Origin of the sequence: Plantibacter sp. MCCC 1A11337, assembly GCF_013349365.1 — a bacterium.
GTDB classification, from domain to species: Bacteria; Actinomycetota; Actinomycetes; order Actinomycetales; family Microbacteriaceae; genus Plantibacter; species Plantibacter flavus_A.
Genome location: NZ_JABJWX010000003.1, coordinates 339987 through 397657, shown reverse-complemented (window position 1 = coordinate 397657; position 57671 = coordinate 339987). Strand labels below are relative to the sequence as shown.

Annotated in this window: 40 protein-coding genes (2 of these 40 cut by a window edge); 20 read left to right on the top strand and 20 right to left on the bottom strand. The window is 69.4% G+C overall.

From position 1 onward, the window contains the following. Nucleotides 1–973, bottom strand: partial view of an aspartate kinase gene (locus tag HOW07_RS13565; RefSeq protein ID WP_064296092.1) — the 5' portion only. The gene continues 314 nt to the left of window position 1, outside the view; only the first 973 of its 1287 coding nucleotides appear in the window; the start codon lies at nucleotides 971–973; its stop codon lies beyond the left edge, outside the window. A 212-nt stretch (nucleotides 974–1185) separates the two neighbouring features. Between HOW07_RS13565 and HOW07_RS13560 the strand changes: the two genes are divergently transcribed. Then, nucleotides 1186–1938: a GNAT family N-acetyltransferase gene (locus HOW07_RS13560; protein WP_064296091.1), complete on the top strand. Its 753-nt coding sequence runs from the start codon at nucleotides 1186–1188 to the stop codon at nucleotides 1936–1938. Nucleotides 1939–2072: 134 nt separating this feature from the next. On the opposite strand, the gene recR is transcribed toward HOW07_RS13560, so the two are convergent. The 6 genes from recR to HOW07_RS13530 all read right to left on the bottom strand — a co-directional run bounded on the left by recR (nucleotide 2073) and on the right by HOW07_RS13530 (nucleotide 10895). Continuing rightward, nucleotides 2073–2672 carry a recombination mediator RecR gene (gene recR / locus HOW07_RS13555; protein ID WP_056014479.1) on the bottom strand — a complete coding sequence of 200 codons (600 nt, stop codon included), beginning with the start codon at nucleotides 2670–2672 and terminating at the stop codon, nucleotides 2073–2075. Nucleotides 2673–2675: 3 nt separating this feature from the next. Beyond that, nucleotides 2676–5267: a DNA polymerase III subunit gamma and tau gene (locus HOW07_RS13550; RefSeq protein WP_175117459.1), complete on the bottom strand. Its 2592-nt coding sequence runs from the start codon at nucleotides 5265–5267 to the stop codon at nucleotides 2676–2678. Between the two features lie 374 nt (nucleotides 5268–5641). After that, complete coding sequence (locus tag HOW07_RS13545) at nucleotides 5642–7399, bottom strand: glycoside hydrolase family 35 protein (RefSeq protein ID WP_175117458.1); 1758 nt, start codon at nucleotides 7397–7399, stop codon at nucleotides 5642–5644. Nucleotides 7400–7516: 117 nt separating this feature from the next. Next, nucleotides 7517–8869 (bottom strand): sugar ABC transporter substrate-binding protein, encoded by a 1353-nt coding sequence (locus tag HOW07_RS13540; RefSeq protein WP_175117457.1) that lies wholly within the window; start codon nucleotides 8867–8869, stop codon nucleotides 7517–7519. 152 nt (nucleotides 8870–9021) lie between these two features. Then, a complete protein-coding gene (locus tag HOW07_RS13535) occupies nucleotides 9022–9972 on the bottom strand; it encodes a carbohydrate ABC transporter permease (RefSeq protein WP_064296051.1) in 951 nt (316 codons plus the stop codon). Continuing rightward, nucleotides 9972–10895, bottom strand: coding sequence for a carbohydrate ABC transporter permease (locus HOW07_RS13530; RefSeq protein WP_064296050.1), 924 nt, complete (start codon nucleotides 10893–10895; stop codon nucleotides 9972–9974). The genes HOW07_RS13535 and HOW07_RS13530 overlap by 1 nt, the downstream gene beginning before the upstream one ends. 149 nt (nucleotides 10896–11044) lie before the next feature. On the opposite strand from HOW07_RS13530, the gene HOW07_RS13525 reads away from it, so the two are divergent. Both HOW07_RS13525 and HOW07_RS13520 read left to right on the top strand, forming a co-directional pair. Continuing rightward, nucleotides 11045–12085: a LacI family DNA-binding transcriptional regulator gene (locus tag HOW07_RS13525; RefSeq protein ID WP_254628347.1), complete on the top strand. Its 1041-nt coding sequence runs from the start codon at nucleotides 11045–11047 to the stop codon at nucleotides 12083–12085. 311 nt (nucleotides 12086–12396) lie between these two features. Further along, entirely contained in the window at nucleotides 12397–16305 is a 3909-nt protein-coding gene (locus tag HOW07_RS13520) for a glycoside hydrolase (RefSeq protein ID WP_175117456.1), read from the top strand. A 484-nt stretch (nucleotides 16306–16789) separates the two neighbouring features. Here the strand turns inward: HOW07_RS13520 and HOW07_RS13515 are convergent, their stop codons facing one another. The 7 genes from HOW07_RS13515 to HOW07_RS13485 form a co-directional block, all read right to left on the bottom strand. Next, nucleotides 16790–17059: an HPr family phosphocarrier protein gene (locus HOW07_RS13515; RefSeq protein ID WP_175117455.1), complete on the bottom strand. Its 270-nt coding sequence runs from the start codon at nucleotides 17057–17059 to the stop codon at nucleotides 16790–16792. A gap of 79 nt (nucleotides 17060–17138) precedes the next feature. Then, nucleotides 17139–19181 (bottom strand): fructose-specific PTS transporter subunit EIIC, encoded by a 2043-nt coding sequence (locus HOW07_RS13510; protein WP_175117454.1) that lies wholly within the window; start codon nucleotides 19179–19181, stop codon nucleotides 17139–17141. Between the two features lie 123 nt (nucleotides 19182–19304). Then, complete coding sequence (locus tag HOW07_RS13505; RefSeq protein ID WP_175117453.1) at nucleotides 19305–20306, bottom strand: 1-phosphofructokinase family hexose kinase; 1002 nt, start codon at nucleotides 20304–20306, stop codon at nucleotides 19305–19307. Continuing rightward, nucleotides 20303–21091: a DeoR/GlpR family DNA-binding transcription regulator gene (locus HOW07_RS13500; protein ID WP_175117452.1), complete on the bottom strand. Its 789-nt coding sequence runs from the start codon at nucleotides 21089–21091 to the stop codon at nucleotides 20303–20305. The genes HOW07_RS13505 and HOW07_RS13500 overlap by 4 nt, the downstream gene beginning before the upstream one ends. A gap of 257 nt (nucleotides 21092–21348) precedes the next feature. After that, complete coding sequence (locus HOW07_RS13495) at nucleotides 21349–22374, bottom strand: HTTM domain-containing protein (RefSeq protein WP_175117451.1); 1026 nt, start codon at nucleotides 22372–22374, stop codon at nucleotides 21349–21351. Continuing rightward, a complete protein-coding gene (locus HOW07_RS13490; protein WP_175117450.1) occupies nucleotides 22371–23138 on the bottom strand; it encodes a DUF5819 family protein in 768 nt (255 codons plus the stop codon). The genes HOW07_RS13495 and HOW07_RS13490 overlap by 4 nt, the downstream gene beginning before the upstream one ends. Nucleotides 23139–23562: 424 nt before the next feature. Continuing rightward, the gene (locus HOW07_RS13485) at nucleotides 23563–31800 is read right to left on the bottom strand and encodes a hypothetical protein (RefSeq protein WP_175117449.1); all 8238 of its coding nucleotides are present in this window, start codon (nucleotides 31798–31800) and stop codon (nucleotides 23563–23565) included. A gap of 444 nt (nucleotides 31801–32244) precedes the next feature. Between HOW07_RS13485 and HOW07_RS19675 the strand changes: the two genes are divergently transcribed. From HOW07_RS19675 to HOW07_RS13460, 5 genes are all read left to right on the top strand, one after another. Next, nucleotides 32245–35130, top strand: coding sequence for a helix-turn-helix transcriptional regulator (locus HOW07_RS19675; RefSeq protein ID WP_175117448.1), 2886 nt, complete (start codon nucleotides 32245–32247; stop codon nucleotides 35128–35130). Between the two features lie 218 nt (nucleotides 35131–35348). Further along, complete coding sequence (locus HOW07_RS13475; protein ID WP_175117447.1) at nucleotides 35349–35993, top strand: SipW-dependent-type signal peptide-containing protein; 645 nt, start codon at nucleotides 35349–35351, stop codon at nucleotides 35991–35993. Between the two features lie 41 nt (nucleotides 35994–36034). After that, a complete protein-coding gene (locus HOW07_RS13470; RefSeq protein ID WP_175117446.1) occupies nucleotides 36035–36661 on the top strand; it encodes a SipW-dependent-type signal peptide-containing protein in 627 nt (208 codons plus the stop codon). Between the two features lie 10 nt (nucleotides 36662–36671). Then, nucleotides 36672–38018, top strand: a complete 1347-nt coding sequence (locus HOW07_RS13465) for a signal peptidase I (protein WP_371743682.1) — start codon at nucleotides 36672–36674, stop codon at nucleotides 38016–38018. After that, entirely contained in the window at nucleotides 37999–38520 is a 522-nt protein-coding gene (locus HOW07_RS13460) for a hypothetical protein (protein WP_175117445.1), read from the top strand. The genes HOW07_RS13465 and HOW07_RS13460 overlap by 20 nt, the downstream gene beginning before the upstream one ends. A gap of 13 nt (nucleotides 38521–38533) precedes the next feature. Here HOW07_RS13460 and HOW07_RS13455 read toward each other — a convergent pair whose 3' ends face one another. After that, nucleotides 38534–39532, bottom strand: a complete 999-nt coding sequence (locus HOW07_RS13455) for a LacI family DNA-binding transcriptional regulator (RefSeq protein ID WP_175117444.1) — start codon at nucleotides 39530–39532, stop codon at nucleotides 38534–38536. A gap of 221 nt (nucleotides 39533–39753) precedes the next feature. On the opposite strand from HOW07_RS13455, the gene HOW07_RS13450 reads away from it, so the two are divergent. The 4 genes from HOW07_RS13450 to HOW07_RS13435 all read left to right on the top strand — a co-directional run bounded on the left by HOW07_RS13450 (nucleotide 39754) and on the right by HOW07_RS13435 (nucleotide 45310). Further along, nucleotides 39754–40695, top strand: coding sequence for a carbohydrate ABC transporter permease (locus HOW07_RS13450; protein ID WP_175117443.1), 942 nt, complete (start codon nucleotides 39754–39756; stop codon nucleotides 40693–40695). Then, the gene (locus tag HOW07_RS13445) at nucleotides 40688–41617 is read left to right on the top strand and encodes a carbohydrate ABC transporter permease (RefSeq protein WP_064295786.1); all 930 of its coding nucleotides are present in this window, start codon (nucleotides 40688–40690) and stop codon (nucleotides 41615–41617) included. Before HOW07_RS13450 ends, HOW07_RS13445 begins: the two co-directional genes overlap by 8 nt. Before the next feature lie 184 nt (nucleotides 41618–41801). Beyond that, nucleotides 41802–43130 carry an ABC transporter substrate-binding protein gene (locus tag HOW07_RS13440; RefSeq protein WP_175117442.1) on the top strand — a complete coding sequence of 443 codons (1329 nt, stop codon included), beginning with the start codon at nucleotides 41802–41804 and terminating at the stop codon, nucleotides 43128–43130. Nucleotides 43131–43447: 317 nt separating this feature from the next. Next, nucleotides 43448–45310 carry a glycoside hydrolase family 2 protein gene (locus tag HOW07_RS13435; protein WP_175117441.1) on the top strand — a complete coding sequence of 621 codons (1863 nt, stop codon included), beginning with the start codon at nucleotides 43448–43450 and terminating at the stop codon, nucleotides 45308–45310. A 179-nt stretch (nucleotides 45311–45489) separates the two neighbouring features. Here HOW07_RS13435 and HOW07_RS13430 read toward each other — a convergent pair whose 3' ends face one another. Continuing rightward, nucleotides 45490–46356 carry a type II CAAX prenyl endopeptidase Rce1 family protein gene (locus tag HOW07_RS13430; protein WP_175117440.1) on the bottom strand — a complete coding sequence of 289 codons (867 nt, stop codon included), beginning with the start codon at nucleotides 46354–46356 and terminating at the stop codon, nucleotides 45490–45492. Further along, on the bottom strand, nucleotides 46353–46787 hold the full coding sequence (locus HOW07_RS13425) for a hypothetical protein (RefSeq protein ID WP_064296075.1): 435 nt from the start codon (nucleotides 46785–46787) through the stop codon (nucleotides 46353–46355). Before HOW07_RS13425 ends, HOW07_RS13430 begins: the two co-directional genes overlap by 4 nt. Before the next feature lie 237 nt (nucleotides 46788–47024). Here HOW07_RS13425 and HOW07_RS13420 point away from each other — a divergent pair, with 237 nt between their 5' ends. After that, nucleotides 47025–47204 carry a hypothetical protein gene (locus HOW07_RS13420; RefSeq protein WP_064296076.1) on the top strand — a complete coding sequence of 60 codons (180 nt, stop codon included), beginning with the start codon at nucleotides 47025–47027 and terminating at the stop codon, nucleotides 47202–47204. Between the two features lie 74 nt (nucleotides 47205–47278). Here the strand turns inward: HOW07_RS13420 and HOW07_RS13415 are convergent, their stop codons facing one another. The 3 genes from HOW07_RS13415 to HOW07_RS13405 form a co-directional block, all read right to left on the bottom strand. Next, nucleotides 47279–47821 (bottom strand): hypothetical protein, encoded by a 543-nt coding sequence (locus HOW07_RS13415; protein ID WP_079003156.1) that lies wholly within the window; start codon nucleotides 47819–47821, stop codon nucleotides 47279–47281. 142 nt (nucleotides 47822–47963) lie between these two features. Beyond that, entirely contained in the window at nucleotides 47964–49688 is a 1725-nt protein-coding gene (locus HOW07_RS13410; RefSeq protein WP_175117439.1) for a DUF4012 domain-containing protein, read from the bottom strand. 185 nt (nucleotides 49689–49873) lie between these two features. Next, the gene (locus HOW07_RS13405; RefSeq protein ID WP_254628392.1) at nucleotides 49874–50617 is read right to left on the bottom strand and encodes a CPBP family intramembrane glutamic endopeptidase; all 744 of its coding nucleotides are present in this window, start codon (nucleotides 50615–50617) and stop codon (nucleotides 49874–49876) included. A 154-nt stretch (nucleotides 50618–50771) separates the two neighbouring features. On the opposite strand from HOW07_RS13405, the gene HOW07_RS13400 reads away from it, so the two are divergent. The 7 genes from HOW07_RS13400 to HOW07_RS13370 all read left to right on the top strand — a co-directional run. Continuing rightward, the gene (locus HOW07_RS13400; RefSeq protein ID WP_079003159.1) at nucleotides 50772–52154 is read left to right on the top strand and encodes a polysaccharide biosynthesis tyrosine autokinase; all 1383 of its coding nucleotides are present in this window, start codon (nucleotides 50772–50774) and stop codon (nucleotides 52152–52154) included. After that, the gene (locus HOW07_RS13395; protein ID WP_175117437.1) at nucleotides 52151–52750 is read left to right on the top strand and encodes a low molecular weight phosphatase family protein; all 600 of its coding nucleotides are present in this window, start codon (nucleotides 52151–52153) and stop codon (nucleotides 52748–52750) included. Before HOW07_RS13400 ends, HOW07_RS13395 begins: the two co-directional genes overlap by 4 nt. An 80-nt stretch (nucleotides 52751–52830) precedes the next feature. Next, on the top strand, nucleotides 52831–53733 hold the full coding sequence (locus HOW07_RS13390; RefSeq protein WP_175117436.1) for a hypothetical protein: 903 nt from the start codon (nucleotides 52831–52833) through the stop codon (nucleotides 53731–53733). 241 nt (nucleotides 53734–53974) lie between these two features. Then, nucleotides 53975–55411: a sugar transferase gene (locus tag HOW07_RS13385; protein ID WP_371743681.1), complete on the top strand. Its 1437-nt coding sequence runs from the start codon at nucleotides 53975–53977 to the stop codon at nucleotides 55409–55411. Next, nucleotides 55411–56556, top strand: a complete 1146-nt coding sequence (locus tag HOW07_RS13380; protein ID WP_175117434.1) for a glycosyltransferase — start codon at nucleotides 55411–55413, stop codon at nucleotides 56554–56556. Before HOW07_RS13385 ends, HOW07_RS13380 begins: the two co-directional genes overlap by 1 nt. Beyond that, nucleotides 56553–57503 (top strand): glycosyltransferase family 1 protein, encoded by a 951-nt coding sequence (locus HOW07_RS13375; RefSeq protein WP_175117433.1) that lies wholly within the window; start codon nucleotides 56553–56555, stop codon nucleotides 57501–57503. Before HOW07_RS13380 ends, HOW07_RS13375 begins: the two co-directional genes overlap by 4 nt. Further along, nucleotides 57503–57671: the beginning of a glycosyltransferase family 2 protein gene (locus HOW07_RS13370; RefSeq protein WP_254628346.1), read on the top strand. The gene runs 728 nt beyond the window's last position; only the first 169 of its 897 coding nucleotides appear in the window; the start codon lies at nucleotides 57503–57505; the stop codon falls past the right edge of the window. Before HOW07_RS13375 ends, HOW07_RS13370 begins: the two co-directional genes overlap by 1 nt.

Sequence of the window (57671 nt, the reverse complement as noted above, 5' to 3'; positions counted from 1 at the left end):
CGGGCTTCGGCAGGGTGAACGAGATGTCGGTGACGCCGGAGACGGCGGTCGACACGTTCTGGACGATCATGTCGACGTTGCCGCCCGACTTCGCGACGATCGTGAAGATCTCCGCCGCCTTGCCCGGCAGGTCGGGGACACCGACGACGGTGATCTTGGCTTCGCTGAGGTCGGTCGCGACTCCGGCGACGATGGGCTGCTCCATGGGTGCCTCACCTGCTCCTGGGTTGTTGCGGCCCGCGTCGTTGAGGACGAGCGTGCCTTCGTTGTTGTTGAAGGACGACCGGACGTGGAGCGTCACGCCGTGGCGGCGTGCGTACTCGACGGCGCGGATGTAGAGGACCTTGGCGCCCGAGGCCGCGAGCTCCAGCATCTCCTCGCTGGAGATGCGGTCGATCTTCCGAGCTTTCGGGACGACGCGGGGGTCGGAGGTGAAGATGCCGTCGACGTCGGTGTAGATCTCGCAGACGTCGGCGTCGAGGGCTGCGGCGAGCGCGACGGCCGTGGTGTCGGACCCGCCACGACCGAGCGTGGTGATGTCGCGGGTGTCACGGTTGAAGCCCTGGAAACCGGCGACGATGACGATGGCGCCGTCGTCGAGGGCCTCGCGCAGGCGCACGGGGGTGACGTCGACGATGCGCGCTGCACCGTGCTGGGCGTCGGTGATCATGCCGGCCTGGCTGCCGGTGAAGGAGCGTGCGACGTAGCCCATGCTGCTGATCGCCATGGCGAGGAGTGCCATCGAGATGCGCTCGCCGCTGGACAGCAGCATGTCGAGCTCGCGGGGCGCCGGGATGGGCGTCACCTCGTGGGCGAGGTCGAGCAGTTCGTCGGTCGTGTCGCCCATCGCCGAGACGGCGACGACGACCTCGTTGCCCGCTTTGCGGGTCTCCACGATGCGCTTCGCCACGCGCTTGATGCTCTCGGCGTCCGCGACGGAGGACCCGCCGAACTTCTGCACGATCAATGCCATCGGATCTCCTGGGGAAGTCGGTGCGGGCACGAGCGGCCCAGCGATCATCCTACCCATCCGGGCATTCCGCGCCGTTCATGTGACGAAGGGCACCCTCACCCGCTCCGGGCCAGGACATGCGCCTCGCAGCAGGACGCTTCGGCCCGTCGGGTCCTGCTGTCGCGCCGATCTCCTGCGGTGGGGAGGAGGGTGGGCCTCGGTAGGGTTGGCCTATGCAGCAGGAAGACGCGCGGGTGCTCGCGACGGTACGACGCCTCTGGCAGGGGCTCGCCTCGCCGACCGCGCGATTCTCCGCCGGCCGCGTCGCCGTCGTCGTGAACGCCGGCTCGATGGCGTGCCCGCCCGGATGGATCGGCGTCGTCGAGATCGACGGAAGCGCCCTCGCGATCGTGCCCGACGAGGACACCGCCAGGCGACTCGCCATCGAGGACGAATCACCGAGGAGCGTCGGGACGGTCGAGTTCCTCCGCTCGCGCGTGCAGGTCGCCGAGGTCCTCGGGCCGGCGACACTCGACTACCTGCTGCCCGGGCGGTTCCGACCGGCCGAGGAGATCGACGTGGTGGCGAGCAAGGCGAGCGACCCGGCCATCGAGTCGCTGCTGTCGAAGGTGGGCGATGACGAGGCCTCGGAGAGCGGGATCTTCGGCATCACCTCGCCGCTGTTCTCGGTGCGCGAGCACGGTCGGGTCCTCGCCGTCGCCGGCTACCGGTCATGGCCGTTGGGTGTCGCGCACGTGACGGCGTTGACCGCCCCGGAGGCTCGCGGGACCGGTCTCGCGACCAGGCTGGCCTCGACCGCGGTCGAGCATGCCCTCGCGGCCGGGCTCCTCCCCCAGTGGCGCGCCGCCGACACGAACCCCGGCTCACGCGCCGTCGCCCGCAAGCTCGGCTTCTCCGCGATCGGCCGGCAGCTGTCTGCCCGCCCGGTGGTCGCCGAGTGGCCGGCGCCCTCCGCCGACGCCTGAGGCGCGCCCGGCTGCCCTGACTCAGGAGTCCCTCGGCACGGCGCAACCCACCAGCCCCGACACACCGGACGCCTCCTGAGAAAGGGCCGATGGCGAGAAGGAGGGGTGGAAGGGCGGGCGACGAGGCGGGGTGGTCAGCCGCTGACGACCGTGCGACCCTCGAAGGCACGACCGAGGGTGACCTCGTCGGCGTACTCGAGGTCGCCGCCGACGGGGAGGCCGGAAGCGAGGCGCGTGATACGGATCCCCATCGGGAGGAGCAGCCGACTGAGGTAGGTGGCGGTCGCCTCGCCCTCGAGGTTTGGGTCGGTCGCGATGATGACCTCGGTGACGGTGCCGTCGGCGAGGCGCTGCATGAGACGACGGATGTTCAGGTCGTCGGGTCCGACGCCGTCGATCGGGCTGATGGCGCCGCCGAGCACGTGGTAGAAGCCGCGGAACTCACGCGTGCGCTCGATGGCGACGACGTCCTTCGGTTCTTCGACGACGCAGATCAGGGCCGGGTTGCGACGCGGGTCGCGGCACACGCTGCAGAGGTTCTGCTCGGAGATGTTGCCGCAGATCTCGCAGAACTTGACCTTCTCGCGGACGACGGTGAGCAGCTCGGCGAGCTTCGACACGTCGAACGACTCCGTCTGGAGGATGTGGAACGCGATGCGCTGCGCCGACTTCGGACCGATGCCGGGCAGCCGCCCGAACTCGTCGATCAGATCTTGGACGATTCCCTCGTACATGGCCTACCGCCCTCCGGAGCGCGGCTCGTGCGGCTGCTCCTCGATGAATGTCGCGCCGAGGAGCTCGCGGACGACGCTCTCGCCGTACCGGTTGTCACCCGCGGGGTGGGATGTCGGCACCGGGGGCGCCTGGCGCATCCGGACCGGGGGCTGCGGGCGCTGCTCGGCGACCGGCGCCGCAGGCGGTGCGGCCTGCGGGGAGCCGACGGGCGCTGCTGACGGCGCGCCGGCAGCAGAGGACGGAGCAGGAGCCGATGACTCGAACGGGTCGGGGTAGGGCGGCTCGTCGTCCGGCGGCGGTGCGTCGTCGTCGGACGGGATCGAGACGACGTCCCAGGTGACGGTGCGCGAGCCGAGCGCGTCGCCGTTGGACGGGCCTCGGGCGGGTGCCTGCTGGCGCGGCGGGGCCGACGGCTGCCGCTGCGCGGGTGAGCCGGCCGGCGTCCCGGGGGCTCCGGATCCGGCGGGTCGCCCGGGCTGCCCTTCGACAGGCTCAGGGACCGAGGACGGCTGCGTCGACGAGGCGGGCTCGGGCCCGTCGACAGACTCTGGGACCGGGGGATGCCCTTCGACAGGCTCAGGGGCCGAGGACGGCTCGGGCTCGTTTGCCGGCGGCGGCGCGACCGTCGCCCAGGAGGAGGCGGAGACGGAGGTCTGCTCCTCGGCCGGCGCGGCGACCGACGAGGCGGGTGCCGATGGCGCAACAGCTGACGACTCGGCGTCGGCCGGCGCAGCGGACGCGGGTTCGCCGCCCGCTGGTGCGACGGTGGGCCACGAGGAGCGGGCTCCCGACCCGCCGCTGCTGTCGGACGACGACGGGGCAGCGGGGGCGGGGACGGTCTGCGGCAGGCTCGGGGTCGACCAGGCGGACGACTCCGACGACGGAGCGCCGACGGCGGGCGCAGTGGCCCGCGGTGCCGGCGGCTCGTCGGCACCGGCGACCTTGGCGAGGTACTTCACCCGCACGCCGAGGACGTCGAGGACCGCCGTGCGCAGGACCTCCGCGACACCGGTGCCGGGCGCATGACGTGCCTTGAAGTCGTTGAGGTCGCCGTTGTTCGCGAACACGAGCGTGAGGACGTCGTCGTCCGAGTACCCGCCGACCTGGGTGTTGACGACGATCATCCACGCCTTGCGGTCGGCCTTCTCGACCTGCGCCACGATCTCGGGCCAGGCGTCGCGGATGTGCTGCAGGGTGACCGGGCCGACGCGAGGGGCTGCGGGGGTCGGTGCGGCGGTCTGCGCGTGGTCGGACTCCTGCGCCGGTCGACGGTCGGGTGCCACAGACGCTGTCGAGGCAGCGGCCGGGGCGGGAGCCGGGGCGGAGCTCGCCGCCGTGCTCGCGGGGGCCGCGCCGGCAGGGGCCGGAGCGCGGTCGGCGACAGCGGGCTGCGCCGAGACCGCGGCCTGACCGCCCTCGGCGGCAGCACCGTCGACACCGATGCGACGCTCGAGCCGCTCCACCCGGGCCAATGCACCACGAGCGGAGTCGTCGGCTGCGGGCACGAGGATGCGCGCCATCATGAGCTCGAGGTGAAGCCTGGGCGACGTCGCGCCCGTCATCTGAGTGAGCGCCTCGTTCACGACGTCGGCCGTGCGGGACAGCTCGGCGATGCCGAACGCCCGCGCCTGGGCGAGCATCTTGTCGAGCTCGTCCTGCGGGAGCCCGCGGAGGACCGCCGCCGCGTTCTCGCCCGTGGCGGCCACGACGATGAGGTCTCGGAGTCGCTCGAGCAGGTCGTCGACGAAGCGGCGTGGGTCTTGGCCGGTCTGGATGACGCGGTCGACGGTGCTGAAGGCGGCACCGGAGTCGCGGGCGGCCAAGGCGTCGACCACCTCGTCGAGCAGGGCCGTGTGGGTGTAGCCGAGCAGGGCGACCGCGCGCTCGTAGTCGACGGAGTCGCCCTCGGAGCCGGCCATGAGCTGGTCGAGCAGGGACAGCGTGTCGCGGGCGGAACCGCCACCGGCCCGGACGACGAGCGGCAGTACACCGGCCTCGACACCCACGTGCTCGCTCTCGCACAGCTGCTGGACGTAGTCGAGCATCTGCGCCGGCGGGATGAGCCGGAACGGGTAGTGGTGGGTGCGGGAGCGGATCGTGCCGATCACCTTGTCGGGCTCGGTCGTCGCGAAGATGAACTTCACGTGCTCCGGCGGCTCCTCGACGATCTTCAGCAGGGCGTTGAACCCCTGCGGGGTGACCATGTGCGCCTCGTCGAGGATGAAGATCTTGTAGCGGTCGCGCGCGGGCGCGAAGATGGCGCGCTCGCGGAGGTCGCGGGCGTCGTCGACACCGTTGTGGCTGGCCGCGTCGATCTCGACGACGTCGAGCGAGCCGGAGCCGTCGCGGGAGAGGTCGACGCAGCTCGCGCAGACGCCGCACGGGGTGTCGGTGGGGCCCTCGGCGCAGTTGAGGCAGCGGGCGAGGATGCGCGCGGACGTCGTCTTGCCGCAGCCACGAGGACCACTGAACAGATACGCGTGGTTGACGCGGTTGGTGCGCAGGGCCGTCATGAGGGGATCGGTCACCTGCGCCTGACCGATCAAGTCGGCGAACGTCTCGGGCCGATACCGGCGATACAGAGCTGTGACCACCCACCAATGGTAGCCGCCGCCCCTGACATCGGAGTCGGGGATCGGACTCCTCGATCGGGACCGGGGCTCGAGCCTGGCGCGACGCGGGGAACGGGCCATCCTGGTGCCCTTCGACAAGCTCAGGGACCGGGGTTCAGCTCAGGCACCGGGGTTCAGCTCAGGGACCGGGGTTGGAGTCAGGGACCGGGGTTGGAGTCAGGGACCGGGGTTCAGCTCAAGGACCGGGATTCAGCTCAGGGACCGGGGTTCAGCTCAGGGACCGGGGTTCAGCTCACGGACCGAGGTTGGGATCAGGGACCGGGACAGGGGTCAGGGACCGGGTGGTGCGGTCGGCGCCGCGCCTGTGCGGGCGACGCCGACCGGATCGTGGGCGGCTAGAACTCGGTCGGGCCGAGCGAGGGGCGGGCGAGGAATGAGAGCGTCGGCGTGGTGAGCGCATGGAACTCGAACACCGTGAAGCGGTTCTCCCCGGCACGGAGCTGGCCGCCGGGGACGTAGAGCGTGTGCTGCGGCCCCCGCGACCAGTAGCGGCCGAGCAGGAAGCCGTTCACCCAGACGAGTCCCTTGCCCCAGGCCGCGGTGTCGAGGAACAGGTCGGTGGGCGCGTCGAGCGTGACGGTGGCGGTGAGCAGGACCGGCCCGGCACCGCTGATCGTGTCGTCGGACGTCCGCGTGGCTGCGGCGTCCACGACGGCGTCGAGGCGGTCGAGGGCCACGGGCGCGATGCCCCACGACGTGAGGTCCACGCCGTCGAGCGACACGGGCCCGATGATCCCCTTCGGCTCCCCCAGGCGCTTGCCGTAGTTCACGCGGCCCTGGTTCTCGAGGAGGAGTTCGAGCGTCTCACCCGCCGGGATCACGATCGACCGCTCCTTGAACTCGCGGGTGAGTGCACCGACCGGCACGCCGTCGACGGAGACGATCACGCGGTCGCGCACCTCGGCGAACCGGAGCACCCCGCCGCGTCCACCGAGCGACGCCCGGTATCGCGCCAGACCGCTGAACGCTCCGAGTTCGTCCATCGTGGGGATCCGGTCGAACGCCTGCAGCGGTGCGATCTCGTCGGCCACGTCCGCGAACGGGACCTCCTGCTCGAAGGACGCGGTGAACGCCGGGGCATCCGTCGCAGCCGGCGGGATCTCCGTCGGCACCTCGGCGTACTTCGCGATCACGTCGCGGAAGGCGAAGAACTTCTCCGTCGGGTGGCCCGCCTCGTCGAGGGGCGCGTCGTAGTCGTAGGAGGTGACATGCGAGCGGTACTGCCCCTTGTCGTTCGCGCCGCCGGTGAACCCGAAGTTCGTGCCGCCGTGGAACATGTAGATGTTCACGGACGCGCCGGCCGCGAGGAGCGCGTCGAGGTCCGCTGCCGTCTCCGCGACGGGCGTCGTGTGGTGGTGCTCGCCCCAGTGGTCGAACCAGCCGTCCCAGAACTCCGAGCACATGAGCGGCCCGGTCGGTTGGTGCTCGCGCAAGGTCGCGAGGCGTTCGAGCGAGCGGCTGCCGAAGGAGGCGGTCTTGTGGAGTTCGGGGATACTCCCGTCTTCGAGCATCTCGGGTGTGGGCTGGTCGACGGTCGTCAGCGGCACCGTGATGCCGAGCTCGCGGGTCCACGCGGTCAGCGTCCGGAGGTAGTCGTGGTCGTCGCCGTAGGCGCCGTACTCGTTCTCGACCTGCACGAGGATGACGGGACCGCCGCGGTCGATCTGCAGCGGCGCGATGATCGGCAGCAGCGCCTCGAAGTACTCGCGGACGGCGGCCAGGTAGCGGGGCTCGCTGCGACGGAGGCCGAGCTCGGGGTCGTGCAGCAGCCAGCCGGGGAGGCCGCCGTTGTCCCACTCGGCGCAGATGTAGGGGCCGGGACGCACGATCGCGTACAGACCGGCGTCGGCGACGAGGCCGAGGAAGCGTTCGAGGTCGTTCACGCCCGTGGTGTCGAACACGCCGCGCTCGGGGCTGTGCTGGTTCCACGCGACGTAGGTCTCGATGGTGTTGAGGCCCATGAGCTTCGCCTTCGCGATGCGGTCCGCCCACTGCTCGGGGTGCACCCGGAAGTAGTGGAGGGCTCCGGAGAGGATCCGGAACGGCTGACCGTCGAGCAGGAAGTCGTCGTCGCCGATGGAGAAGGTGGGCATGCTGGGGCTCCGTGATGAAGGGGTGCGGATGGAGCGACCACGGCCGGCCGGAGCGGATCCCGGAGGACCCTCCGACCGGCCGCGGTCGATGGTGCTGGTGCTACAGGTGCCGTTCGGCTACTTCTCGGTGACCGTGAAGCCCTGCGTGTTGCCGTACTCGACGAGCTGCTTCTGCCAGTCGGCGAGACCGTCGTTCAGGTCGGCCTTGTTCGCGTAGAACTGTCCGACGGTGTCGGCGAAGATGCTGTTCGCGTAGACCTGGTAGGGCAGGTACTGCCAACCGGTCGACACGTCCTTCGCGCCCTGCACGAGGACCTCGTTGATCTTCTGGCCGCCGAAGTACTCGGGAGCTGCGGAGAGGAACGCGTCGGAGTTCAGGTCGGCGGTCGTCGCCGGGAAGCCACCGTTGTCGAGGAAGACCTTGACGCTGTCCTCGTCGTTGTTCAGCCACTTGAGGAAGCCCGCGGCGAGCGCCGGGTTCTTGCTCTGCTTCAGCACGACCTGGCCACCGCCACCGTTCTCGGCGTTGGCGGGCTTGCCGTCGTAGGTCGGGATCGGGGCGACGCGCCACTGGCCGGAGGCCTCGGCGACGGACGACTCGAGCACACCGGGCATCCAGGCGCCCGTGATGAGCGTCGCGATGCTGCCGTTGCCGAGCGACTTGTACCAGTCGTCGCTCCACCCGGGGACGTCGGAGAGCAGGTCGCCCTCAACGAGCTGGTTCCAGGTGTCGGCCCACTTCTTGGAGCCCTCGTCGGCGAGGTTGACGCTCACCTTGGTGCCGTCGGCGGTGAACGGACGTCCGCCGGCCTGCCAGATCATGCTGGTCGCGAAGCCGGAGTCACCGGAGTCGTTGGTGATGTACTTCGACGGGTCGGCCGCGTGCAGCTGTGCGGCTGCCGCGATGTACTCGTCCCAGGTGGTCGGCACGGCGATGCCGTACTGGTCGAACACCGTCTTGTTGTAGAACATGGCCATGGGGCCGGAGTCCTGCGGGAGGGCGTAGAGGCCGTCGCCGATGTTGACGGAGCTCCACGGGCCGGGGCTGTAGTCGTCCTTCAGGTCGCCGAAGCCGTAGGCGTTGAGGTCGACGAGGGAGTCGCTGAGCGCGAACTGCGGGATGGCGTAGTACTCGACCTGCGCGACGTCGGGGGCACCCTTACCGGCCTTGATCGCGTTCTGCAGCTTCGTGTACTCGGTGGTGTTGGTGCCGGCGTTGACGAGGTTGACCTTGACCTTGGGGTAGGCCTTCTCGAACGCGGCGACCTGCGCCTCGGCGGAGGGCGTCCAGGACCAGTAGGTGATCTCGCCACCGGCTTCGAGGGCGGACTCGATGTCCTTGGCGTCGCCCGAGGCGGTGCTGCCGCCGCCGGACGAGCAGGCGACGAGCGAGGCTCCGATCATCGCGGACGCGACGGCCGCCGTGGCCGCGCGGCGCAGAACCGTGCGAGACGGTGAGATGCGCTTCATGGGTGTTTCCTTTCACTGCGTTGGGAGGAGGAGGTGATGCCCCGGTCCCTGCCCTTCGACAAGCTCAGGAACCGCTTGTCGAAGAGTGGTGCCCTTCGACAGGCTCAGGGACCGGTTGGTGATGCGGTGGTGCGGGTTGGGAACGGCGGGGATCAGCCCTTGACGCTGCCGGCGCTCAGGCCGGACTGCCAGAAGCGCTGCAGGAAGAGGAACGCGATGACGATCGGGACGATGGTCAGGAGCGATCCGGTGATCACGAGGTTGAAGATCGGTTGTGCGGCGACACCGGTGGCCTGGGCGCTCCACTGGCTGAGCCCGACGGTGAGCGGATACCAGGTCGGCTCCGACAGCATGATGAGCGGCAGGAAGTAGTTGTTCCAGGTCGCGACGATCGCGAAGAGGAGCACCGTGACGATGCCGGGGCCGAGGAGTCGCAGTGAGATCGTGAAGAAGGTGCGGAACTCCCCCGCGCCGTCCATGCGGGCGGCCTCGAGCAGTTCGGTCGGGACCGCGTCGACCGCGTAGGTCCAGATGAGGTACAGGCCGAACGGGCTGACGAGCGAGGGCAGGATGACGGCCCACGGCGTGTTCGTGAGGCCGAGCTGGCTGAACATCAGGAAGGTCGGGACGGCGAGCGCCGTGCCCGGCACTGCGATGGAGCCGAGGATGATCGCGAAGACGGCGCGCTTGCCGGGGAAGCGGAACTTCGCGAGGCCGTAGCCGCCGATCGTGGCGAGCAGCGTCGCCCCACCGGCACCGACCACCACGTAGAGCAGTGTGTTGCCGAACCAGCCGACGAACTGCCCGTCGCGGTAGGTGAGGGTGTCGACGATGTTCTGCCAGAGGTTGAACCCGCCGTCGCCGAACCAGAGGCCGAAAGAGGTGAAGAGGTCGGGCTGGGACTTCGTCGCGTTGATGACGAGCCACAGGATCGGGACGACCGAGTAGATGAGGAAGACGGCCATGACGATCGTGAGGACGATCGAGCGCTTGCGGCGCGGGTCGTGGCGCTTCCGGGTGGGCCGGTCGAAGGCACGCGGGTTGCGGGCGGTCCTGGTCGACACGGTCTGCGGACGGACGGTCGGGTTCGAGACGGTGGCCATCAGCTGTTCTCCTGTCGGGAGCCGCGCACCTGCACGACGTAGGCGATGACGGCGGTGATGACGCCCATGATGATCGCGACCGTCGCCGCGAGGTTGAACTGCTGGCCGGCGAAGGACAGGTTGTAGGCGTACATGTTCGGGGTGAAGTTGCTCGTGATCACGTTGGGCGCGAGGTTCTTCAGCAGGTTCGGCTCGTTGAAGAGCTGGAACGAGCCGATGACGGAGAAGATCGTCGCGATGACGAGGGCTCCGCGGAGGGCGGGGATCTTGATGCTGAAGACGGTGCGGAACTGTCCGGCCCCGTCGATCTCGGCCGCCTCGTAGATCTCACCGGGCACGACGCGGAGGGCGGCGTAGAAGATGAGCATGTTGTAGCCCATGAACTCCCACGTCACGATGTTGCCGATGGAGGCGAGGACGGCCTGGGAGCTGAACGGCTCGAGGATCTGGGCGCCGACGAGGTCGTTGAAGCTACCGGCGAGACCGAACTGGTCGCCGTAGATGAAGCCCCAGATGAGCGCCGCGACGACGCCCGGGACGGCGTACGGCAGGAAGAGCGCGATGCGGAAGAAGGCGGCGCCGTGGAGCCTGGCGCTGTCGAGCGCGAGCGCGGCGGTGAGCGACAGGGCGAGCATGATCGGCACCTGCACGACGAAGAACAGTGCGACGCGACCGAACGGCTCCCAGAACTTCGGGTCCTGGAGGACCTGGGCGTAGTTCTCGAAACCGACGAAGGCGTTGCCGCCGATGAGCTTCTCCTGGAAGAAGCTGAGGTAGAGCGCGTAGACGAGCGGGGCGATGATCATCAGCGCGAAGACGATCATGAAGGGGGCGATGAACGCCCAGCCCTTCCAATCCCGGCGGTCGCGTCGGTGGACACGGACCGCTGGTGGCCGGCCGGTGCGAGCGGTCGTGGTGGTCATGGGCAGCTTCCTTGCTGGGATTCGGGCGGAACCGTCGTGCGGTGGAGCCGTGCGGGGAGGGATCGCGATGGATGTTTACGTCAACATCTGATCGGTACCATAGCATGTTCACGTCAACATGCAAGGATGGATGCGACGATAGGGAGACCATGACGGACACCACCCGGAGAGCGCCTGGCCGCACCAGGCGAGCACCGTCGATGGCGGACGTCGCGGCGCACGCCGGCGTCTCCTCGCAGACCGTCTCCCGCGTCGCGAACGGCCTGACCAACGTCGACGACGGCACCCGCGACCGCGTGCTCGAGGCGATGACCGAGCTCGGCTACCGCCCGAACAAGGCCGCGCGAGCGTTGCGGTCGGGGCGCACCCGCAGCATCGGGATCACGATGTTCACGCTCTCCTCCTACGGCAACATGCGCACGCTCGACGCGATCACGGTCCAGGCCGCACGGGCCGGCTACTCGGTCACGGTCGTCCCCGTCGAGTACCCCACGCAACGCGATGTCGCGGTCGCCCTCGACAGCCTCCGCGAGCAGGACGTCGACGGACTCATCATCGTCATCGAGTCGCACATCGTCGACGGCGCCGACGTCGAACTCCCCTCCGGCCTGCCGGTCGTCGTCATCGACTCCGCGGCACGCACCGACTACCCGGTCGTCGACAACGACCAGGCGCAGGGCGCCGCGCTCGCCACCCAGCACCTGCTCGACCTCGGACACCAGGGCGTGTGGCACATCGCCGGCCCCCGCACCTCGTACTCGGCGGCTCGACGCGAGCAGAGCTGGGCCGACACGCTGCGCGAGGCCGGCATCACGCCGCCGCCCGCGTTCCGTGGCGACTGGTCGACGACCTCGGGGTACGAGATCGGCCTCGAGATCGCCGAGCGCCCGGAGATCACGGCCGTGTTCGCGTCGAACGACCAGATGGCGCTCGGACTCCTGCGCGCCCTGCACGAGCGCGGGCGTGCGGTCCCGGAGTCGATCAGCGTCGTCGGCTTCGACGACACCCCGGAGTCGGACTCGTTCTGGCCACCGCTCACGACGGTGCACCAGGACTTCGACGAGATCGGACGCCGGGCGATCACCACCCTCCTCCGCGAGATCGAGGAGGGCCCGCAGCTCTCCACCGAGCCCCTCACGCCGACGTCCCTCGTCGTCCGCGCGAGCACGGCTCCCCCACCCGCGCACTGAGGCGAGCGAGACACTCCACGCTGTCATTGAGCCCGTCGAAATGCTCACGGCCACACCTCGACCAGCTCGGCGAGAGAATCCCCGGTCACTGAGCCTGTCGAAATGCAACCTCCGCACTTCGACAGGCTCAGTGACCGGAACGGGGACCTCAGTGACCGGAACGGGGACCTCAGTGACCGGCCATCGCTTGACACCCGAGCGAGGGGGCGCCCATACTCGTCGGAAATGTTGACGTGAACACGGCAGTTCGACACCGCTCGATGTTCACGTGAACATCCCCTGTACCATGGCCTCCAACGAAGGAACCACCGATGACACTGCCGTCACCAGTCCGCCGACGAACGATCGGAGCGACCGTCGCCGTCGCCCTCGGCATCGCCGCGATCGCACCAGCACTCGCCACCGTGGACGCCGCTCCTGCGGCCGCTGCGGAGAGCACTCCCCTCACCATCACCCCCAACCCGGCCTACCAGAACGAGGCGTTCGAAGGCTGGGGCACGAGCCTCGTCTGGTTCGCCAACGCCACGGGCGACTACCCCGAGGACGTCCGCCAGGACCTCTTCGACAAGGTGTTCGGCGAGGACGGCCTCAACCTCAACATCGCGCGCTACAACATCGGTGGCGGCAACGCGAGCGACGTCCCGCCCTACCTGCGGGCCGGCGGCGCGGTCGACGGCTGGTGGAACCCGGACCTCGCAGCAAGCGACGCCGACGGCCCCATCACCTCCGACTACGCCGACCGCGACCGCTACGCCGCCGCCTGGGACGCCGACGACCCGGCCTCCTACGACTTCGACGCCGACGAGACCCAGCGCTGGTGGCTCACGGCACTCAAGGACAAGATCACCAAGTGGGAGGCGTTCAGCAACTCCCCGCCGTACTTCATGACCGAGAGCGGCTACGCGTCGGGCAACTTCAACGCCGCCGACGAGCAGCTGAAGCCGGAGAGCGTCGACGACTTCGTCGCCTACCTCGCCACCGTCGTCGACCACCTCGAGGCCGACACCGGTGTCGACTTCGACACCATCGACCCCTTCAACGAGCCGAACACGAACTACTGGGGCACCCAGATCGACGAGGCCACCGGTTGGCCGAAGGGCGGACGCCAGGAGGGTGCACACATCGGCCCGGCCATGCAGGACACCGTCATCAAGGCCCTCGCCGAGCGCCTCGCCGCCGAGGGCACCTCGACCGAGGCCGTCATCGCGGCCATGGACGAGACCAACCCCGGCATCTTCGCGACGAACTGGAACGGCTGGTCGCAGACCGCCAAGGACCTCGTCACGCAGCTCAACGTCCACAGCTACGGCCAGGGCGGCAGCGTCGTCGCGCGCGACATCGCGAAGACCGCCGGCAAGCCGCTGTGGATGAGCGAGGTCGAGGGCAACTGGGACTCCAGCGGCAAGCACAACCTCACGAACATCGACAACGGCATCGGTATGGCCACGCACCTCATCGACGACCTCCGCAACCTGGAGCCGACCGCGTGGGTGCTCTGGCAGCCCGTCGAGGACCTCTACAACATGGAGAAGGTCGAGAAGCTCAACTGGGGCAGCGTCCTCATCGACTTCGACTGCAACGCCGAGGGCGACTCCGAGCGACGTATCGCCGACGGCGACGCCGACCCGAGCTGCTCCGTGAAGACGAACGCGAAGTACAACACGCTCCGCAACTTCACCCACTACGTGCAGCCCGGTGACCACCTCATCCCCTCCACCGACGCGCAGACCACCACAGCGCTCCGTGCCGACGGCACCGGCGCGACCCTCGTGCACGCCAACCCGTCGACCTCGGCTCGGACGATCACGATCGACCTGTCGAAGTTCGCGGACATCGCTCCCGGCGCGACGGTCACGCCGATCGTGACGACGGAGTCCCCCGCGGACGACGTCACCGCCAACGCACTCGTGCGGGGCGACGCCGTGTCGATCGACCCGGTGACCAAGCAGGCGACACTCACCGTCCCGGCGAAGTCGGTCACCACCTTCCTCGTCGACGGCGCGACCGGTGTCGCAGCCGATGCGGCACCGTTCCAGGACGGGCACGCCTACCAGCTCGTCGGCAAGCAGAGCGCCAAGGCGTTCACCGCAGCAGCCTCGACCGGGACCGTCCCGGCCGGCACGATCACCCCGCGTGCCTCCGACGCCACGACCGGTGCCGCACAGGTGTGGACCGCCGAGCGACTCTCGGGCGGCGGCACGAACACCGACCGCTACGCCGTCCGCAGCTCGTCCGGAGCACTCCTCTCCGCGAACTCCGCCGGCACCTCGCTCGTCGCTGCGACGCGGGAACAGGCTGCGGCCGACCCCTCGCTGCAGTGGATCCCGACGACGACCGACGGCTCCGAGTGGAGCCTCGTGAACGTCGGCACCAGCCAGGCCCTCGAGGTCGGCGGGCAGTCCACCGCCACGGGTGCCGCCGTCGGCGTCTACCAGTCGAACAACGGCGCGAACCAGACCTGGAGCTTCGTCGACACCGCCCTCACCGGGGTGCAGCCGGTCACGCTGCAGACCGTCGCCGGTGTTCCGGCGGCGCTGCCCGCGACCGTGGTGCCGCTGTACGGCGCGGTCCAGGGCGCTCCGGTGCCGGTCACCTGGGACACCTCCGCCGTGGACTGGAACACGCCGGGCACGATCGTCGTGAACGGTTCCGGCACCGACGGGTGGGGTGCGGCGTTCGCCGCGCAGGCCACCGTCGACATCGGCGGCTTCACCACCACCGAGCCGGTCTCCCTGACGGTCGCCGCCGGGTCGCCGGCGAGCGCCGTCATCGGTGCGGCACCGACGACGGTCCCGGCGCAGATCGGCGCGAGTGCCAACCGCTTCGACACGCCCGTCACCTGGGACTTCAGCACCCTCGACGACGCCGACCTCGCCGACACCGGTGTGGTGCAGGTTCGCGGTGCGGCTGCGTCGAACGACCCGGCCGCGGCACCGATCGACGCGCTCCTGTCGATCATCGTCACGGCGCCCGGCGAGCGGAACATCGCGCCGGACGCCACGACCGTCGCGAGTGCGACGTCCACCGAGTCCGGCTACCCCGCGAGCAACACGAAGAACGGTGTGCGGAACGACAAGGGCTGGTCGAACTGGCGCTCGTCGAACAAGCCTGCGAGCGACACCCTGAGCTACGAGCTCGGCGGTGAGCACACGATCGAGCACGTCACCTTCTACGCCTACAAGGACGGGAGCACCAACAGCTGGCCGAGTGCGTTGACCGTGCAGTTCCGAGACGCCGACGGCGCGTGGATCGACGCTCCGGGCGGTGCGGTCGCTGTGCCGGTCCCGACCGATGGGACGGCTCCGATCGTCGACGTCGACCTCGGTGGCGTCACGACGAGTGCCGTCCGTGTCGTGATGACGGCGTACGCGAACACCCACCTGGTCGTCTCGGAGGTCGAGATCTACGCGCTCGCACCGTCGGTAGCGACCGAGGCGAGCCTCGCCGCGCTGCGGGTGAACGGCACGCCGGTCGAGGGCTTCGACGCAGGCGTCCTCGAGTACGAGGTGCCGCTGGCAGGGTCCGCCGACCCGGTGGTCGACGCCATCCCGGCCGACCGCGACGCGACGGTCACGATCGAGCCCCTCGAAGCGGCACCGGCGGCTACCGCCCGCGCTGCGGCTGACGCGACCGACGGTGTCGTCATCACGGTGACGGCGGCTGACGGGGTGACCACGCAGTCGACGACGATCACCTTCGCCCGGACGGCGGTCGCGACTGCGACGCTGTCGAGCGTGGCCCGCGAGGGCGTGCCGACGACCGCGGCGGTCGTGGTGGACCCGGAGGACGCCAGCGTGGTCTACGCCTGGCTGCTCGACGACGAGGTCGTGGACGGTGCCGACACGGCGACGTTCACGCCGCCCGCCGGCAGTGCGGGTGCCGCGCTCGCGGTGCGGGTCACGGTCTCGGCCGATGGCTTCGCGCCGGTGGAGACGACGTCCTCGCCGGTGACGGTGCTCGCCGCCGCGGTGGACCCGGGGACCGATCCCGGAACCGACCCGGGGACGAACCCCGGGACCGGTCCCGGCACGGGCTCCGGTGGTGGCGCGGTCGGTGGTGGTGACGGCACGAGCTCGCCCTCGGGTGGTTCGGCCGCCGGCGCCGACTCGCTGTCGCGCACGGGCGTGGACGTATCGGGCGTCGGGCTCGTCGCGCTGCTCCTCGGCCTCGTCGGCTTCGCCTCGGTGCTGCTCGCGCGTCGCCGCCGCTCCGCCGAGTAGCTCGCTCCTGACGAACCCCGTCACCCGTCGTCTCGGGTGGCGGGGTTCGTCCCGTGTCCGCAACCGCGCGGCTCTCCGGGGGCACTTCGACAAGCTCAGTGACCGGAATGGTTCCACGCTCCCTGAGCCTGTCGAAGGGCCCACGATCAACCACGTACGACACGAAACGGTTCCCCGCGAGCACTTCGACAAGCTCAGTGACCGGAATGGTTCCACGCTCCCTGAGCCTGTCGAAGGGCCCACGATCAACCACGTACGACACGAGACGGCTCCCCGCGAGCACTTCGACAAGCTCAGCGACCGGAGTGGGAAGCTCAGTGACCGGAATGGGGAGCTCAGTGACCGGAACGGGGAGCTCGGTGACCGGAATGGGAAGCTCAGCGACTGGAACGGTTCCCACGCTCCCTGAGCCTGTCGAAGGGCCCACGAGGAAGCCCCGCCGTCCGAGATGACTCGGGCGGCGGGGCTTCGTGGTGCGGGGTGACTACTCGGCGTCGAGGTCCGTCTCGAGGAGACCGGCGAGCTCGGCGAGCGCCGCGTCGGCACCCTCACCCTCGGCGCGGAGGGTGACGACGTCGCCGTTGGTGGCGCCGAGGCTCATGATCGTGAGGATGCTCGAGGCGTCGAGCGGGCCCGAGTCGCCCAGCTCGATCGTGACGGGCACCGGCTGGCGCTTGACCGTCTCGATGAAGAGCTTGGCGGGGCGGGCGTGCAGCCCGACGCGGCTGGCGATGGTGGCTTGGCGTTCGGCCATGGTGATGCTCCTTCTGCGGTTCGGTTGGTGCCGGCCGGACCAGTGGATCAGGTCAGGCTGTGGATCGGACGGGTACGGATCAGACGGTCGCGGGCACGGTGGCGGCCGCGTGGGCTGCCGTGTCGGCACCCTCCACCGGGCGACGACGGGCGAACCGCTTGAGCAGGACGACGGCGACCGCGGTGATGACGGTGCCGATCGCGACCGACAGGACGAACATCCCGATGTTGCCGATGGCGAAGAACACGAAGATGCCACCGTGCGGTGCCTGCGAGGTGACACCGGTCGCCATGATGAGCGCGCCGGTGGCGGCACCACCGAGGATCGACGCCGGGATGACGCGGAACAGGTCGGCCGCGGCGAACGGGATCGCACCCTCGCTGATGAACGCGGCACCGAGCAGCCAGGCGGCCTTGCCGTTCTCCCGCTCGACCGCGGTGAACGAACGACGGCTGAGGACGGTCGAGGCGAGCGCCATCGCGAGCGGGGGCACCATGCCGGCGGCCATGACGGCGGCCATGATCTGCCACGGTGCCTGGTTGGCGAGCGTGCCAGCACCGAGACCGGCGACGGCGAACGAGTACGCGACCTTGTTGACGGGGCCGCCGAGGTCGAAGGCCATCATCGTGCCGAGGATCACGCCGAGCAGGATCGCGGAGACACCGGTGAGGCCGGAGAGCCAGCCGTTGAGGCCGTTCATGAGCGCGGCGATCGGGCCGCCGAGGACGAGGATCATGAGACCGGACGCGACGATCGAACCGACCAGCGGGATGATCACGACGGGCATCAGCCCCCGCAACCACCGCGGCACGTTCAGGCGACCGAGGCCGTAGGCGACACCACCGGCGAGCAGACCACCGACGAGCCCGCCGAGGAAGCCGGCGCTCATGAGCAGCGCGACGGCACCGGCGACGAACCCGGGTGCGATGCCCGGTCGGTCGGCGATGGCGAAGGCGATGAAGCCCGCGAGGGCGGGGACGAGGAAGCCCATCGAGGCGGCGCCGATGGAGAACGCGACCGCGCCGAGGTAGGCGCCGAGGCCGCCGGCCGGCAGGTTCGCGAGGCTGTTCTCGACGATGATCTTGCCGGCGTTCTCGGTGATGTCGTAGCCCCCGAGGAGGAAGCCGAGGGCGATGAGCAGACCGCCACCGGCGACGAACGGGATCATGTAGCTGACACCGGTGAGCAGCCAGCGCTTGATCGACTGACCGACGTTGGCGTCCTTCTTGTCCGACGTCGACGCGGAGGCGTCACCGGCGGCGGCGGCGACCCGCGGGGCGTTCGGGTTCGAGATCGCGGCGACCGCGTCGTTGATGAGCTGTTCCGGGGCGTCGATGCCGCGCTTCACGGGAGCCTTGATGACGGGCTTCCCGGCGAAGCGCGTGACGTCGCGGACGTCCACGTCGACGGCGAAGATGACCGCCTGCGCCTTCGCGACGACGTCGGCGGGCAGCGGGGTCGCACCGGAGGCGCCCTGCGTCTCGACGTGCAGCTCGACACCGAGGCGCTTGGCGGTGGCGGCGAGCGAGTCGGCCGCCATGTAGGTGTGGGCGATACCCGTCGCACACGAGGTGACCGCGATGAGCACGGGCCGTGCGGTCTGGTCGCCGGCCTCGACGGGAGCCGTCGCGGCGCGCTCGGCCGCAGGAGCCGCTGCCTGCTTGGGCGCGTCGCTGAGTGCGCCGTCGACGAGGGCGACCACCGCGGCGGCGTCGGGCGCCTCACGCAGCGAGGTCACGAACTCGGGCTTGATGAGCGAACGGGCGAGCTTCGACAGCAGGGCGAGGTGCGCCTGGTCGGCGCCGTCCGGAGCCGCGATGAAGAAGAGGAGGTCGGCCGGGCCGTCGTCGGAGCCGAAGTCGACGAGCGGCGAGACCCGGGCCATCGCGAGCGTCGGCTCGGTGACAGCGGTCGAACGGCAGTGCGGGATCGCGATGCCGCCGGGGATGCCGGTGTCGGTCTTGCTCTCCCGCGCCCAGGCGTCGGCGAAGAGGGCCTCGGTGTCGGTGGCACGGCCGGCACGGACGACGAGCTCGGCGAGCGCGCGGATGACACCCGCGCGATCGGTGCCGAGGTCGGCGTCGAGGGCGACGAGCCCTGGGGTGATGAGTGGGGTGGACATCTGGGTTCTCCTTCGAAACGGATGCTGGTGCTTCGGGTGGTCGGGGTGGCCCTTCGACAAGCTCAGGGACCGGGGGGGGGTGGGCGGTCAGGGACCGGGGTGGCGGTCAGGGACCGGGGACGGTCAGGGGACGGATGGGATCCGCTGCGGGAGCTGGACGACGTCGATCGCGGCGGCGTCCGTCCCGCTGAGCGCCGGTACATCGCTGCCGGGGAGGGCCGCGGCAGCGGCTCCGTGGGCGACGGCCTGCGCGAGGCGTGCTGCAGGGGCGAGACCTGCGGTTCGGGCGATCAGGTAGCCGGCGAGGGAGGAGTCCCCCGCGCCGACGGTGCTGCGCGCGACGATCTTCGGGGCCCGGGCCGACCAGGCGGTGTCACCCTCCACGAGGACGGCTCCTCGGGAGCCGAGCGTGACGAGGACGGCGGCGACCGGGCCGGGTCGGTCCGCGGCGCCGATGAGCGTGGCGGCGACGGACGCGGCGAGCGCCGGGTCCGCCTCGATCTCGTCGCCGGACGCGGTGCCGGTGAGTTCGGCGAGTTCGGCGCCGTTCGGTTTGATGAGGTCGACGCGCTCCCCGGTGGCGGCGAAGGCGGCGAGGAGGGCGGCGAGCGGCTCCCCCGAGCTGTCGACGGCGACGAGCGGGCGGGTGCCGTCGGTGAGGGCGCGAGCGGCCCGGACGATCCGTGCGTAGAAGTCGGCCGGCAGCCCGGGTGGCAGCGAACCGGCGATGACGAGCCACTCGGCACTCGCGGCGGCACGTGCGGTCGCGTCGACGAGGCGCGCCGCGTCGTCCTCGGTGAGGAGCGGGCCCGGCTCGTTGATCTTCGTGGTGGTGCCGTCGGGCTCGGTGAGCGTGATGTTGCGGCGCACGGGCTGCCCGGTCGGGACGGCGAGGACGTCGATCCCCTGCGCGCGCAGCGACTCGATCATGGGGTCGGTCGATTCACCGGGCAGGACGGCGATGGTCGCCAACTCGGCGGCGGCGATGGCCCGCGAGACGTTGACGCCCTTGCCGCCCGGCTGCTCACGGCTGGCGAGGGCGCGGAGGACCTCACCGCGCTCGACGATGCCGGGGAGCTCCACCGTGTGGTCGAGCGAGGGGTTGGCGGTCAGGGTGATGATCATGCGACGACCACCTCGACACCCGCAGCCTCGAGGGCGTCCCCCAGGGTCGTCGGAACGACCTCGTCGGTGATGACGGTGTCGATCTCGTCGAGGGCGGCGAAGCGGATGAGTGCTTCCTCACCGAGCTTGGCGGCGTCGGCGAGGACGACGGCCCGGCGCGAACCGCGGACGATGGCCGACTTCACGGCACCCTCGAGTTCATCGGGCGTGCTGAGACCGAAGTCGGCGCTGACCCCGTTGGCGCCGACGAAGGCGATGTCGGGGCGGAACCGGCCGAGCTCGTCGACGGTCGTGCTGCCGACCGCTGCGCTCGTGATGCCACGGACGCGGCCACCGAGGAGGTGGAGTTCGACGTGGTCGCAGTGGTGGAGCGTCGCGGCGATCGGGACGGAGTTGGTGATGACCGTGAGCGTCTGGCCGGCGGTGGCCGGGCGCCAGGTGACGAGGAGGTCGGCGAGGTGGGCCGTGGTCGTCCCGGCGTCGATGACGATCGAGCCGCTGAACGTCTCCGGGATCAGTCGGAGGGCAGCACGGGCGATCGTGGCCTTCGCGTCGCTCCGCTGGCCCTGGCGATCGGCGAGGCTGGCCTCGGCGACGGAGGCACGCGCTGCGGAGACGGCGCCGCCGTGGACGCGGCGCAGGACGCCGGAGGTTTCGAGCTGGTCGAGGTCGCGGCGGATCGTCTCGGCGGTGACGCCCAGCTCGCGGGAGACGTCGGCGACGGAGACCCGTCCGCTCGTCTTCACCCGGCTGGTGATGTGCTCGTGCCGCTCCGTCGCGTACATGCGTCGTCCTTGACCTTCGTTTCCGGTGTTGCAGGCTTGCAGTGCGAAGAAAGTATCACACAAACACAGAGAAACACAGATCCAGTCGCGTTCATTCGCCCATTTTTGGGCGAGGGAGCGTTCGTTCGCCCAAAGATGGGCGAACGGAAGGGGACCTCAGGGCGCGAGGGACGGGACCGGCAGGGAGGTGGCGGTCGGCGCAACCGTGGCGCCGACCGCCGGTTCGTCTCGCACCCGAACGTGCGAGACGGCTGGTGTCACGACGGCGAACCGGCCGACGTCGTGACAGGTCTCTCCGTCGCTTGGCGCTCGGGCAGCAGCTGGCGCAGCACTCCCCCGGCGTGCGCCGCCCACCGGCCGACGGCGACCCAACTGCGGTCGCGGACGAACATCAGGTCGAGTGCGATCATCGCGAGCGAGAACGGCCACAGTCCGAGGAAGAGGCCGATGCCGAGGTGCATCAGGATCGTGAAGCCGAGCGCGAGGATCCGCGTCGGCCGCCACAGGATGAGCACCGGGAACAGCAACTGAACCCACACGGACAGGAAGGTGGCCACCCAGACGAACGGTCCGAGCTGCCAGGCGAGGTCGCTCAGCACCGAGAACGGGCGGAACACGTCGAGGACGAGCGAGTAGTAGAACGCCGTGCCCTCACGCCACTCGGGACCCAGGAGCTTGTAGATGCCGGAGTTCACGTAGACGAGCATGATCTGGTACGCGCAGAGCAGGACCGCCGTGTTGTTGGCGGCGTTCGCGAGCCACGACGGGATCGCGAACCGACCGCGCAGGATCGGCCGCGGCGCTCGACCCCGCCGCTTGGTGAGCCACGCGTCGACGGACCAATGACGCGACAGGTCCGCGAACACCAGGAACAGCAGCGTGATGCGGATGATCGTGTCGCCGCCGTTGGTCAGGACCGTGCTGTTGGTCGCGAGCCCCACCCAGAACACGAGGAGGACGGGTGTGACGAACCGGGTCTGCCAGCCGATGAGGAACAGCAGGCCGAGCACGATGAGCACCCCGTAGGCGAGGTCGAAGACGAAGGCGCTGTCCTTCGTGAAGACGAGCTCGAACAGCGGGAACCAGGCGCGACGGTCCGCCTCCGGGTCGACCCACTTCGACGCGACGCCCCAGAGGTAGTGGCGGTCGGCGAGACTCGTGAAGAGGAAGCTGACGATCGCGACACCGTAGAGGATCCGCAGGGCGGAGAGGCTGTAGCCGGCGTGCTTGGCACCCGTGACCCAGCCGGCGAACCGGTCGAACCCGGCACGGACGGCGTTCATCGTGCACCCCCGTAGCGGGCGATGACGTCCCGGTAGACGGCGAGGGTCTCCGGGTCGATGACGTCGTCGACGTGCCGCCAGCCGAAGGTGACGGCGGTGTCGTCGAACTGCTGCTCCTCGGAGAAACGGTTGTCGAAGTCGTTCGGGCGGGTGCGGTCGATCCGCCATCGGACGCGCTCGACGTCCTGGTCGAAGTACGCCGTCGAGAACGCGGTCGCGTACTCCTTGAGCATGTAGTCGTAGCGGAGGAACCGGACGATGTCGCCCTGCCCTGAGCCTGGTGACTTACTGACGGCGTCGAGGTCGGCGATGAGCGACTCGGCCGACTGCGCGCGGTACCCGCCACCGTCGGCGCGCTGGATGAAGGTGTCTCGGACGATCTCTCGCTGCTTGGCGTCGAGCGCGAGGTACCGGGTGTTGTAGGCGAGCATCGCGTTCCACGAGGACTTCTGGATCCGCGACGGCTCGGCGTGACCGGGGACCGCCTGCTGCTCGAGCTTCGTGACGTTGACCCAGTCGGACTTCACGAGCGTGCCGTCGGCGTCGCGCCACTGGGCCTGCACGGAGAAGGTGATGTTCGTCTTCATGATGCTCGGCGCGAAGACGTTCCACTTCTGCGTGAAGTACGGGCCGGCCGCGGCGACGACGGCTCCGCGGACGGGCGTGGTCGGCGAGACGATGACGAGTGTGCCGGCGACGTAGACGCCGATGAGGGCGATCGAGACCGCCGCGGCGATACGTGCGGCCCGCTTCGGTGGGACCACCGGCGCCGGTCCCTCAGTGCCCCTTGATCCCTGAGCGCCCGTCGGTCCCTGAGCGCCCGTCGGTCCCTGAGCGCCCGTCGGTCCCTGAGCTTGTCGAAGGGCCCCCGCAGAAGCCTGCCCTTCGACAGGCTCAGGGACCGGTTGCCCGGCCTCGAGCCCCTCGGCGCCGTCCGGTCCTTCGGCTCTGTCCGGTCCCTGAGCCCCTCCCGGCGCCTGAGCCCTTCCCGGTCCCTGAGCTCCTCCCGGTCCCTGAGCTTGTCGAAGGGCGTCAGAACGCTCCCCCACGGATGTGCGTGTGATCGGAGTCACGGTTCCTCCTTGGTGCTGGGTGGTGATGAACCGCGGGGGCACCCGTTCGGTGGCGCCGTCCGCGGGGAAGGAGTGGGCCGCGCCGACCCGAATACGGCGCGGCCCACTCGGCGCGTCACTCCAGACGCGCCCGTCGCGTGGCCACGAAGGCACCTCCGAGGAGGAGCATCGTGGCGCCGAGTCCCCCGAGCCACAGGCCGTCGAAGCCGGTGCTCGGCAGACCGGGGCGTGACCCCGGTGCGGCGGCGGCCACCGCGGTGACCGTGAAGGCGGTCGCCTCGCGGTCGAGCGGCAGGTCGCCGGTCACGGATCCGGAGAGCTCCACCCGGTGGGCACCCAGCTCGATCGACGAGTCGACCGGGAAGGTGAGGGTGGCGTTGCCGGAGGCGTCTGCGACGACGGGCGTCAGGGCGAACGGCGTCGAGAAGACGGTGGCCGAGACGGTCTCGCCGGGCTCGAAGCCGGTGGCGTAGACCTCCTGGATCACGCCCGTGTTGCGGACGATCGTCGAGTACTTGACCGTAGCCAGGCGGTCGTCGCCGGCGTCGGTGTCACCATCGGCGTCAGCTGCGGTGTCCGCGTCGGTCGCCGTGTCCGCGTCTGCCGCGGTGTCGGTGTCGACATCCGCGTTCAGGTCGACATCCACTCCGTCGGACGCTGCATCGGTGTCCGCCGCGGTGTCGGTGTCGGCGGCAGTGTCCGCGTCAGTGTCGGCAGCAGCATCCACGTCGGCTGCAGCATCAGTGTCCGCAGCAGCATCGACATCAGCTGCGGCATCGGTGTCAGCAGCAGCATCGACATCAGCTGCGGCATCAGTGTCCGCAGCAGCATCCACGTCCGCAGCAGCATCCGTGTCAGCAGCAACGTCAGTGTCCGCATCAGCGTCCACGTCCGCAGCAGCGTCCGTGTCGGCAGCAGCATCCACGTCCGCAGCAGCGTCAGTGTCCGCAGCAGCATCCGTGTCGGCAGCAACGTCAGTGTCCGCATCAGCGTCCACATCGGCTGCGGCGTCAGTGTCCGCATCAGCGTCCACGTCCGCAGCAGCGTCCACGTCGGCCGCAGCATCAACGTCAGCCGCGGCATCAGCATCCACATCGGAAGCAGCATCAGTGTCAGCCGCAGCATCCACATCGGCCGCAGCATCCGTGTCGGCAGCAGCATCGACATCAGCTGCGGCATCGGTGTCCGCAGCAGCATCCACATCCGCAGCAGCGTCAGTGTCCGCAGCAGCATCCGCATCTGCATCCGCATCCGTGTCCGTGTCCGTGTCCGCAGCAGCATCCACATCGGCGGCAGCGTCAGTGTCCGCAGCGGCATCCGTGTCGGCCGCGGCATCCACATCCGCAGCAGCGTCCACGTCCGCAGCAGCGTCCACGTCCGCAGCAGCATCCGCGTCAGTAGCCGCATCCGCATCCGTTGCAGCATCGGTGTCGGCAGCAGCGTCAGTGTCCGCAGCAGCGTCCACGTCGGCCGCGGCGTCGACGTCAGCAGCGGCGTCCACGTCGACCGCAGCGGCGTCGGTGTCGACGTCGACCGCTCCGTCCTCGATGGTGACGTCGGCCTCGGCCGGGGTCTCGGAGACGTCACCCTCGGCGGTCACCGTGACCGGTCCGGGCGTGTAGTCGTCCGGGATCGGCAGGTCCACGGTGAAGGAACCGTCAGGGTTCGTCACCACGGTGACGGACGGTGCGCCCGGGATGGACACCGTGACGGTCTCCCCACCGGCGAAGCCTGTCCCGTCGACCGTGACCGACTCACCCGGCAGGACCGACGACGGGTCGACCGTGATGGCCGTGTCGTACGCGAGGATCTCGATGATCGTCGTCGCCGGCTCGTTCGATGCAGCACCGAGTGCCGTCACCGTGACGTCGCCGAGCGCGTAGCCGTCGGGGACCGGCAGGGTCGCCGTGAAGCCGCCGCCGGCGTTCGTCACCTGCGTGACGACCGGAGCGCCCGGGATCGACACCGTGACCGTCTCGTTGGCTGCGAAGCCGGATCCGGTGATGACCGTCGTGTCACCGGCGATCAGTGCGTCCGGGGAAGCGGTGATGACGGGCGAGAACACGATGGCGGTGACCGTGACGGTCGCGGTGGCCGGAGCCTGCGACACCGCTCCCTCCGCCGTGACGACCAGCGGGCCGACCGGCGCATTCGCCGGAACGGTGATCCCGACCGAGAACTCACCGGCGCCGTTCGTCGTCGCCGGGACAGCGGTGCCGCCCGGGACCGAGACCGTGACGGACTCGTTCGCGGCGAAGCCGGTACCTGTGACGAGCGTCGCTCCGCCCGCGGTGACCGTGCTCGGGTCGGCGGTGATCGCCGTCTCGTAGGCCTCGACCGTGAGCTCCGCGTCGGCAGGCGTCGCCGAGCTCTCACCGACCGCGGTCACCGTGACCGGCCCGGCGGGCGTTCCGGCCGGCACCGGCAGGGTCGCGGTGAAGCCGCCGTCGCCGTCCGCCGTCACCACGACGGGGTCGCCGCCGGGGATCGAGACGCTGATCGATTCGTTCGGCTGGAAGCCGGTACCCGTGACCGTGGTGGTCTGGCCCGGGTTCACCGTGTCCGGCGTGAGGGTGATCGCCGTGTCGTAGACCGTGGCCTCGACCGTGACGGTGGTGGTCGCCTCGGTCGCCGAGACGACGCCGAGTGCCGTGACCGTGACCGGACCGACCGCGAAGCCCTGCGGGACGGCGAACGTCGTGGTGATCTCACCGTCGGCGTTCGAGGTGACCGTCACCGGCGCGAGGCCGGGGAAGGTGACCGTGACGCTCTCACTCGGAGCGAAGCCGCTCCCCGAGATCTCCGTCGAGGTGCCGCCGGGGACCGTCGCCGGGTCGGCGGTGATCGTCGGTGTGTAGACCACGTCGACCGTGAGGTTCGTCGTCGCAGGCGTGTCGGACGTCGTCCCGAGCGCGGTCACCACGACCGTGCCCTCGGCGTAGCCGGCCGGCACGGGCAGCGACACCGAGATGGCGCCGGTCGCCGTCGCCGTGGTGGTCACCGGGTCGGCACCGGGGATCGAGACCGTGACGCTCTCGTTCGGTGCGAAGCCGGTGCCGGTGACGAGGGTGCTGGCACCCGCGACGACGGTGGCCGGGTCGGCGGCGATGGCCGTGACGTAGGTCGTGGCCTCGACGGTGAGCGTCGCCGTGGCGGGGGTCGCCGAGACGGCACCGGTGGCGGTGACGGTCACGGGTCCGAGCGGGAAGTCCGCCGCGAGGTCGACGCTCACGGAGATCTCACCGTTGCCGTCGGCCGTGGTGGGGATCGGCGTCGCGATGCCCGGGACGGTGACGCTCACGGACTCGTTCGACGCGAAGCCGTCGCCGGTGACCGTGGTGCTGCCGCCAGGGGCGACCGTCGTCGGGTCGAGGGTGATCGAGGTCTCATAGGCCTCGACGGTGACCGTCGCGGTCGCATCCGTCGCGGAGACGGCGCCGGTCGCGGTCACGACGAGCGGTCCGGCCTCCGTGCCCGACGGGATCGGCAGGGCGGCGGTGAAGCCGCCGTCGCCGTTCGCCGTCACCACGACCGGTGTGCCACCGGGGATGGAGACCGAGACGGACTCGTTCGGTGCGAACCCGGTACCGGTGATCGTCGTCGAGGTGCCGGGGAGCAGCGTGTCCGGGTCGGCGGTGATCGCGGTCTCGTAGGGCACCACGGTCACGTCGGCATCGGCGGGCGTGTTCGACGTGTCACCGGTCGCGGTGATCGTCAGTGGCCCAGCAGGCGTTCCGGCCGGGATCGTCACGGGCTGCGTGAAGTCGCCGTCGCCGTTCGTCGTCACGGTGACGGGGCCGCCGCCCGGGATCGTGATGGTGACGGTCTCGTTCGGTGCGAAGCCGGAGCCCGTGACGGTGGTGGTTCCACCCGGGTTGACCGTCGTCGGGTCCACCGTGATCGCCGTGTCGTACACGACCGCTTCGACGAGGACCGAGGTCTGTGCCGGCGTGAGCGACAGGGCACCCGTGGCCGTGAACGTCACGGTCGTGGGGACGAAGTCCGCCGGGAAGGCGACCACCTGGCTGATCTCACCGAGCCCGTTCGCCGTGGTCACGACGTCGTCGAAGCCGGGCGCCGAGATGGTCACCGACTCGTTCGCGACGTAGCCGGTGCCGGACAGAATCGTCGATTCACCGGGGTTCAGCGTGGACGGCGTCGCGGTGAGCGTCGTGTCGAACGCCTCGACGGTGATCGTCGCAGTGGCGGGGGTGTTCGACACGGCTCCGACGGCCGTCACGACGACGGGGCCGGCGGGGGTGCCGGGCAGGATCGGCAGGATGGCGGTGATGTCGCCGTCCGGGCCGGCCTCCACCACGACGGGTGTGCCGCCGGGGATGGAGACGGAGACGGACTCGCCGGGCAGGAAGCCCGTTCCGGTCACGGTGGTGCTGCCGCCGGGGAGGAGCGTGTCGGGGTCGGCGGTGATCGCCGTGTCGTAGACCGTGGCCTCGACCGTGACCGTGGTGGTCGCCTCGGCTGCGGAGACGACGCCGAGGGCGGTGACCGTGACCGGACCGACCGCGAAGTTCTGCGGGACGTCGACGGTGGTCGTGATCTCACCGGCTGCGTTCGACGTGACCGTGATCGGGTCGAGGCCGGGGAAGGTGACCGTGACGCTCTCGCTCGGCGCGAAGCCGGCGCCCGAGATCTCGGTGCTGGTGCCGCCGGGGACCGTGGCCGGGTCGGCGGTGATCGTCGGGGTGTAGACGACGTCGACCGCGAGGTTGGTGGTGGCCGGGGTCTCGGAGACCTCACCGAGGGCGGTCACGACGACCGTGCCCTCCGCGTAGTCCGCCGGGACCGGCAGCGAGACGGAGATGGTTCCGGTCGCCGATGCCTGTGTGGTGACCGCGGGCGCACCGGGGATGGAGACCGTGACGGTCTCATCGGGCTCGAAGCCGGTACCGGTGACGAGCGTGCTCTCCCCCGCGACGACGGTCGTCGGGTCGACCGTGATGGCCGTGACGTAGGTGGTCGCCTCGACGGTGAGCGTCGCCGTGGCCGGGGTGGCCGAGACGGCGCCGGTGGCGGTGACCGTGACGTCGCCCAGCGGGAAGTCCGCCGGCAGGGTGACACTGACCGTGATCTCACCGTCGCCGCTCGCCGTGGTCGTCACGGGCGTGTCGAGGCCGGGGATGGTGACCTCGACGGACTCGAGCGGGACGAAGCCGGAACCGGTGACGAGCGTGCTGCCACCGGGGGCGATGGTCGCCGGGTCGAGCGCGATGTCGGTGTCGTAGGCCTCGACGGTGATGTCCGTCTCGGCCGGCGTCGCGGAGACCGCGCCGGTGGCGGTGACCGTGAGCTGGCCGGCAGGCGAACCCGACGGGATCGGCAGGACGGCCGTGAAGCCGCCGTCGCCGTCAGCCGTCACGACGACGGGCGTGCCGTCCGGGTAGGAGACGGAGACCGACTCGTTCGCGGCGAAGCCGGTGCCCGTGATGGTGGTCGAGTTGCCGGGGAGGAGCGAGGCCGGGTCGGCCGTGATGGCCGTGTCGTACGGCAGCACCTCGAGGTCGGCGGTCGCCGGGGTGGCCGACGTCTCACCGGTGGCGGTGACGACGACGGTCGCGGCGGGCGTGCCGTCGGGGACGGGCAGGTCGACGGTGAAGCCGCCGTCGCCGTCCGCATCGACGGTCACCGGGGTGCCGCCCGGGTAGCCGACGGTGACCGTCTCACCGGGCAGGAAGCCGGTGCCGGTCACCGTCGTGGTGTTCCCAGGGATGAGTGACGTCGGGTCGAGCGTGATGGCGGTGTCGTAGACCGTCGCAGTGACGGTGACGACGGTGGTCGCTTCGGTGGCGGACACGGCGCCGAGGGCGGTGACCGTGACGTCGCCGACCGCGAAGTCCTGCGGGACGGCGATGGGGGTGCCGATGGCGCCGAGTGCGGTGGCGGTGACGGTGATCGGCTCGAGTCCGGGGAACGTCACGACGACGTCCTCGCCGGGCGCGAAGCCTGCACCGTTGATGATCGTGGTCGTGCCGCCGGCGACCGTGGCCGGGACGGCGACGATCGACGTCTCGTAGACCACGGCGAGGTTGGTGGTGGCCGGGGTGTCGGACGTCTCGCCGAGCGCGGTCACGACGACCTGGCCTGCGGCGTAGTCGGCGGGGACGTCGAGCTCGACCGAGATCGTGCCGGTTCCGGTGGCCGTGGTGGTGACCGGGTCGACGCCGGGGATCGAGACGGAGACGGTCTCGCCCGAGGCGAAGCCGGTCCCGGTGATCGTCGTGGTCCCACCGGCGACGACACTGGCCGGGTCGGCGGTGATCGCGGTGACGTACTGGGTCGCCTCGACGGTGACCGTCGTGGTCGCCGGGCTGGCCGACGAGGCGCCGGTCGCCGTGACCGCCACGGGGCCGAGCGGGAAGTCCGCCGGGAGTGTGAGACTGGCGGAGATGGTGCCGGTGCCCGTCGCGGTGGTGACGACCGGGTCGGTGACACCTGGGACGGTGATCGACACCGACTCGCCGGGCAGGAAGCCGGATCCGGTGATCGTGGTGCTGCCGCCGGGGGCGATCGTCGCCGGGTCGGCGGTGATGGCGGTCACGAAGGGGGCGACGACGAGGTCGGTGGTGGCCGGGGTGTCGGAGGTCGCACCGGTGGCGGTGAACGTCAGCGTCGCCGGAGTGAAGCCGGCGGGGATCGCGACGCTCTGGCTGATCACACCGGCGGCGTCCGACGTCGTGACGACCGGGTCGAGGCCGGGCGCGGTGATCGTGACCTGCTCGTTCGCCGCGAAGCCGGTGCCGTCGATCACGGTGGACTGGCCGGGGTTGACGGTCGCCGGTGTGGCGGTGATGGCCGTGTCGTAGACGACGAGCGTGCCGCGCACCGAGGATGACGCGAGGTTGACCGTCGCGAGCGAGATCGCCGGGACGAGGGAGATCTGCACGGCGCGGACGGTCGCCGACCCCGCACCGAGGTCGCCGGTCGCCGGCTGCACGTTCGCGGTGACGTCGGCGACGAGTCGCACGATGTTCAGGATCGGTCCGACGACGTTCGCGGCGAGACCGCCGGTGATGCCGGTCAGGGCGGTGTTGAGCGTTCCGACACCGGTGTAGGCCGTGGCGACCGTGTTCTTCACGAGGTTGAGGACGAGGTTGACCACGCCGTCGAGGGTGAGTCCGAGGGTCGCGAGGATCGGGTTCAGCACGTTCGGGAGGAGCCCCGCCGAGGTGAAGGCGGCGGTGCCGTTCTGGACGGCGCCGAGGGTCGAGTCGAGCGACAGGGAGATGACCGGGACCTGGGTGACGACGACGTTCGTCGTGACGTTGCCGGTGACCTGGATGCGTGTGCCGTCGACGGCTGCCTGGACGCCCGCTGACACGGCCGTGACCTGCGCGGTAATCGCCGAGGTGATCGCCGAGGCGATCGCGGCGCCGATCGGGCCGGACAGCAGGGAGGTGTTCGGCGGCAGGTCGTTGAGGTCCGGCAGGTTCGGGTCGTTCGCGAGGAGGGTCGCGAGGTCGACGGTCACCGCACCGGTGAGCAGGTTGACGGAGACACCGGTCGCCGCGGACTGCGACGCCTGGGTGGTGAGGATTCCGTTGACGACGGTCGCGAGGTTCGGCGGCGTGACCGTGGCCGTCGCAGCAACACGGAGGACGCCGATGAGGTTCGCGTTCAGCGCCGTGTTGAGCGCCGAGGTGAGCCCGTTGAGCGTGGTCTGCAGCGGTGGGAGGAGGCCGGTCACCTGTGTCCCGACGTTCTGCACGAGGGGGCTCTGGAACGTGAGCGTCGCACCCGCGATCTGGTAGTCGGGAACGGCCGTGGCGCCGTCCGTCTGCGAGATCGTGGAGGCGAGGGCGCCGAGGCTGAGCGAGAGGTCGCTGAGGACACCGCCGGTCGGGGTTCCGACCCGGCCGAGCAGGCCGGTGAGGTCGAGGTCCGCGTCGGCCGGCGGGGCGTCGGGTCCGCCGATGGACACACCGCCCTGGTCGGTGACGGCGCCGGACCCGGCGAGCGCGTCGCCGTTGTCGGCAGCTGCGCCGTACTGGGCGACCGCGCCGAGTTCGATCACGCCGTTCGTGCCGAAGAGCTGGAGGGAGTCACCGAGGTCGACGCCGAGGGTGTTGAGGACGTCTACCGAGAGCGGGTTCGCAGCGACCGGGTGCACCCCGCTGGGGTTCTCCGCTCGGGCACCGTTGACGGCGGCGAGGGTGTCCAGGTTGATCCCGGCCGCCTGCCCGCCGAGGAACCGGCCGAGGCCGTCGGAGACGTCGGTGGGGGCGGCGACCGCAGCGGTCGTCGTCGATCCCATGGCGATGACCGTGCCGACCACGGCCATGGCCGCGACCTTCCACGCACGGCCACGGCCGAAGTTGCTTCGCTGCTGTTCCCCCACGGTGGAACCCTTTCGTCGGTGCACGGGCGGGCCCGCGTCTGGCGTCGATCCCGGCCAATCTAGAGCCGGACATCCCTGTCCCCCAGAGGTGGGACAGCAACCCGGGTAGTGCCGTGGCCGAAACCGGTATTCCGCCCGCCGAGGGCGGAGCGTGGGACGTTTCCCCCGGTGGTTACGAGGTATCCCCCACGTGGGGTACGTAGTTTCTACTGAGAACACCCAGCTAGGGCTCTCCAAGTGCTCAGGGAGTCCGGATAATGGGGGACAGATCCAATGGAGGGTCCCGTCGGACGGAGGTCAGTACCGCTGAGCAGGGGTGGCGATACGACGATCGGACGACGGATCTCGCTGGACGACGGAGCTTGAGGGGGCTGCGATGGAAGAGCAGGTTGAGACCGCATCGGTGCGGGGGCGACAGCACCGTTTCGACGAGCGAGCCCTGCCATGACCGTCCGCTCTCCGCGATACTCGGGCGGCTCCCGGCCGGCCGGGTCGCCGATGCGACGGACGGCCGAGTTCCGCCAGGCCGCGTCGCGGGCGCCGGCCCAGCAGAGTAGTCGGGAGGCCGCGATCGCCCGGGTCGCAGCGCTCATCGAACGCCGTACGAGCACGCTGCTCGTCGGCCCCCACGGCTACGGCAAGACCTTCACGGCCGACACGATCGGCGGGCGCATGCAGCGTGCAGGTCGTGCCGTCGTCCGACTCTCCGGGACGGCGGCCGACGCGTCGCACCTCTTGAGCGACTGGCGGACCGCCCCGAGCGGCTCGGTCTTCATCATCGACGACGGCGCCGGTCTCCAGGCGGGCGGCCTGTCCGACCTCGTCGACCTCACCAGGTCACGCGAGCACGTGGCGCTCGTCACGCTCGAACAGGAGCGCGCCGGGCTGCCGAGCGCCTCCGACGATTCGGCGCAGCGGCTGCTCTCGGTCTGGCGAGGCGGATCGCTCACCCGGATCGACCTCCCGGCGCTCGACGGGTTCGAGGCCTCGGCACTCGCCGATGCAGCCGCGGACGACGCCGTCCTGGACGACATGGCGAAAGCCGTCATCGTGCGACTCAGCAACGGCTCACCACGCCTCGTCCACGAGCTCACCAAGGACGCCCTCGAGACGGGCGGCGAGTTCTACCTGCCGCGCAGCATCCTGTCGCTCGGGGTGGCCGGTGTCTCACCGCGCATCCACGACCTCACGGATCCGCAGCTCTCCCGCCTCGACGACGAGGGCCGCTACGCCCTCGTGATGCTCGCGAAGCTCGGGCCGGTCCCCTACTCGCGCGCGGCCCGGCTGATCGGCGAACACGAGCTGCACACCCTCTTGCGGCTGGGCCTGGCGCGCAATGACGGGTCAGGGCAGGACCGGATCGTCGCCGACGAGCTGCACGCCTGGTCGGCGTTGGCCGAGTGGCGGCACGGCGGTCGGCTGCGCCCGCACGACCGGGTCCAGCGCACGCTGATCGCGGACCTCCGTGCGGGGAGCCGGCTGACACCGAACGAGTCGTTCATCCTCGGCCGGTATTGGTTGTCCGCGGACGACGACCGCTTCGACCACGGGTTCGAGGCCGTCACGATGGCGCGGGTCTACCTGGACGCGGCGCACGTCGCGAACGTCGCCGGACTCGCCGCGGACGGCCAGCTGCTCGCGGCTCGTGCCTTCACCTGGCGCCCCTCCGTGAGCGCGGCGCTGCAGCAGTCGAGATCGCTCGCCATGCTCGGCGACGTCGACGGTGCACAACGCGTGCTCGACGTCGGTCCGGAGGCGGATTCCGACGAAGACATCCGGGCCGAGGTGCTGAGCTGGCGTGCGACGCTGGACCGCTGGGGTGACCGGACGTGCGCGCAGGTGCTCACCGAACGAGCCGAGTACAGCCGTGCGCTCACGCGGCGCATCGAGATGGTCGAGCTGTGGCGGCAACAGACCGATCCGGGACCGACCGAGAGCGACGGCCTGTACGAGAGCGTCCTCCAGGACGACACCGCGCCGCAGTCCTCGAGACTGTACGCAGGCGCGGCACTCCTCAGCCGACGCGGCCTGCACGCGACGCCGACCGAGCTCCGCGAGTTCCTTCACGCCGGCGACGCGGTGTACCGCCGGGTGCCCTACAACGCCGCACGACCGCTGTCCCACGCGATGCGCGACGCGAGCGCGATGTACGTCCTCTCGGCCGGCACGATCCGGCTCCTGACCGGCCTGTCCTGGGCCGGCTTCGCGCGGTACATCGACGAGTTCGCCGAGCGTGCGGAGCGTGGGACCGGTCGCCTAGCGACGACCGATCAGTGCATCGTCGGACTGCTCGGCGCCCAGCTCGCCTTCTTCGACGGCCGCCCGGAGCGAGCGCTGGCGGACCTGCGGGTCGTCGAGCGCATGCTCGACTCGACGGTCCCACCCGACGTCCACGCGCAGGCCTCGCTCATCCTCATCGGAGCGCTCGCGCAGACGGGACAACTCGACGAGGCGATGGAACGGCGCTCCGGCGAGGATCGGCGACTCATCGCGTCGTCCTCCGTCCTCTCCTACCTCGCCGACATCGCCGACTTCAGCCTGCTCCTCGCCGACGGCAACCTGACGGCTGCCAAGCTGCAGTTGCACCACATGGCCGAGTCCGGTTCGAATCCGCTGACCGAACGGCTCTACTCCGCGTGCCTGGCCTCCGTGGTCGGCACGGATGCAGCGGAGGCGTTCTCCTGGGTGGCCGACGCGAGGGACAGCGAGAAGACGCCGCTGCAGGGCGCGCTGTTCCTCCTCCTCGATGCCGGTGCAGCGGGTGATGCGAGCCGGGTGGAGGAAGCCGCGTGCTCGCTCGAAGCGGTGGGAGCCCGGCATCGGGCCATCGGAGCCCACCAGCTCGCTGCGCGCCTGCACACGGAACAGGGACGTCCGCACCACGCCCGTCGCTGCGCCGAGCGCGTCGCCGGGCTGTCGGAGCAGCCGACCGGACCGCTCGTCGACCTCGCTCCGGAGCACGCTGTCCCGGTCGCCACCGCGGAGGGCTTCGGCTCGCCGCGCGGATCGGCGGCCTCAGCGCCGCCCACGCCGGACGACGCGCTCGAGATCGACCGGCCCGCCGCCCATGCACCTCTCGCCTACATCCCCTTCGACCAGACCATGCACCGGGACGGACCGCCCGCCGACGTGAGCTCGCTCACTCGACGCGAGTTGGAGGTGGCGCACCTCATCGCCCAGGGGTTGAGCAACCAGGAGATCGCGACCCGCCTGTTCCTCAGCGTCCGGACGGTCGAGTCGCACGTCCTGCAGGCGCGGACGAAGCTCGGCGCCGGCCGTCGGCGCGACCTGGGCCGGATCGTCGTGCAGTCAGGGCAGCGCGAGGCGTGACCGAGCCGGCCCGCGGGCGTCATCCGCTCGCGGGCCGGAGCGGCCGATCTCGGTAGTCTGCCGCGCTCCGCCACGGATCCCAGTACCCCACTACTGGTTACAACAGACACCCGGCTGCCTATCGTCCTGAGAGTGTCGCGAGACGCGCGGAGACCGTCTCCGCACGCCCGACACCTGTGGTGACGTCAGCCGTCACCGACGGACCTCAGGGGGCTTCCATGACCATCGACACCAGCACCGAGGCCCCAGCGGCCACCGGCACCGACGCACCCGTGCGCGGCCTGCGCAGCAAGCGGGCGAAGGCGATCCTGGCCGGCGGGCTGGTGCTCGGCGTCGGTGCGGCGATCACCCTCGCGGCCTGGAACGATTCCGAGTTCGCGACCGGGATCTTCGCCGGTGGTGGGTTCGGCATCGAGGGCAGCACGGACGGCACCGCCTTCACCGAACACCCGACCGAGGCGGCGGCCGCCCCGCTCACCTTCGCGGTGGAAGCCGACAACCTGGCACCCGAAGAGCCCGTCTACGCCGGGTTCGCCGTCCAGCTGACCGCCGCGTCGACGTACGCCGGCACGGTGGACATCACGGCCACGAGCGGAGCCGCCATCGCCTCCTCGCTCAGCTACTCCGTCGTGGAGACCACCACGTTCGGCTGCGACGCCACGAGCTTCGCCGCCGGTGACCCGCTCGTGACGGACGCAGCGACCACGTCGAGCACGGCCGCGGACATCTTCACACTGGGTGCGGTCACGACCCCGGTGTTCCTCTGCTTCGAGGTCACACCGTCCGCGACGCTGCCGCAGTCGTCGCCGAGCGGCACCGTGGTCTGGGAGTTCGCAGCCGAGTCCACCACTCCGCTGCCGTAACCCGCGGCGAGACGGCGATCATGGGACGACACACTCCGGCGATGGGGAGACACCAACGCACCGATCGACGACGGAGCACGTCGCGCTACACGAAGGCCAGAGCGGCCCTCGCAGCCGCGCTCGTGCTGGGCGTCGGGACCTCGCTCACCCTCGCCGCGTGGAGCGACGACGAGTTCGGAACGGCGACCTTCGCGGCCAGCACCTTCGCCGTGGAGTCGCAGACCTCGTCGTCGACCTGGGCGGCTCACGAGGCGGCGAACCCCGCCACGCTGGTCTTCAACGCGACCGCCATGTCGCCGGGGTTGTCGCAGTTCGCCTTCATCGACATCCGCACGACCGCCGCGACGAACATCGGTGGGACGGCGGCGCTGTCCGCGGTCTCGGCGGCGACGGGCACCCTCCTGCCACAGCTCGAGTACCGCGTCGTCACGACGGCGGCGGGCACGGCCTGCAACGCCGCCGCGTTCACCTCGGCGACCGTCCCCGCCTACACCGCGTCGTTGTCGACGGGCACGGCTCCGCCGACGGCGACCGGAGCACTCACGGCGGCCGGCGGTTCGACGGTGCGCTTCTGCTTCGACGTGCGGGTGAAGGCGGGCACGGCCTCCAGCTTCCAGGGTGGAACGGCGTCGGCGACGTGGCAGTTCACCAGTACCTCCAGTTCCTGATCGGAGCACCGTGACCCGACCCTCCTCGGAAGCGATCGACGCCACCGAGCGGCAGCAGCCCCGCCGCTCGGTGGCGTCGATCGTCGGAGACACCCTGCTCAACCTCGCCGCCGTCGGCGGGTTGGTCTGCATCGTGCTCGTCATCCTCGCGACCTGCTTCAACGTGACCCTCATCATGTTCAAGACCGGTTCCATGAGCCCGACGATCCCCACCGGCTCACTCGCGCTCGTCCGCGAGATCCCGGCATCCGACATCGCGGTGGGCGACGTCGTGACAGTCGACCGTGCCGGCCAGCTGCCCGTCACCCACCGCGTCACCTCGGTGAGCGGCGGCGTCGACACCGCCGGACCACAACGCACGATCACCATGCAGGGCGATGCGAACCGGTCGGAGGACCCCGAGCCGTACACGGTCTCGACGGTCCGCCTCGTGCTCGCCTCGGTGCCCGGGCTCGCGTACCTCGTCGTGTGGTTGTCCAACCCGTGGGTCCTCGGCGGACTGACGCTCAGCTGTTCGGCCCTCGTCATGTGGGCGTTCTGGCCGCGCTCGGATCGCAAGCGCCCGCCGGGTGGTGAGGGAGGAGCGGGCGGCGGCGGTCGTCCTGCTCCGCGGCGCCGCTCGGCCGCTGCCGGTGCCGACGGAGCCGGACCACGACCGGCTCGCCACGCCGCGCTCCGCTGCTCACCGGTCGCCCTGCTCCTCGGAGCCGGCCTCGCGATCGGCGGCGCCGCTCCTGCCCACGCCGAGCCGACGGTGGACGTCATCGCCGGCGAGGCGGTCGTGCTCACCTCGATCGGCGACCCGTCGGCCATGCGGTCCCTCACCCCGGGTCGGTCGACGCCCTGGGAGGTGGGCATCACGACCAAGCCGGAGGCGACACCGGGCTCCATCGACGTGACCATGGTCGGCTCGGGCTCGACCGAGCTCGGACTCGTCATGGCGGTCGACGCGTGTTCCGTCCGCTGGACCGCAGCCGGCTGCGTCGGCACCGTCACCCACCTGTTCGACGAGATGGCGGTGCCCGTCGACGGTGTCGAGCGCGCGGTCCTTTCGATGAGGAGCACCGAGGCGTGGTGGCTGAAGTTCGACGTCCGGATGCCGTCCGGCGCAGCGGTGGCGAACGCCTCGGTCGCCCTCACGGTCACGGCCGAGGGCGTCGGTGACGACCTCTCGGTCTCGCCCGGCCCGATCACCACGCTCCCCCGCACCGGCGCGAGCATCGAATTCGCGGTCTGGGCGGCAGCGGGGGCGATCCTGATCGGTCTCGTCGGTGCATGGTTCGGTGCGCTGCGACAGCATTCGCGTTCGGCGAGGGATGCGACGATCCTGCGGGCCGATGATGCGACCGCGGGGTGACAACGGCGGCCGTGTCCTCCTGTGGCGCCGCCGGACCGCCGCAACGGCCATCGCCGTCGCGATGACCTTCCTCCTCACGCACCCTGCACCGGCGCCGGTGGACGCGGCCTGGGCCGATGCCGAATTCGGGACAGGTGACTTCACCGCGGCCACCGTACCGTCACCGACGTTCTCCAGTTGCACCTTCAATCCGAACGCCGTCGGACTGCTCTCCTCGTACACCGTCGTGTACACGATCCCAGCCGGTTACACGATCAACTACGCCTACTCGGCGAACGCCTCGTTCACCCCCAACACGGTCATCTCCCCGTCGTCCACGAGCGGCACGACGACCGTGACCTCGACGTTCAGCCTGGGACTCCTCGGGGGTCTCCTCGGCTCGAACGTCTACATCGGCGCGCGACTCACTCTGCCGTCGACGACCTGGTCTTCGCCCTACCGGGTTGTGAGCGGCACATCGAACGCTCTGGGAACGAACGGCGCCTGCGCGGTCATCCCGTAGCGAGTGCACCGTGTCACTCGGCCGAGGACTCCCGCACGACGAGTTCGAACCCGGCGCGCACCCGGCGCCCCGGCCCGACGTGTCCGGCCACGCGTTCGACCAGCATGGCGACCGCCTCGCGGGCGATGGCCTCCTTGTCGGGCGCGACCGTCGTCAGTGACCGCATCGCGTACCGGCCGTCCTCGATGTCGTCGAAGCCGACCACGGCAAGGTCGTGCGGGATGTCGATGCCGCGATCCCACGCCGCACGCATCGCGCCCAGCGCCATGAGGTCGTTGAAACAGAACACGCCGTCCGGGGGATCGCCGGCGTCGAGCATCTCGCCCATGACGGCCGCACCACTCGCGCGATCGTATTCCCCTTCGGCCATATACCGGTTCGGGTCGAGGCCGGCCTCCCGCATCGCTCTCGTGAACCCGTCCACGCGCTGCTTCGCGGTGCCCGTGGAATGGGCCTGCCGACCGATGGCTCCGATGCGGGTGCATCCACGTTCGATCAGGTGTCGGGTCGCCAGGTAGGCCGCCTCGGTGCCGTCGATGGCGACATGGTCCGCGCTCGCGCCGTAGTCGCGCTCACCAAGCAGGACGATGGGCTGGGTCGCGGCGGCGGCTTCGACGTCAGCGGCTGTGAGGTTGAGGGCGTTGAGCAGCACGCCGTCGAACGTCGAGGACACCGCTCCCCCGGTGAGCACCGCGCGCTCCCGTTCCGGATCGCCGTTCGTCTGGTCGACGACGAGGGTAAGCGAGCGTTTCGTGAGTTCGGGGATGAGGCAGCGGGCGAGGTCGGAGAAGTACGGCACATCGAGCTCGGGGACGACGAGCGCGATGAGTCCACTGCGGTTGTTGCGGAGCCCCCGCGCGTGCGGATTGGGCCGATAGCCGAGCTCGTCGATGACCGCCTGCACGCGCTTGCGGGTCTCGGCGCCGACCCGCCCCGGCAGGTTCACGACGTCCGAAACCGTCCGCTGGGAGACACCGGCCGCCTGCGCGACATCCCGTGCGGTCACTGCCATCCGTGCCTCCCCGTCGGTCGCGCACGCTCCACCGCGCGTCCGTCCTGACGCAAGCGTAGCGACTCCACGACGTCCGGGTCATCGCGGCAAGCGTTTTCCAACTGCGTCTTGTGCTACGTAGCACAAGCCGTTAGCGTGTCTCCCTGTCAGCACGGTCGCAGCGAGTCGAAGGAGATGCGCAGCATGTTCGAGAGCCCACCACCCATCACGCGAGCCGCCACATGAGCGCGCTCAACGAGCTGCGCGCGCTGCGGACGCCGAAGGGGGCGCTCAAGCACCGCGACGCCTCCGAATTCCGCGACAACCGCGCGGCACTCCTCTTCCTCGGTCCCTGGATCATCGGTTTCCTCGTCATCACGCTCGGGCCGGTCCTCGTCTCGCTCTACCTGTCGTTCACCGACTACAACCTCCTCCAGAACCCGAACTTCACCGGGCTGGAGAACGCGCAGCGGATGGTCGAAGACCCCCGCCTGCACCAGTCCCTCGGGGTGACCATCACCTACGTCGTGGTCTCGGTGCCGTTGCAGCTCATCGTCGCCCTGGCGATCGCGGTCCTCCTGGATCGCGGCATGCGCGGGCTCTCGTTCTACCGGTCGGTGCTGTACCTGCCGTCACTCCTCGGCGGTAGCGTCGCGATCGCGGTCCTCTGGCGGCTCGTCTTCGGCTCGAGCGGCCTCGTCAACGCGCTGCTCGCCGTCTTCGGCATCCAGGGCCCCGGGTGGATCTCCGAACCCGACACCGCGCTGTCGACGCTGATCATCCTGCACGTGTGGACGTTCGGCGCCCCGATGGTGATCTTCCTCGCCGGCCTCCGGCAGATCCCGCGACAGTACTACGAGGCGGCGTCGACGGACGGTGCCGGCCGGTGGACACAGTTCCGGTCGATCACCCTGCCATTGCTCAGCCCGATCATCTTCTTCAACCTCGTGCTCGGGATCATCGGCGCGTTCCAGTCGTTCACGCAGGCCTACGTGGTGTCGAACGGATCGGGCGGGCCGTCCGACTCGACGCTGTTCATCACGCTCTACCTGTACCAGAGGGGCTTCGGCAGCTTCCAGATGGGGTACGCGTCGGCGATCGCGTGGCTCCTGCTCATCATCATCGCCGCCGCCACGGCCATCAACTTCTGGGCCTCGAAGTATTGGGTGTTCTACGATGACTGACCTCAAGACCCGCCCCTCCTCCGAGGACGGCCTCTCACCCGATGCGGCCGCCCGTCGCGAGCGGGGCGACGCTCAGCGCGCCAAGCTCCTGCGCCGACAGCGGATCTCGAGCATCGGCAAGCACGCGCTGCTGATCCTGCTCGGGCTGCTGATGCTCTACCCCGTGCTGTGGATGGTGGCGTCCTCCCTCCGCCCGAACGGGTACATCTTCGACAACCCGGGTCTCGTGCTCGACACGTTCGAAGCGTCCAACTACACGAACGGCTGGAACGCGCTCGCGCAGCCGTTCGGGAGCTACCTGGCGAACTCGGCGATCGTGGTCGTCGGGTCGATCATCGGCAACCTGCTCACCTGCTCGCTCGCCGCGTACGGCTTCGCCCGGCTGCGGTTCCGGTTCAAGCGCTTCGCCTTCGCGGCGATGCTGCTCACCATGATGCTGCCGATCCACGTGCTGATCATCCCGCAGTACGTCATCTTCGCCCAGCTCGACTGGATCAACACCTACCTGCCGCTCATCGTGCCGAAGTTCCTCGCGACGGACGCGTTCTTCATCTTCCTCATGGTGCAGTTCATCCGCGGCATTCCGCGCGAGCTCGACGAGGCGGCGCGGATCGACGGAGCCGGTCACCTGCGGATCTTCGTGCAGATCATGCTCCCGCTCATGACCCCGGCACTCGCGACGACGGCGATCTTCACCTTCATCTGGACGTGGAACGACTTCTTCGGCCAGCTGATCTTCGTGACCGACCCCGACAAGTACACCTCGTCGGTCGCCCTCCGGTCGTTCGTCGACACCCAGTCGCAATCCGACTACGGCGCGCTCTTCGCCATGAGCGTCGTCACTCTGTTGCCGGTGTTCCTCGCCTTCCTGTTCGGTCAGCGGTTCCTCCTGCGGGGCATCGCGACCACCGGAGGCAAGTAGCCCTCGCCCCCAACCGGTCCCCGAGCCACAACCCGGTCCTTGAGTCCCCAACCCGGTCCCCGAGTCCCCAACCCGACCTCTGAGTCCCCAACCCGGTCCCTGAAACACATCCCGGTCCCTGAACCAGATCCCGGTCCCTGAGCCTGTCGAAGGGCCGACCGACCCACCCATGCAAAGGAGCATCATGCAACGCCAACCACGATCCCGGTCCCGTCTCCTCGGCTTCGCAGCCGCAACCGCCGTCTCGGCGCTCGCCCTCACCGGCTGCGCCGTCGGGGGCGGCAACGGCGACGCGTCCCTCAGCGACGAGGACGTCACCATCACCTTCAACTGGTGGGGTGCCACGGCCCGCGACGAGCGCACCCGCGCCGCCATCGACCTCTTCCAGGAGAAGTACCCGAACATCACCGTCAAGGGCCAGTCCACCGAGTGGGGCGGCTATTGGGACAAACTCGCCACCACGGTCGCCGGCGGAGACGCCCCCGACGTCATGCAGTTCGACCAGCTCTACCTCGCCTCCTACGCCCAGCGCGGCGCCCTCGCCGACCTCGGCGAACTCGACGAGTTCCTCGACACCTCCGATCTCAGCGCCGAGGTGCTCGACCAGGGCAAGGTCAAGGACGAGCTGTACGGCGTGCCGATCGGCGTCGGCACCGTCGGCCTCATGGTCAACCGGTCCATCTTCGAGCAGTACGGGATCCAGCTGCCCGACGCGACGACGTGGACCTGGGACGAGCTCAACGACGTCGCCCTGCAGGTGACCGAGGCCTCGGGCGGTGCGGTCCATGGCATGTCCCCGTTCGGCGGCGACATGCCGACCCTCACGCTCTGGGCCCGTCAGCACGGCAACGACATCTACGACAAGGAGGGCAAGGTCATCCTGAAGCCCGAGGTAGTGGAGAGCTACTGGCAGTACGCACTCGACCAGATCGAGAGCGGTGCTGCCCCGAGCGCTTCGCAGCTGGCCGAGGGCAACGGTGTGGCGATCGACCTCATGGACATGAGCACGGGCAAGGTCGCGATGACCTTCCAGCCGTCGTCGGTGCTCACCGCGTTCCAGGCCGCCGCACCCGACCACCAGCTCGACATGCTCCCGTTCCCCGCGGCGAAGGACGCCTCCGAGGGATACCAGTACCTTAAGCCGTCGATGTACTGGTCGGTCTCGTCGAAGTCCGAGCACCCCGCCGAGGCGGCACTGCTGGTGGACTTCCTCACGACGGACACCGAGGTCGCGAAGCTCTTCAGCACCGAACGCGGCATGCCCGCGAACCCGGACTTCCAGAAGGCCATCGAGCCCGACCTGACACCGACGGACCAGATCGTGGCGGGCGTCGTCGACGCCGCGCGCGAGGAGTCCGGCACCCCGCCGGCGATCACTCCCGTCGGCGGTGGCGACAGCGAGAAGATCCTCGGCCGCTACAACCAGGACGTCCAGTTCGGCAAGACCACCCCCAAGGAGGCCGCCGAGGCCTTCGTCGCCGAGCTGACGAAGGCCGTCGACGACGCCCGGTAGCTGCTCCCCGCCCTTCGACAGGCTCAGCCCGTTCGCTCCCTGAGCCGAACTCCCGGTCCCTGAGCCGAACTCCCGGTCCCTGAGCCGAACTCCCGGTCCCTGAGCCGAACTCCCGGTCCCTGAGCCTGTCGAAGGGCCACCCCGGTCCCTGAGCAACCACCCCGCTCCCTGAGCAACCACCCCGGTCCCTGAGCTTGTCGAAGGGCCACCCCGGCCTCTGAGCAACCTCCCCGGTCCCTGAGCAACCTCCCCGGGCCCTGAGCCTGTCGAAGGGCCGACGACACATCCACCCACCACCACGCATCGGAACGACATCCATGACGCACCCTCTCCGCTTCCCCGCCCCGCTGCCGACCGGCCGCGCCGACACCGCGCCGCAGCCGCGCCCGGAGTACCCCCGGCCGCAGCTCGTCCGTGACGGCTGGGTCAATCTCAACGGCCTGTGGGAGTTCGAGATCGACGCCGGCGACAGCGGGCTCGAGCGCGGGCTCCTCGGCCGCGAACTGACCGACCGCATCCTCGTCCCGTTCGCGCCGGAGTCGGCCGCATCGGGCGTCGAGCACACGGACTTCATGGAGGCCGTCTGGTACCGCACGCGGTTCACGGTGCCGTCGACGTGGCGGGGGAAGCAGGGTGTGCTGCACTTCGGTGCCGTCGACCACGACACGACGGTGTGGGTCGACGGGGTCGAGGCGATGCGGCATCGGGGTGGCTTCACGCCGATCCGGGTGCCGCTCGGTGCGGTCGAGCCGGGGCGGGAACTCGAGATCGTGGTGCGCGCCCGCGACACCCGTCACGAGCCGAAGGCCGGTGGGAAGCAGGCGACCTGGTACGGCAACACCGACTGCTACTACACCCGAACGACCGGGATCTGGCAGACGGTCTGGGTGGAGGCCGTCGACGAGCTGCACCTGCGTCGGTTCACCGTGGTCCCCGATGCGGACGCCGGGCGGTTCGACTGCACGCTCGTCCCGAGTCGGAACGCCGCCGGCTCGACCGCGACGGTGACCCTGTCCGCGGACGGAGTCGTCGTTTCGAGCGAGACCGCGCAGCTCGGGTCGACGATGTCGCCGTCGGTGCGGCTCGAGGTCCCTGCGGACCAGCAGCGGCTCTGGAGCCCCGCCGACCCGTTCCTCTACACCCTCGACATCGAGATCCGCGATGGTGCGGGCGACGTCACCGACTGCGTCTCGAGCTACGCCGGGCTGCGGAGTGTCGCGATCGACGGCACCGCGGTGCTGATCAACGGCGACCACGTCTTCCAGCGGCTCGTGCTCGACCAGGGGTACTGGCCGTCGTCGCTCATGACCGCGCCGGACGATGACGCGCTCGTTGCCGACATCACGCTCGGGATGGACGCCGGGTTCAACGGGGCCCGGCTCCACCAGAAGGTGTTCGAGGAGCGGTACCTCTATCACGCGGACCGGCTCGGGTATCTGGTGTGGGGCGAGTTCGGCGACTGGGGGGTGTCGGGTGCCGGCACGGTCGGTCACAACCAGGGGCCGACGGCGTCGTTCATCACGCAGTGGGTTGAAGCGTTGGAGCGCGACGTCAACCATCCGTCGATCATCGGCTGGTGCCCGTTGAACGAGACGCACCAGACGCTGCACGACCGCGTGACCGTCCTCGACGACGTCACGCGTGGCATGTTCCTCGCGACGAAGCTGATCGACCCGAGTCGGCCGGTGATCGACGCCTCAGGCTACGCGCACCGGGTGCGGGAGACCGACGTGTGGGACGCGCACTCCTACGAGCAGGACCCGGCGGCGTTCGCTGTGGAGCAGGCTGGGATCGCGGACGGAGAGCCGTTCACGAACCTCGAGGACGGACGCACCATCTCCCTGCCGTACGAGGGGCAGCCGTTCTTCGTGTCGGAGTTCGGCGGCATCTGGTGGAACGCGGAGCTCGCGGCGGCGGACACCGGTGGTGACTCCTGGGGCTATGGTGCGCGGGTGGCGTCGGTCGAGGAGTTCCACGAGCGCTTCGCGGGGCTCGTCCGCGTGCTGACCGACGACGAGAACATGTTCGGCTACTGCTACACGCAGCTCACCGACACGTTCCAGGAGCAGAACGGCATCTACGACTTCGACCGCAAGCCGAAGTTCGACCTCGCCCGCGTGCGTGCGGTGCTCGCGGCCGACGCCGCCTACGAGCGCCGAATCCGCCCCTCCGCCTCCTGATCGATCGTCCGGTCCCTGAGCCTCCACCCGGCCCCAGAGCCCCACCCGGTCCCTGAGCCCTACCCGGTCCCTGAGCCTGTCGAAGGGCCCACACCCCCAACCAGCCGACCCACCGCCGGTCCCTGAGCCTGTCGAAGGGTCCACGGGCTCCCTTCTTCGCCCAAGGACCGGCGCCCGGGTCAGCTCCCGCTGCGTGCCAGCGTCAGCAGCACGGTGAAGGTGTTGAACCACACGTGCGTCCAGATGCCCGGTCCGAGGCGACGGGTCGTCGCGGCGTAGACACCGTTCACCGTGCCGAGCACGAGGATGGTGAGCCCGAGCGTGACCATGGTGACCGGGCTACCCCAGCCCTCGTAGAGGTGGACGATCGCGAAGATCAGTGCACTTGCTCCCACCGAGACGACCGCGGCCGTGCGACGTCGGGCGGTCGTGGGCGTCGCCGCACCTCGGCGCACGCCGTTCGTCGCCCGTCCGCGGAGAATGGTGTTCCGGAATCCGCGCAGCAGGAGCCCGCGGAAGAGGAGTTCTTCACAGAACGGCGCGACGATCGCCGTGGCGAACACGGTGTTGACCAGCACCCAGACGAGCTCTGGCGACGGCGGGGCGATGTTCGACTTCGGCGTCTCGCCGGTGAGGGCGATGACGAACTGGCCGATCATGCCACCGATCAGCTGGATACCGACGGCGGAACCGAGCCCGATGAACACGTCGAACCAGCGGAAGCGGAGTCCGAAGTCCTTCGCCCAGGACCCGCTTCCCCAGGTGCGGCAGACGATCGCGAGGGCGACGAGGATGCCGCCGTCGAAGATGATCCACATGATCATCGTGCCGACCTCGCCGGACAGGACGCCGAAGGTCCGTGCGAGTTCGACGACGACGAGGAGCGCGATGATCGCGACGAAGGTCGTCAGCGCGGTCGGGGTACCCCACCGGGTGTCAGGCGAGGGGCTGTAGGGCAGGCGCGCCTCGGCGCGGCGAGCTTCAGCCCGTTCCTGGCGCGAGCCCGGGCGCGGGGCGGTCTCCGCCGGGACAGGGTGGTCGCTCATCGCTTGTTCGCGGCGAAGTACTCGCGAGCTGCCGGCACGTACATCTGGACGATCGCGACGATGGTCACGATGACGAAGATGAAGGAGAGCGGGTTGAGGGCGATCAGCCCGGTGATCGAACCGAGGACGGAGAGGATGCCGACCACGGTGAGGACGATCCGAGCCCAGTTGCGACCGCGGAGCATGAAGAAGGCGAACAGCACGTGGAGTGCGCCGACGATGAACGCGCCGACGGCTGTCGAGATCAGGAGGACGCTCGAGGAGAGCACACCGCCCGAGGCCGACTGTTCGGCTGCGGCCTCGGCGACGGTCCCGGCGGACATCGCGGCCGTGACCCCGGAGATGACGGAGAGGACGGCGGAGACGACCCACAGCCAGAAGGAGATGACGATCGGCTTCGGAGCGGTCCTGGAAGCGGCGGTGGCGGTCATGATGCTCGTTTCGGTCGTGGAGGATCCGACGACCGGACCCAGGCTGCGAGAACTGTATTGCCCGTCATCTGTCCCCCGGAAGGGAGGTATGTCCCGGCCTATCCGTTTTCCGCAAGATGGCCGGTACCCGAGCCCCCTCCTCCGGCCCCTGAGCCTGTCGAAGGGCCTGAAACCACTGCCCCGGACACCCTGTCAAGCCCGCTCAAGCGCGCTCGCGTACCTCTTAACCTGTTCCCCATGACGAACGACACGAACGACACCGACCAGAACAGCAGCGAGGGAACGCCGAAGCCGGGCGGCCTGGGCGAGAACCAGACCATCCCCAACAGCGAGGACGGCCTCGCGGTCGGCCACGACCCCGACGCCTCGAACTTCAACCAGGAGGAAGACCCCGACCACCCGAGCGACGACGCGTAGGGCTCGGACACAAACAAGAACGGCCGGTGCAGATGCACCGGCCGTTCTTATTGACCCGAAGGTCGAGAAACTTGTTACGCTGCGACGCCTGCGCGCTGGCGGCGGATCATCACGAAGACCGCGATGAGCGCTGCGCCGAGGACGACTGCGCCGGCAGCACCCCACACGAGGAACGCCGGGGTGTTGAAACCGGTGTCGGCGAGGCCGCCGTTGCCGGAGCCGCCACCTGCAGCAGCAGCCTTCACCGTGACGGTGGTGGTGCCGATGATCTGCGAGGAGAGGCCGGTGCCGGTGACCGTATAGGTGCCGGTCGCGTTCGTGGGCAGCGTGACGGTCAGGGAGACCGAGCCGGTCGCCGAGGCGGTCTTCACGAGCGTCTTGGTGTCGACGGCGGCGAGCGTGGCGCCGGTCGCGTTCTCACCGGTCAGGGCGAGCGAGACGTCCTCGTTCGGCTGGAAGGCACCGTCCGTGAAGGTCACGACGAAGGTGCCGCCGGGAGCAACGTCGCCGGTGACGACGATGTCGGCGCCGGGAACGTACGAAGCGTTCGCGGCGACCGGAGCGATGAACAGGCCAGCGAGGGCCAGCGCGAAGACCGCGGTGATTTTCTTGAGCATGTGGGTTCCCCTTGGAGACTGGTCGTTGATCAGTGCAGTACTGGCATAGCTGTAGCTACCGTCACAACCAGCGGTGTTGCGACGAAGAATATTGCGCCGGCGCTGATACCCCCCGAAAACGGCTCAAACCCGACAACACGCATCACTGTACGGCAAATTTGCAGGTAAGCGCCAGTTGTTGTGTTTCAGGAAGATGAAGTTTGGGGGTCGAAACGACAAAAGGTTGCTTCGACACGCCGGATGTCGACACCGCCACGTCGATCGTCGTGCTTTCACCAGGCGCCAGTTCGAGTCGGAACTGCGAGAGCGGGAAGTCACCGTCGAGTGCTGGTTGGACCGGAAGATCCGCACCATCACGCTGGATTCCCTCGGTGTACGACCCTGGAGGAGAGTAGACCGCGACCTTGAAGTTGAAGTTGCCAGGCGTGACGCCGTATATCCCAGCACCGGTGATGTAGTCACTCAGCGACGTTGCGGCGTCGGCCGGAGCCGTGTTCGTAATCTTCAGACGCAAACCCAAGACCTGTCCTCCGGCACCACACTGTGCTATGCCGCTCTGGGTCTCCACATCGAGGTAGTAGCCCATCTTGCTGCCGGTCGTGTCGTTGATGTACACGCCGAAGGCGTCGGCCCGCTGCTCCTCCGTCGGGAGCATGTCCGTCAACGTGGTGCCGGCCAGGAGCAGTTGCTCCGCTTCAGCGGCGTTCCACACCAGGACACGTCGCTCGTCGCCCGACTTGGCGAGTGCCGCCACCAGCTTCGTGGCATCGAAGTTGCCGGTCGAGATGCGGTCGAAGACCGCCGCAGAAGCTGCCGCGAAGAAGGCATCCTGCTCTGCCCCGGCCGGGTAGCGCTGGTACACCTGGTTCAACAACAGATCCGCGGCGTTCTCGGTCGTGAGCTGATCACCCGAGGGGAGGTCGATCGGTCCCGTCGCTGCGAGCAGGTATCCCAGGGCGACCGGGTCGATGCTGAGCACGCCATCGACGCGGGTCCCGAACCGTTGGAACCACATCTCCGAGGCAAGCTCGGCGGACACGTCGAACCGCGGCGTCAACGTCACGTCTTGGATGAAGCGCCCAGTGATGTTGCCGTAGATGCCTGCGGTCTCCGTCGACAGCGGCAGGACCGGTTCTGGAAAACGCGGGAAATCACCTGATGTCGCCTGCTGTAGGAGCGAGATGCGGCCCCCGTCCGTGCCGATCAGGGCCAGCGCACCCGGATTGCCTCCGCTCGCGCGCGGCTCGGCCGGGTTCTGGAACATGATCAGGTAATTGCGGGGCCCGTCGGCGCCGAGCATCGTCGGCAGCAGATCGATCGCGCGCCGTGCCGCATCGACCGTGTCGGCTGTCTCGGTAAGGACCGGTCCGAGCTGGTCGACCGCCGACGACACCTGGCTGATGAGGCGGGACTGGTCGATTCCTCGGACGCGCTTGGCCGCGCCCTCGAGAGCATCGTCGGCCGAACGGACGTCCTGCTGAGCATCGATCATCGGCTGCAGCGGTACCGCACCGTCGACAGGTTTGAACAGGTCGGGGCGAAGCGATCCGGAGAGGTTCACCAGCGGAGCGATCGCTCCGACGGCGACCTCGTCGGTCGCGCCCGCCAAGTTCCGGACGGCTGCGAGGTTCGGTCCGATCCACGGCACGATCTCGGCGGCACGCCAGATCGGGTCGCTCGTCAGTGCAGCAGCCTCGCGGGCGTGGGCTGCGAGCTCACGAGCGGTCTTACCTGCAGCAGCTGCGTCTCCGCCGAGCACTTGCTCGCGGACCTGCTGGGCAAGGGGCACTGCCGCTTCCAGTTCCCCCTTGGCGAGGAGTGCGCGCACACCGATCCACGCGACAGCCGCCAACAACAGGACGAGCACGCCGGAGACGATGAGCGCGGTCCTGCGGCGCCGAGCACGCAGTCGCTCGGGGTCCGCGTTCTCCCGTCGTCGGGCACGGGAGCGCGCCGTCGTGCTCCGCCGACTTCCGGACCCTTTGGAGGAGGTTCGCGATGGGCCTGAGGAAGACGAGCGACGTTTGTCGGATTCGGGTGCCGGCATGGGGGTTATTCAATCACGACGCCGGTGCCACCGGTTACGGCGGACAGACCGAGCGCGAGGATCGACGCGTTGAACACGACATGCGCGACGATCGCGGGACCCAGCCGACCGGTCAGAACGGCGAGGCTTCCCGCGCCCAGCCCGACGAGCAGGGTTCCGACCCCGACGACGACCGCTTGGGCGGAGGTGGTGACGGCGAGGAGGTGCAAGATCGCGAAGAGCAATGCGCTGATCCCGACTGCTATCCATCGCCCTCCGCGGAGCATCCTGATGATCGACGGGAGGACGAGCCCACGGAAGAAGGTCTCCTCGATCACCGGCGCGATGAGGATCACCGAGAGTAACGCGACGACGACGTACACCACCTCGTCTGCGGTCGCGAGGGGCACGGCGTTCCCAGCGGTGGCGGGAAGCCCGCCATAACAGAGGATCTCGAGCGAGCTCACGACGATCCGCAGAAGGAGGCCCGCCGCAGCACCCCAGAGGAGGTCGATGGGGCGGACGCTCCACCGCACTGCCATCGGAACCGTCGGGCGCAGGCTCGGAACCAGCAGGACGATGAGGAGCGCGACCACCAGGGGAAGCCACACGAGCACGTAGCCACCGAGCGGTGAGAACGGTCCGACGATCCGCACACCACCTGGGAACCCCAGCGCGATCACGACGGTCGCGACGAATCCGATCGTCGCAATGACGAGACGCGCCCGCGTCGTCTGTTGATCGTCGCGCGGCGTGGTCTCGTGTGGCATCGTCACGAGAGCAAACTACGGCAATCGGCCATGCTCATGACACGGACGCTCTGGAACAGGCGTCGGTTTATGGCAGCATGGCTCCCAACGCCCTGTTCGGGGCACGCCTTGGCAGCAGGGTGAACCGCTCTCCTCATCGAACGGAAGCCACCGCGTGGAGCTCACCGACTATCTCCGTGTCCTTCGCAAGTACTGGGTGCTGATCGTCGCGCTCGTGCTCGTCGGCGTTGCCGCAGCCGCTGCCTACTCTCTTGCGAAGACGCCCGAATACAGCTCATCGGCCAAGGTCTTCGTGTCGACACAATCGAGTGACAACGTGTCGGACCTCACGCAGGGGAACACGTACTCGCAACAGCGGGTCAAAACCTACGTCAACCTCGTGAGCACACCGATCGTGCTCCAGCCGGTCATCGCCGCGCTCGAACTCAACATCACCGCCGGCCAGCTCGGTGGGCAAGTGTCCGCTGTAGCCACGCCCGACACCACGATCATCCAGATCACCGCGACGAGCGAGGACCCCGTACTCGCCGCCGAGCTTGCGAACACCACCGCTGAGAGCTTGACCGGGGTCGTCGCGAAGATCGAGAGCACTGACGACGGTGCGACGAGCCCCGTGAAACTGACCCGTGTACAAGAGGCGAACGTGCCGACGACGCCGGGGAGCCCGAACGTGCCCCTCAATCTTGCTCTCGGTGTTCTCGTCGGCCTCGCTCTCGGGGTTGCTTTCGCGGTCCTCCGTGAGACGCTCGACACCCGCATTCGGAACGAGCGCGACATCGAGGGCCTCACCGAGATCCCGATCATGGGCGGCATCGCCTTCGACCCGAAGGCGAAGCAGCGCCCGCTGATCGTCCAAGCCGACCCGAAGAGCCCGCGCGCCGAATCGTTCCGCAGCCTCCGAACGAACCTCCAGTTCCTCGACGTCAGTGACCAACCCCGCAGCTACGTCGTCACCTCCTCGATCCAGAGCGAGGGGAAGAGCACGACAGCGGCGAACCTCGCCATCGCCCTAGCCGATGCCGGTCACCGCGTCATCATCATCGACGCCGACCTTCGTCGGCCGAAGCTCGCCACCTATTTCGACCTTGAAGGAGCCGTCGGCTTGAGCGACGTCCTCATCCGTCGCGCGACGCTCGAGGACACCATGCAGCCGTGGGGCCGCGGCGCGCTCACCGTCCTCCCCGCTGGCGCGATCCCGCCGAACCCGAGCGAGTTGCTCGGCTCCAGCGTGATGCAGAAACTCATCTCCGGTCTCGAGAAGCAGTTCGACTACGTGCTCATCGACGCACCGCCGCTCCTGCCCGTCACGGATGGTGCCCTGCTGGCCCGCCACACCGGCGGCGCATTGGTCGTCGTCGCTGCCGGGCGGACCCACAAGAACCAGCTGAAGGGCGCCCTTGAAGCGCTCGTCCACGTGAACGCCTCGGTCGCCGGTCTCGTCATGACCATGGTCCCGACCAAGGGCCCAGACGCTTACGGATACGCACGCTACGGCTATGGTGCCGGCTACGGCTACACCGAGGACGTGAAGGCGTGACCGACGCCACGGCGGCGGCTACACGTCCGTTCTCGGTGCTGTTCGTCTGCACTGGGAACATCTGCCGGTCGGCGCTCGGTGCGCAGCTCCTGAAGGCTCGGCTCGATGCCGCAGGCGTCACCGCAGGTGGCCATCTGATCCGCGTGTCAAGCGCCGGGACGGGCATGCAGCCCGAACTCGTCATGCCACCGGAAGTCGTCGAGCAGTCGCGTCGGTTCGGCGGAGACCCGAGCGGCCACGTCCCGCGACAGTTGAACCGAGACATCGTCGCCGATGCGGACCTGATCCTCACCGCGACGCGTGAGCATCGGAGCGATGTCGCCCGTCTCCTCCCCCGTGCCTCGCGAGTGACGTTCACCGTTCCTCAGTTTGCGCGCTTGATCGCGGAGACCGAGCCCGCCGCCGATCTCTGGGAGCTCGTCGCGTCGGCCGCGGCGGAACGCGGCCTGGTACCGCCTCCTGCGAACCCTGAGGACGACGACATAGAAGACCCGTACCGTCGCAGCTCGGAGACGTACAACCGGGTCGGTGCGCAGATCAATGAGTTCATCGACATCATCGCGAAAAACTTGGCGCAGTCGGGCGATCGGCGGTGAGCACGAAGCGCGGACGCTCCACATACCGATCGGCGAACGTCCGGTCGCGGTGGCGCGATTCTCTGAGTTCCAGCCAACGTGTGCTGGTCGTCGTCGGTCTGGTGCTGTTCCTCATCGTCGATGTGATCCTCGTCGGGCTCGCTCTCACAGCGAATAGCGCACCGACGGCTGACCGCACGCCGCGGCCACTCGTCACCTTCAACACGACACCGGAGCCGGAATCCACGCCCGGCGCATCGGCGGAACCGACGGGCGACGCAGCAGCGGACGGCAGGCGCTTCATCACCACGGTGGACGGCCAGACCCTCTGGCGTGCCACTGCGGGCGCCTGCTCTTCGACGCCGGCAGTCGTCGAGCGGAGCGTCGACGCCGGGGCGACCTGGACGCCGCTGGCGACGAACGCATTCGACCTCCGTCAGGTGCTCGCTCTCACGGCCGGCGACGATGGGGAAATCGAGATCATCGGTGCAACCGGTGATGCCTGCGCAGTCGGAGGCTTCTCGTCCTCGGATGCCGGTGACTCTTGGGCACCGGATGCCGCTCTGCCGGGCGAGATCAGCTACCTGACCCCTGATGACGCTGCCATCGTCGTGGCGGGCCAAGGAGTCGGGCTCCCCTGCCCAACCGTCGACGTCATGAGCGCGACGACCGACAGGACCGTGGCTGCTTGTGCGGCCGTCCTGGCGGAATGGGACCCGACCACCGGGTCGTGGGTCACCACCCCGTACGCCGGTGTGCACGCGCTGGCCTCCGAGGGCGAGCGCCTCATGTTCGTAGCCCGTGGTGTTCCCGGGTGCAACGGCCTGGGCGCGCTGGCGATCAACGGGGTTCCCGCGGCGTTCGCGAGCGCCCCGCTCGTCGGCTGCATCGACGGAGCCGACGCGTCCGCACCAGCCGCTCTCACGATCGCTGGCCAGGGCGCATGGCTCTGGGTCGGCGACCAGCTGTACCGCTCGGCGGACGGCGGCGTCACCTGGGGCTAGGGTTATCCCTACATTTGTCACCAATCCGGGGGTCACCCGCAAAAAGGAGGACAGATGTTGCACATTTTCACCGATAGTCTCAGCAGCAGTCCCGATACATCCCCGTATCGAAGCACCAAGCTCTTCCCTCGTCACCCGTAGTACTTACGTGTTCCACCACGGAGACCGCATGCTGTCGCAGCCTTCCGTGCCGCTGCCAATGACGCCTGCGAGCACTCCCCCCGACCCAGCTCGCGTTGTCGTGCGCGATTGGCGCCGGGTCTATGCCCGGCGCCTCGCGGTCACCGACGCGATCGTCCTCATCTGGATCGTCTTCGGAACCCAACTGTTCTGGTTCGATTTCGATCAGGAGACGACCTCGGTCGGTTTCGACATGACACGCGTCGTCGTGAACTACACCGTCATCTCGATCACCCTCATCGTCGCCTGGCTCGTGACGCTTCGCATCTTCGGCACCCGGGAGTACCGAGTGGTCGGAAGTGGAAACGCGGAGTACCGGCTCATCGCCGACGCGAGTATCCGCTTGTTCGGCATCATCGCCATCATCGCCTTCCTCGTGAAGCTCGATCTCGCGCGCGGATACTTCCTGCTGGCCTTCCCCTTGGGGATCCTCGTCCTGCTGCTGTCACGGTGGATGTGGCGCCAGTGGCTGTCCGTGCAGCGCGCCCACGGTCGCTACGCGTCGCTGGTACTGCTCGTGGGATCGGCCGATTCGGCCGAGCACATCGCCAAAGAACTCACCCGCAACATGGACGCCGGTTATCGAGTGGTCGGTGCCTGCGTTCCGACGGGCAAGATCGGCGGAACGCTCGGCGACACGGGCATCCCCGTGTCCGGAACAGTGGACACCGTCCTCGAGGCGCTCGCGGCGACACGGGCCGATACGGTCATCATCACCAGCTCGGACGAGTTGACGCCGGTGCGTGTCCGCGAATTGAGCTGGAGTCTCGAACCGGGGCGCCAGCATCTCATCGTCGCGCCGAGCCTCACCGACGTCGGCGGCCCGCGCATCCACACCCGCCCCGTGGCCGGCCTTCCACTCATCCACGTGGAGACTCCTCGATACGAAGGGCGCAAGCGCTTCTCCAAGCGCGCCTTCGACATCCTCGGCTCCGGCCTCATCCTGCTCGTCGCCTCGCCCATCCTGCTGGTGGTCGCCCTCCTGGTGAAGTTCACCAGCCCCGGTCCGGTCCTGTACCGCCAGGAACGCATCGGCCTGAACGGCGAGCCCTTCAACATGCTCAAGTTCCGATCCATGCGGGTGAACGCCGACGCCGAGCTCGCCGCGTTGCTCGCCCAACAGGGCACGAGCGATCGCCCGCTGTTCAAGGTGCAGAACGATCCACGCCTGACCCGTGTCGGCGCCACCCTGCGGAAGTTCTCGCTCGACGAGTTCCCTCAACTCATCAACGTCTTCCGCGGCGACATGAGTCTGGTCGGTCCGCGCCCGCAGCGTGAGGGCGAGGTCGCGCTCTACGACTCCGCGGCGAAGCGCCGCCTCATCGTGCAGCCCGGCATGACGGGCCTCTGGCAGGTCAGCGGGCGGTCCGCGCTCAGCTGGGAGGACGCGATCCGCCTCGATCTGTACTACGTCGAGAACTGGTCGTTGACAGGCGACGTCATCATCCTCTGGCGCACCATCCGGGCCGTCGTGGCTCCGGGCAAGGAAGCCCACTGATGGCGGGGCTCATCATCCACGAGTGGATCGAGCGCCACGGTGGCTCGGAGAACGTCGTCGACGCGATGGCCGCCGCCTATCCCGACGCCGACATCCACTGCCTGTGGAGCAACGCGCCCGACCGCTTCCCCGGCCACACTGTGAGTGAATCCTGGATCGCGCGCACGCCCCTGCGGAAGAGCAAGGCGGCCGCGCTGCCGTTCATGCCGATCACCTGGGCCCGGACCGAGGTCTCCGCCGCCGACTTCGTCCTCATCAGCTCGCACGCGTTCGCGCATCACGCCGGCGGGCGACAGCCTGCCGACGGACCGCAGCGGTTCGTCTACGTCCACACGCCTGCTCGATACCTCTGGGCCCCCGAGCTGGACGTCCGCGGCGGCAACCTCGCGGCGCGGGCCCTCGCCCCCGCACTCCGTCGAGTCGACCGCAAGCGCGCACAGGACGGCGCGACCTTCGCCGCCAACAGCGACTACATCCGCCAGCGGATGGAGCGCTCGTGGGGCGTCGAGGCGGAAGTCATCCACCCGCCGGTCCGTGTCGAGTACCTCCAGAGCGTGCCGTCCTGGGCGGACCGCCTGAGCGCCGAGGACGCGTACCTGTTCTCGACGCTGCCGTCCGAGTACGTCCTCGGTGCCTCCCGTTTCGTCGACTACAAACGGCTCGACGTCGCCATCCGCGCCGGCGAACTCGCCGGCCTGCCGGTCGTGCTCGCGGGCGCTGGTCCGCAGCACGCCGAGCTACAAGCCCTGGCGGATGCCGCGACGGTGCCGGTCATCATCATGACGAGACCGAGCGACGAGCTGCTCTTCGCGCTCTACCAGGCGGCGTCACTCCTGGTGTTCGCGGCCGTCGAGGACTTCGGCATCATGCCCGTCGAGGCGATGGCCCTGGGTACGCCCACGCTCGTGCTCTCCGAAGGTGGCGCGTCCGAGAGCGTGCTCGCCATCGACGGCGGTGTCGTCGTCGACGCGCTCGACGACGCGACGCTGCGCGAAGCGGTCGAGCGCGCCCTCCTCGTCGACATGACTCCGGCTCAGGAGCGCGTCAACGCGCTGTTCGGCTCCGCTGCCTTCGCCACCAAGCTCACGGACTGGGTCGGTCACTCCGCCCGCACAGACGGAACCGATCGGACCCTCGCCTCATGATCCTTGCCGACACCAGGTGGAGCGGCGTCCACGGCATCGGTCGTTATGCGTCCGAAGTGCTCCCGCGGCTGAGCGTCGAGTGGTCGGCGCTCAAGGTCGGCGGCAAGCCGTCCGATCCGCAGGACTTCCTTCGCGTGCGCCGGACACCCGGCGGCGAGACGATCTACTCCCCCGGCTACAACGGCTTCCTCGCGCGCTCGCCACAGGTGGTGACCGTCCACGACCTGATCCATCTGCACCCGACGACGAACCGTCGTGCCGTGTACCTCGCGCACTATTCGGCTGTCCTGCGCCCGATCATCCGCAGGAACCGACTGGTGCTGACCGTGTCTGAGACGTCGAAGCGAGCGATCGAGGAGTGGGTCGACGACGATCGCGTCCAGGTCGTCAACGCCGGCAACGGGCTGTCGGAGGCGTTCCATGCGGCTGAGGCCCCGACCACCGAAGACTCCGTCCCCTACTTCCTCTACGTCGGGAACCTGCGGGCGCACAAGAACGTCGACGTGGTGTTCCGCGCCTTGGCTCGCGTTCCCGAAGCTAAGCTCGTCGTCGTCATGAACGACCGTGAGGGCGCCGAGCGCCGTGCAGCGGAACTCGGTGTCGCCGATCGCGTCGAGGTGCGAAGCGGGCTGACGGATCCGGAGCTCGCCGACCTCTACCGGGGCGCGGTCGCGACAGTCTTCCCGTCGTTGGTCGAGGGGTTCGGCCTTCCGGCGGTCGAGAGCATCGCCTGCGGAACCCCGGTGATCTTCTGGGAGGGCTGCGAGTCGATCGCCGAGATCTCGAGTGGGCAGGGGTTCCCGGTCGGTGATGCGCACGACGACCTGGCCTGGGCCGAAACCCTCCGCGCAGCACTCACTGGGCGACCCCGTGCCACGGCTCCGGCGGCGAGCTACAGCTGGGACCGGACGGCCGAGATCGTCTCGAACGTGCTGCGAGAGCGTTGATGGATCTTCCTGAAGCGGTCTCGTCGCCGCAACCGTCGATCACCGCTGTCGTCCTGAATTGGCGCGACGCCGTGAATACGACTGCGTGCATCGCCTCGCTCGCGCAGGACGGTGGCCTGAACCAGATCGTCATCGTCGACAACGAGGCTGACGGCACGCTTCGGCAAG

Coding starts and splice junctions, on each gene's coding strand:
- HOW07_RS13560 (WP_064296091.1), top strand. CDS start 1,186: ATGCAGCAGGAAGACGCGCGGGTGCTCGCGACGGTACGACGCCTCTGG.
- recR (WP_056014479.1), bottom strand. CDS start 2,672: ATGTACGAGGGAATCGTCCAAGATCTGATCGACGAGTTCGGGCGGCTG.
- HOW07_RS13545 (WP_175117458.1), bottom strand. CDS start 7,399: ATGCCCACCTTCTCCATCGGCGACGACGACTTCCTGCTCGACGGTCAG.
- HOW07_RS13540 (WP_175117457.1), bottom strand. CDS start 8,869: ATGAAGCGCATCTCACCGTCTCGCACGGTTCTGCGCCGCGCGGCCACG.
- HOW07_RS13535 (WP_064296051.1), bottom strand. CDS start 9,972: ATGGCCACCGTCTCGAACCCGACCGTCCGTCCGCAGACCGTGTCGACC.
- HOW07_RS13530 (WP_064296050.1), bottom strand. CDS start 10,895: ATGACCACCACGACCGCTCGCACCGGCCGGCCACCAGCGGTCCGTGTC.
- HOW07_RS13525 (WP_254628347.1), top strand. CDS start 11,045: ATGACGGACACCACCCGGAGAGCGCCTGGCCGCACCAGGCGAGCACCG.
- HOW07_RS13520 (WP_175117456.1), top strand. CDS start 12,397: ATGACACTGCCGTCACCAGTCCGCCGACGAACGATCGGAGCGACCGTC.
- HOW07_RS13515 (WP_175117455.1), bottom strand. CDS start 17,059: ATGGCCGAACGCCAAGCCACCATCGCCAGCCGCGTCGGGCTGCACGCC.
- HOW07_RS13510 (WP_175117454.1), bottom strand. CDS start 19,181: ATGTCCACCCCACTCATCACCCCAGGGCTCGTCGCCCTCGACGCCGAC.
- HOW07_RS13505 (WP_175117453.1), bottom strand. CDS start 20,306: ATGATCATCACCCTGACCGCCAACCCCTCGCTCGACCACACGGTGGAG.
- HOW07_RS13500 (WP_175117452.1), bottom strand. CDS start 21,091: ATGTACGCGACGGAGCGGCACGAGCACATCACCAGCCGGGTGAAGACG.
- HOW07_RS13495 (WP_175117451.1), bottom strand. CDS start 22,374: ATGAACGCCGTCCGTGCCGGGTTCGACCGGTTCGCCGGCTGGGTCACG.
- HOW07_RS19675 (WP_175117448.1), top strand. CDS start 32,245: ATGACCGTCCGCTCTCCGCGATACTCGGGCGGCTCCCGGCCGGCCGGG.
- HOW07_RS13475 (WP_175117447.1), top strand. CDS start 35,349: ATGACCATCGACACCAGCACCGAGGCCCCAGCGGCCACCGGCACCGAC.
- HOW07_RS13470 (WP_175117446.1), top strand. CDS start 36,035: ATGGGGAGACACCAACGCACCGATCGACGACGGAGCACGTCGCGCTAC.
- HOW07_RS13460 (WP_175117445.1), top strand. CDS start 37,999: ATGATGCGACCGCGGGGTGACAACGGCGGCCGTGTCCTCCTGTGGCGC.
- HOW07_RS13455 (WP_175117444.1), bottom strand. CDS start 39,532: ATGGCAGTGACCGCACGGGATGTCGCGCAGGCGGCCGGTGTCTCCCAG.
- HOW07_RS13450 (WP_175117443.1), top strand. CDS start 39,754: ATGAGCGCGCTCAACGAGCTGCGCGCGCTGCGGACGCCGAAGGGGGCG.
- HOW07_RS13445 (WP_064295786.1), top strand. CDS start 40,688: ATGACTGACCTCAAGACCCGCCCCTCCTCCGAGGACGGCCTCTCACCC.
- HOW07_RS13440 (WP_175117442.1), top strand. CDS start 41,802: ATGCAACGCCAACCACGATCCCGGTCCCGTCTCCTCGGCTTCGCAGCC.
- HOW07_RS13435 (WP_175117441.1), top strand. CDS start 43,448: ATGACGCACCCTCTCCGCTTCCCCGCCCCGCTGCCGACCGGCCGCGCC.
- HOW07_RS13430 (WP_175117440.1), bottom strand. CDS start 46,356: ATGAGCGACCACCCTGTCCCGGCGGAGACCGCCCCGCGCCCGGGCTCG.
- HOW07_RS13425 (WP_064296075.1), bottom strand. CDS start 46,787: ATGACCGCCACCGCCGCTTCCAGGACCGCTCCGAAGCCGATCGTCATC.
- HOW07_RS13420 (WP_064296076.1), top strand. CDS start 47,025: ATGACGAACGACACGAACGACACCGACCAGAACAGCAGCGAGGGAACG.
- HOW07_RS13415 (WP_079003156.1), bottom strand. CDS start 47,821: ATGCTCAAGAAAATCACCGCGGTCTTCGCGCTGGCCCTCGCTGGCCTG.
- HOW07_RS13405 (WP_254628392.1), bottom strand. CDS start 50,617: ATGCCACACGAGACCACGCCGCGCGACGATCAACAGACGACGCGGGCG.
- HOW07_RS13380 (WP_175117434.1), top strand. CDS start 55,411: ATGGCGGGGCTCATCATCCACGAGTGGATCGAGCGCCACGGTGGCTCG.
- HOW07_RS13375 (WP_175117433.1), top strand. CDS start 56,553: ATGATCCTTGCCGACACCAGGTGGAGCGGCGTCCACGGCATCGGTCGT.